This window comes from Arthrobacter sp. 9MFCol3.1, assembly GCF_000620385.1.
Lineage (GTDB): Bacteria > Actinomycetota > Actinomycetes > Actinomycetales > Micrococcaceae > Arthrobacter.
Genome location: NZ_JIBJ01000003.1, coordinates 344,113 through 401,783, shown reverse-complemented (window position 1 = coordinate 401,783; position 57,671 = coordinate 344,113). Strand labels below are relative to the sequence as shown.

The window sequence follows — 57,671 nt, the reverse complement described above, 5'->3', positions numbered from 1 at the left end:
GCGTCCAACCAGGCGATCGGGCAACACGGCCTGATCGCGCTCGACTGGCACTCAGGAAACCGCTCCGTGCTGGTAGATCACGAACTCTCCGGCCTGGTTGTGGGACAGACGCTGGCCACCCGTCCGGAGGACATTTACCGGGCGCTGCTGGAGGCCACGGCCTTCGGCACCCGCACCATCGTGGACGCCTTCCGGGACTCCGGGGTGCCGGTGAAGGAATTCATCGTCGCCGGCGGGCTGGTCAAGAACAGGCTCCTGATGCAGATCTACGCCGATGTCACGGGTCTGCAGCTCTCCACCATCGGATCGACGCAGGGGCCGGCCCTGGGTTCTGCCATCCACGCTGCCGTCGCGGCCGGAAAGTACCCGGACGTCAGGGCGGCTGCGGCCGCCATGGGCTCGGCGCCGGGCGCCGTCTTCACGCCGGTCCCGGAGAACGTCGCCGCCTACGACGAACTCTTCAAGGAGTACCGGACCCTGCACGACTACTTCGGCAGGGGAGCGAACGAGGTCATGCACCGGCTTAAGGCGATCCAGCGCAGTGCCGTCCGGCCCCTCGTCGGCAAGGCCCTCCTCGCCGACGGAGTGCCGGCATGAGCGCGCTGCTGGAGTCCATCGCCCGGATCCGCCGGGAAGTCTGCGGACTGCACTCCGAGCTGACCCGCTACGGGCTGGTGGTGTGGACGGCTGGGAACGTCTCCGCGCGCGTCCCCGGCTACGACCTCATGGTGATCAAGCCTTCGGGCGTCTCCTACGACGAGCTGACCCCGGAACTCATGGTGGTCACCGATCTCTACGGCACCCCGGTGAGCAACCTATGTAGTGGCACTGCCGGCGCTGGCGAGAGCGTCGAATGGGGCAACCCGGACCTCACGCCGTCCTCGGACACCGCGGCGCACGCCTACGTCTACCGGCACATGCCGGAGGTCGGGGGAGTGGTGCACACCCACTCGACCTACGCCACGGCCTGGGCTGCCCGGGGAGAGGCGATTCCCTGCGTGCTGACCATGATGGGGGACGAGTTCGGCGGGACGATCCCGGTGGGCCCGTTCGCCCTGATCGGGGACGACTCGATCGGCCGCGGCATTGTCGAGACCCTGCAGGTTTCCCATTCACCGGCCGTTCTCATGCAGAACCACGGGCCCTTCACCATCGGCAAGGATGCCCGCTCGGCAGTGAAAGCCGCTGTCATGTGCGAGGAAGTGGCCAAGACGGTCCACATCGCCCGCCAGTTGGGCGATCCGCTGCCGATCGATCCCGACCAGATCGACTCGCTCTACGCCCGCTACCAGAACGTCTACGGCCGCTAAGTCCGCCGCACCCCACAAGCCCGGGGCGCCCGGCCACCGCACTCCGAAGCTGGCCCGGCGCCCTGTCCAACGACCTTTTTCCTATCCCAGGAGACACCCATGTCCAACGCCAACACTACCTCCCTCGACCACTACGAGGTCTGGTTCCTCACCGGCAGCCAGCACCTCTACGGCGAGGACGTCCTGAAGCAAGTCGCCGCCCAGTCCCAGGAGATCGCAGACGCCCTGAACGCCTCCGCCGACGTCCCCGTCAGGATCGTCTGGAAGCCCGTGCTGACGGACTCGGACGCGATCCGCCGCACCGCCCTGGAAGCCAACTCCGACGACGCCGTGATCGGCGTGACCGCCTGGATGCACACCTTCAGCCCGGCCAAGATGTGGATCCAGGGCCTGGACCTGCTCCGCAAACCGCTGCTGCACCTCCACACCCAGGCCAACATCGAATTGCCGTGGGCCGACATCGACTTCGACTTCATGAACCTCAACCAGGCCGCGCACGGCGACCGCGAATTCGGCTACATCCAGTCCCGCCTCGGCATCCCGCGCAAAACCGTCGTCGGGCATGTATCCAACCCCGAGGTCTCCCGCCAGATCGGATCCTGGCAGCGCGCCTCCGCCGGCTGGGCCGCTGTGCGCACCCTCAAACTCACCCGGTTCGGCGACAACATGCGCAACGTCGCCGTCACCGAAGGGGACAAGACCGAGGCCGAGCTGCGCTTCGGCGTCTCGGTCAACACCTGGTCCGTCAACGAACTCGCCGACGCCGTGCACGGCGCCCCGGAGGCCGACGTCGACACCCTCGTCGCCGAATACGAGCGGCTCTACGACGTGGCCATCGAACTTCGGGCCGGCGGAGCCCGGCACGAGTCGCTGCGCTACAGCGCCCGGATCGAACTGGGCCTCCGGTCCTTCCTGGAAGCCAACGGCTCCGCCGCATTCACCACGTCCTTCGAGGATCTCGGCGCACTGCGCCAGCTGCCGGGCATGGCGGTGCAGCGGCTCATGGCCGACGGTTACGGCTTCGGCGCCGAGGGCGACTGGAAGACCGCCATCCTGGTCCGCGCCGCCAAGGTCATGGGCGCCGGACTGCCCGGCGGCGCCTCGCTGATGGAGGACTACACCTACCACCTCGTCCCGGGGCAGGAGAAAATCCTGGGCGCCCACATGCTCGAGGTCTGCCCCTCCCTGACCGCCACCAGGGCCCGGGTCGAGATCCACCCCCTCGGCATCGGCGGCAAGGAAGACCCCGTCCGGATGGTCTTCGACACCGACGCCGGCCCCGGCGTCGTGGTGGCCCTGTCCGACATGCGCGACCGTTTCCGCCTCGTGGCCAACGCCGTGGACGTCGTGGACCTCGACGAGCCGCTGCCCAACCTGCCGGTGGCCCGCGCCCTCTGGTCGCCCAAACCGGACTTCGCCACCTCCGCCGCCGCCTGGCTGACCGCCGGGGCCGCGCACCACACCGTGCTGTCCACCGCCGTCGGCATGGACGTCTTCGAGGACTTCGCCGAAATCGCCCAAACCGAACTGCTCACCATCGACGACGGCACCACCATCCGGGGGTTCAAGAAGGAACTGGCCTGGAACGCCGCCTACTACAAACTGGCCGGCGGCCTGTGACCGGGGCCGAATACGGGCTCCGGCACGGCGACTACACCGCGGTCATCACCGCCCGCGGAGCCGCGGTGCGGGAACTGCAGTTCCGGGAACGGGACCTGATCGTCCCGTTCCCGGCCGGCGGGCCCAACCCCGACTTCCGCGGCGTCGTCGTCGCGCCCTGGCCGAACCGGATTCCAGACGGCAGGTACACCTTTGACGGCACGGACTACCTGGTCCCGGTCAACGAGCCCGGCCGGCAGTGCGCCCTGCACGGCTTCACCCCGGAGCTGGACTGGAAGCTGGAATCCTCAACGGAATCCGCCGTGGAGCTCTCCTGCGCCATCGAGCCGGGGCCGGGCTATCCGTTCACGATCGGACTCACCGCCAGCTACCGGCTGGACGGGGACGGCCTGCACACGACCGTTGCGGCAACCAACATCGGAGGCAATACCGCTCCTTATGGGGTTTGCCCCCACCCCTACCTGCTCGCAGGACCGGCGCCGCTGGATGAATGGACCCTCGAGGTCCCGGCGCGGACGTTTCTTGAGGTCGTGCCCGACCGGTTGCTGCCCGTGGCCCTCCGCACGGTCGTCGACCACGAATTTGATTTCCGCACTCCGCGAATAATCGGCGCCACGAAGATTGACCACGCCTTCACTGAAATTGCCTTCGACGCCGACGGCGGATCCCGGATGGTCATCCGGGACCCGGGCGGGACCGGAGTGGGCATGGCGTGGGACCGCAGCTGCCCCTGGCTGCAGATTCATACGGCTGACAAAGAGCACCCTTCGCCTAACCGGTTGGGATTGGCCGTCGAACCAATGACCTGCCCGCCCGATGCATTCAACAGCGGCCAGCACCTGGTGCGGCTCCAACCCGGAGCGTCCCATGAAGCGTCATGGAGCATCTTCGCTTCCTGACCGGACACGGATCAGGGGCGATTGGGGCGCAGAAAGCGGCTACCGCGCCGGACTTGAGTTGGCGGCATCGGGCAATGTCACAGGGTTGTTCGCGGCAAATGACCAAATGGCCCTCTGAGCCTTGCGCGCCTTTAATGAAGCCGGCGTGCCCCGCTTCAACGGATATCAGCGTAATCGGTTACGACGACCAGCCCGAAGGCGCCTACTTCGCCCCGCCGCTGACCACGGTCAATCGGGGCTTCAAGCAACTGGGGCCCGCTCCATGCAGATGCTACTTTTCGATATGGCCAGCGGCCACTCGGGAGCATCCTTGGGCCGTAAACCCCAAGGTCGTTGCTCGACCCTCAACAGCCCGCCCGTCGACCGTGGACAACTCTGAGTCATCCGCCTCGGCTCCGTGGCGAGCTGTCAGGCGACCGACCAGTCTGCGACCAGAATCCCTAAGTGGCAGGGGCCAGAGGCCCCGGACTCGGAAGACCTCCCTGAGATCGAGTCCAGAGCATAGGGACGCACACTGACCCAGGCTCCCTTGATCAGACTCCTGCACGAAGTGATCGGTCCGGGATCAAAGAATGCACACTTTGGAACAGTGCCGCCCTTCTTTGCACGACCAACAACCGTAGGATTTTTGAAAGCGGTCACACAGCTTTCGGTGGGGCAACTACGGGCGGAAGGGTTGGGCTGTTCGTGCCGTCAAGGCCCGGCCCCCGCGACCCATAAAGACCTTTCCGTGCCGCATGCGTGGCTCCGGTCCGGGGGATGCCGGACGCGATGGCGAACTGCATATGAGTGCTACCAGAACAGGAACGACCCATGATCACCGTCGCCACCGGGCCTACTTATCACGTCACAGGAGACGAGCCCCAGTTGATCGCCGAACGTCTCGATGCCGCTGAGAAATTGGCTCGGGAAGGGGCTCTCAGGGAAGGCAATCACGGAATTCTCGTGACCCGCCATGGACCGACCTCGTTCACAGTAAATCTGAGCCCGGTAGTTCCCTACGGAATCACTCAGGAACGCGATCTCGCCTAAGACCGGGACAGTGCTGGCAAGAACGATGTCAGGACAGCCTGATTCTGGATATGCCCTGCCGCGTCACGGCATGCCTTGGACGGACATCTGCCGATGCTGACACCAGCTGACCATTACCCGAATCGAGCACGGAAGAAGAAGACCCGCATGTCACCAGACGCGATACTTCACCACACTGCCCTCACGACCGATGCAGCGGCATAACGCGTTCATGGGAACATCACTTCGTCGACGGCCGTTGTTCGCCTATCCAGCGTCGACTGACAGCGGCCAGCCCCGGACAACACCGGGTGGTCGATGGTTGCTGGCCGTTCTGTCCTTCGAACTGGTATTGGCGATGTCAGTGCTCCTGCCTCTCCTGCTTGGTCTTGAGTCGTGGGGCGGCCGTGAGGTCCCCGCGAGGATATCCACGATCGCCTCGGTCCTGCTCCTTCCGGTCGTCCTTCATGCCGCCTGGCGCCTTATTCGGCAACAGCGCCGCGATCGGATCGAGGCATCAACCACCGCCAGCTTCATGGAGACCGTCCTGAGCACATCCCGGGAGTGGCTTTGGGCCGTCGCAGCCGACGGCCGGTTTACCTTCTCCAGCCGCGCGAGTCGGGAACTCCTCGGCTATGAGCCCTCCGAACTGGTGGGACGCCCGTGCAGCCTCATCATCGACCTTGCTGACCTCAAGGCCGCGCGGAACCCAGATCCACGCGCGGGCCGGGAAGGGTTTGTGCTGTCCGCCCGCCACCGGGGTGGGCGGAGTCTGAGCGTTGAGGTCGTCGGCCGACGCCGATTCGACAGGGAAGGCCGGGGATCAGGGTTCGAGGGAATCGCGCGGCCGCTGGATGTCTCCAAGGCAGAGAGCCCGGCGGACCAGGAAGTCAGGGCGCGCCTCGATCGCCTGTTCGCCTCCCGGACATTGATAACGGCGTTTCAGCCGATCCGTGTCTTGGGAACCGGCGAGATTGTCGGTGCCGAAGCGCTCACCCGGTTCGTCAGCTCGCCCATCAGGTCTCCGGATCAATGGTTCGACGAGGCGGATGCAATCGGGCGGGGCCTTGAACTCGAATTCCTTGCCTTGGAAACTGCCTTGCTTGCCGCAGCGGAGCTGCCTGCCCATCTCTATGTTGCCGTGAATCTCTCGCCGACGGCTTGCCTTGATCCGAGGCTAAGTGACATCGTGAGGGATTCCGGTCTGAAACCCGGGCGAATCGTCGTGGAGCTGACTGAGCGCTCAGCCGTAGCGGACTATGCACCTCTCGCTGCAGCACTGGCCCCACTTAGAAGCGCTGGGCTACGTATAGCTATCGACGACGTCGGCGCCGGGTTCTCGTGCATGCGCCACATCCTTAGGCTCAGCCCAGAACTGATCAAACTTGACCGGACAATCCTGGCGGGAATCGACAACAGCCCCAACCAGAGAGCCCTGTACGCGGCGATGGTCAGCTTCTCGTCACAAATCGGGGCAAGTCTTGTCGCCGAGGGAATCGAAACCAATTCAGAACTGGCCACGGTAACTGAACTGGGAGTCAACGCCGGGCAAGGCTACCTCTTGGGACGACCATCTGTGCTTCCGGCGGACTGGTCCCATTGGAGACAGCGGAACCGGTCGTCAACGAGTGGAAATGACGATGTTCATGAAATCTAGGGCCGATCCCTTGGAGCCGGCCCGTCTCCCGTGTTCCCACGACTATACGGAAAGTATTCAGATGACATCAGCTCCCGAAACCGTCTTCTGGACGATGCTTACAGGTGCAGACGCCGCCCGGGACCACATCCGCGGTGCTGCGGTTGAATCAGGTTTCAGGGCCACGTCCTTCGATGAGGACAGTATCAATATCGAGATACCATTTTCCCTCCGCAAGCGACGCCGAGCCGCGAAGCTTACCGCTACCGTGCGGCCGTCCGCGCGTGGGGCAGACGTAGCCTGGACAGGAAATTCCGGCCCGCTGAACCACGATCATCTGGCCAGTATCGAGGAAAAGCTGCCCGAGGGTGTCATGTATTACCACGGGCTTGAGGACGCCGCGTTGAGGGCAGGTCTCTCCTTGGGGGGACCAACCACGTTACGTGTCATCGTTCGCGCGCTGGCTCGAGACGAAACCGTCCGAGCCATCGGGATGGGGCACCTGAATGAGACCGCAGGGCACGTCGTCCTCACGACCAGGCGTCTTCTCGTCATCGAAGCGTCCGGCCTCGGCTCGCGAACACTCCTTGATGCCCCGCACGGATCCATCGAATCACTGTCGCTGGGGAAGAGGATCACCGGAGAGATCCTCAGGGTCGCCCTGTCCGCAGGCCCGATCGTGTTTTCACGGCTCGGCCATGGGGAAGGCCACGGCATCGTCAAGAGCTACAGGGATGACCAGAAGGAACGCGCCCGCTTCGTGCCCTCCTCCATAGGGCACAGTCAGGCCCCTGGTCCCCGAAATCCATGACGGCAGAGTCCCCTTCGATTGGACGCTGGCCCGGCGAACGTGCCGCATGTGCCGCGGGGCGGCCCCATGTTTCCACCGGGGCAGATACGAACGACAGAAAGAGAACGACGTAAGTGGCAACCGACTACGACGAAGTACGCCAGACCTCAAGGACGCACAGAACGGTTCCCTCGAGGCACTCCAATCCGCAAGCGCGCCGGATGCACGAGGCCGACGTCATGGACGACGCCATCGTCCCTGGGTGGGAATTTGTCGCCGAGGAATTGATCGTAGAGATTGTCCCCCCGGCCGAGGACGAATTCACCTGCTACTCCTGCTGTCTGGTCCGGCACCGTTCCCAAATCTTCCGCGTAACGAGTGGCCACGCTTACTGTTTTGATTGCGAAGGCTAGGCATTCGGTGTGGAGCGTTAGACACGCAATAGGCCATTAAATTTCCAGGTTCTGGATGCCGTCGGCCGCGGGCAAGCCGAAGCAAACGAGTCGTGTGGGACGCATCAGATACCGAGACTGAAGGGAAGACCGGCGAAAGCGTGGCACGGACAACATGCCAGGCGAGATTCTGTCCGGCCGGTTCACAGCTCGGTCAGATTCCTTAATTCGGCGGCTCGAATGCGCAGGAGTTCCGGGTTCTCCTGAACTTCGCTAAGCGAGAGACCAGTAAATTCCCTAATGGCACGCCGCATGGCTTGCAGGCTTGCGAACCCGCTGGCGCTTGCTATGTCCGTCAGAGAGCGTTTCCAGGCGGTTGCTTCGGCGAGGAGCTCTAGGGCTTCCAAGGTCCGCAGGGCGCGAATGTGCCCGCTGACTTGGAGCCTTTCGTCTTCGAAGAGGTAGTAAAGGGCTCGGCGTGAAAGAAATGAGTAGGCCACGACCTCGTCAACAGTGAGGGCAGGGTTTCTGAAGTTCTTGCGCACGAACTTCTTGATCGCCACGATGCGGGCCAGTTTAAGGTCGCCGGGATCGGCCGGGGTCTCGAGCAACGAACTGACCAGGGCCGTCATCATCGATCGGGCGACCGTTTGGAGACGCTGCACCTCCTGCGCTATGCCCGATCGCTGCCAGCCGGACAAGGCCGGAAGAATCAGCCCACGCATAATCGGGTTTTCTCTGATGTCGGCCAACCCCTGCAGCCGTTTAACCGATCTTTCGCCCAAGCCCAGCAGCCCTCGGTCGAAGTGCAGCCGCACCGCGCTGAAGCCGGCCGGCGCATAGAAGCTGCCCGGCAAACGAAGATCAAAGAACCTGACTGTACCGGGAGAGACGGCCTCGGAGCGCCCCGAGAAGCTGAACTTGTCGCACGAAGTCCTGAAATACACGAGCCAGTCGCTGGGCTCTGGATATCCGTTCCAGTAGCAACTGGCGGGTTCATTCGTGACATCAACAAGGCTGAACCCGGGACCGTCGAGGCTCAGTGCGGTTGGATTGAAACCCGGTCGCACTAGCTTTTCGGTTTTTTCCAACCGAACAGGAGCGTCAATGGCGCTGGCGTACCAGCTCCGCCAATGTTCGAATTTTTCGTCGGGACTCAACCCGGCCGGAACACTGTAACGTCTGGTCTGGTCCTGCGGTGACCCGTCCGGACCGCCGGCAGCGACGGAGTTTCGAGATATATTTTCCATGGGCTTGGGACCTTCCGGCTGAACCGAGATTCAATGTGCCCAGTCTGCAACAGCAAGAGTGCTCGTGTTGTACGGGTTGTCGATCGCCAATAGATTCTACCCTCGCCCGGTCAGCCGGGGCGCCCGCTGGCGGTCGGTGGAATGGCATTGTGCCGTCCGACGGATCTGTTGTCCGCTGAGGCTACGCGGAGCCGACAGCAAGCGGTCCACTGGTTCCACCGTGAGTCCGGCGTCCATGGCTCGAAATGCAATCCCGGTAGCGGGAGACCCGGTCCTGGAACTGGCCAAGACCAGATTCTCCGTCACAGCGGGTGCGCCGCCGGCGTACACCGCTTCCTTTAAGCCGGCCAGCAGCCGGGTTCTGACAGTGATGACCTCGGGTCGACAGAGGTGGAGACTCCCCAAGAGGGTGTCGCCTATGTCCCGACCTGCCTTTCGCAGGGCACTGATTGCAGCCGGATCGGTCCGCCGGGCCGCGTCGCTGATCGCGTCCGGTTCGTTTTTAGAGTCCAATGACAGGCTCGCAATTATTGCCTCTTCTCCTGCGATGGCCTGCAGGCAATTCATGATGCCGCAGGTGCAGGCCAGCACCGACGTGCTCTTCGCCGACATGCCCTTCACGGGCGTGTGCCCGAAAGCCCCCTTGGACGTCCTGAGAACCCCTAGCGTCCTGCCGTGGATGAGCGCGGCACAGTCAATGGTCGGTTGCCCGGACAGGTCGAAGGCCTGGACCTATGCCTCGCGGGCCCCGAGCAGGACGCTCATGACCACTCCGCCGTTCGGCATGAGGCGATACTGAGCGGATGGCCGGCCACCCGTCGAGGGCGCCTTCTTGGTGAGTCCGATGAGTCCCAGTGACGCTAAGGTTCTCATCTTGTCTGTTGCGGCGGCGCGCGAAAGGCCTGTCAGGGCTGAAAGTCGGGCCCGGATCAACGGTGGAGAGCCACGAAAATGCTGGAAGACCTCTCCCGCCGAAACGTGAGGGAGAACCGTCATGCCTTTAGTCCTTGGTGCTGAACGCGGCGTCGAAGGAGGTGTTCGAGGCCGGGAAGTCGAACTTCTTGAGCGCGGCGAGGGCTTCGGGGGCGCCGTGGAGGCGGTCCATGCCGGCGTCTTCCCATTCGATGGAGATGGGGCCGTCGTAGCCGATCGCGGTCAGGGCGCGGAAGGACGATTCCCAGGGCACGTCGCCGCGGCCGGCGGAGACGAAGTCCCAGCCGCGGCGCGGGTCGCCCCAGGGCAGGTGCGAGCCCAGGACGGTGTTCCGGCCGGTGGGGCGGAGCTTGGTGTCCTTGCAGTCGACGTGGTAGATCCGGTCCTTGAAGTCCCAGATGAAGGAGACGGGGTCGATGCCCTGCCACATGAAGTGGGACGGGTCCCAGTTCAGGCCGAAGGCCTCGCGGTGCCCGATGGCCTCGAGGGTGCGGACGGTGGTCCAGTAGTCGTAGGCGATCTCGGAGGGGTGGACCTCGTGCGCGAAGCGGACACCGTTCTCGTCGAAGACGTCCAGGATGGGGTTCCAGCGGTCGGCGAAGTCCTGGTAGCCGGCCTCGATGACCTTTTCCGGGACGGGCGGGAACATCGCGACGTACTGCCAGATGGAGGATCCGGTGAACCCGACGACGGTGTCGACGCCGAGGGCCTTGGCGAGCCGGGCGGTGTGTTTCATTTCCTCGGCCGCGCGTTGGCGGACGCCTTCGGGTTCGCCGTCGCCCCACACGCGCGCACCGACGATCGCCTCGTGCCGGAAATCGATCGGGTCGTCGCACACGGCCTGGCCTTTGAGGTGGTTGGAGATGGCCCAGACCTTGAGGTTGTACTTTTCCAGCACGGCGAGCTTGGATTCGACGTAGCCGGGCTCGTCCCAGCGCCAGGCGTCCAGGTGGTCGCCGGAGACGGCGATTTCCAGACCGTCGTAGCCCCAGCCGGAGGCCAGCTGGGCGACTTCCTCGAAGGGCAGGTCGGCCCACTGGCCGGTGAACAGGGTGTACGGGCGGGGCATATCAGGCTCTTTCGATGACGGGGATGGCGAATATTGGGTAACGGGCGAGAGAGCTACGAAGTAGGGCCGGGACGGTACACTCTGAGGTCCCGGGCCATGACTTGTTCTGCGGATACGAGAAAGTCTTTGACGTGCTGCTGCTCATTGTGGACGTCCAAGGCCGTACTGCTCGTCCACTTTTCGTAGAGCAGGAACGTGCCCGGTGCCTCCGCGTCGTTGAAGACCGAGTATTCTAAGCAGCCGTCGTCAAGGCGGCTGGCAGTTTGAAGATCAGACAGGAGCCGCGCCAACTCGTCTTCGAAGCCGGGCTTGGCTTCGAAAACCGGAATGAGGCGGACAGCGGTGGAGGCAGTCACACCGGGTACAGCGTCAGTCATCAGGTTTCCCTCTCGTTGTGATCGCAATGGTCTGCGCGCGGCAGGAGCACCGTCTTTTTCGAAGCGGTGCACCTGCCGCGCAGTCAGCCCGTTAGGAGTCGATCTTGGCTACGTCAACCCAGGCGCCAGTTTCAGCGGAATCGATGATGGCGTCATCGATCAGCGCCGTCTGGTAGCCGTCCGCAAAGTTCGGGCTGACGCTGCCGCCCTCGGCGATTGCCTTGAAGAAGTCGTAGGCTTCGATGATCTTGGTTTCGCCGTAGCCAATCCCCAGGGCAGGGATGGGCCACAGTCCTTCGCCGTAGGGGGTTGCCGGGCCGGTGTAGACGGTCCGGAAACCCTTGCGGTCGGCCGGATCGCCGGCGAAGGCGACTTGGAGTTCGTCGCGGCGCTCGTAGTTGAAGACGATGCTGCCTTCGGTACCGTGGATCTCGAAGGTGAGGAAGTTGTTGCGCCCGTGGGCGTTGCGTGTGGCTTCGATGGATCCGATCGCGCCGTTTGCGAACTTGACCATGGTCAGGACCTCGTCATCGACGTCGACGGCGCCGCGCGGACCGTCCCCACCGGAGACGTTGCCGAGTTTGTCAGCGCCGCCAGACTGCAGCGGCCGCTGCGGAATCCAGGTGGACATGATGGAGTTGACCGAGTTGAATTCGCCAACGAGGTATCGAGCCATGTCGATCACGTGGGTTCCGATGTCGCCCAGGGCACCAGATCCTGCGATCGACTTCTGGAAGCGCCATGAGAGCGGAGAGTTGGGATCGGCGCTCCAGTCCTGGAGGTAGGTGCCACGGAAGCTGATGATCCGGCCGATGGCACCTTCTTCAATGTATTTCTTGGCAAGAGCGACTGCCGGCGTGCGACGGTAATTGAACGCAACCATGTGGACGAGGTCGGTGTTCTTCACCGCGTCGTACATTGCCTTGGACTCCTCACCGGTCCGCGCCAGGGGCTTTTCGCAGATAATGTGCTTGCCGGCCTCGGCAGCGGCGATCGCGATCTCGGCGTGAAGGTGGTTCGGGGTTGCGATGTCGACGACATGGATGTCCGGATCGTCGATGATGCTGCGCCAGTCAGAAGTGGAATTTTCGAAGCCGAAGCGGCGAGCGGCCTCGCCGGCGAGCTCATCGGTGGCTTCGGCGATAACCTTGCGCACCGGCATGGCCGGGGCGGGCCAGAAGAACATCGGCATGGCGGCATACGCGAGCGAGTGGGCCTTGCCCATGAATCCGCCTCCGATGAGGCCTACGTTGAGATTCTGCATTGGATCGTCCTTTGGGTTAGAGGCCGGAATCGGCGAGGATTTTGTCGAGGTACTTTTTGCTGATTTCCGCGGCGGCACGAGGGTCCCCGTCATAGGTGTCGAGTTCGACCATCAGCCAGCTGTCGTAGCCGCTTTCCTTTACCGCACGGATGATGTCCGGGAAATCCAGGTCACCTTCGCCAAGGGGCAGGAACTGGAACGGGTCAGCGCTGAAGTCTTTGAGATGGACGTGGCGGATCCGGTCCGGGTATTTGCGAATCACTGCGGCGGGGTCGCTACCGCCGGCGGCCAGGTGTGCCGTGTCCGGGCAAAAGCCAATGCGGGTGCTGTCCATCAGGCGTTCCAGCTCAGGTGTGCTTTCAACGATGGTGGACAAGTGCGGGTGATAGCTGGCGGTCAGACCGAAACTTTCAGCGATGTCCGTCACTTGGTCCAGAGCGTGGCCGATCAGGGCGTAGTCCCGGTCCGTCGTTCCGGCCGCCCGGCGTGCGCCGCCGCCCACCACCAGGCGTTCGGCGCCGAACGTTGCCGCGAGCTCGGCGGCGCGGTTGATGCGGTGCAATTCCTCCGGGAGGATATCGGCAAAGATGAAGTTGGCGCCGGAGTAGACGGAGACGAGCTTCACACCCGACTCGGCCAGCAGCTCGCGCAGCTCCTCAGGACGGTCCGCATACTCCACCAGATTCCCGTCGAACATTTCCGTGCCCTCGTAGCCCGCGGCTGCAATGTCCCGAACGGCCGCTTCCATGGAACCGTTGGTCTGGTAGAAGAGGTCCTTGATGCTCGTGACGCCGACCGGATGGCCGACCACGCCACCCCAGGTGATGGTGTGATATCCGAGTTGCATTATGAATTCCTTTCCAAAATTGCGGCGCCGCTGGCGCCGGAGGGTGAGGTTTCGTGGTCGGTGCCGGGCACGTCGACCCAGCGGCCGGTGGCCGCGGACTCCAAGACAGCCTCGGTGATGAGGGCCGCCCGGAGCCCGTCACGAAAGTCCGGTAATCCGTCCGGAGCATCGCCTCGCACGGCCGCGTAAACGTCGGCCACGAACGCGTTGAAGCTGTCCTGGTAACCCTGGGGGTGGCCGGAAGGCAGGAATGCGTACCGCTTGCCCTGTACGGTTGACAGGCTGTCGGAGCCGCTGGAGATGGTTCTGCTGAAGGTGTTGCCGCCAACCCAGAGGCTGTCCGGTTTTTCCTGGTTGAAGGAGAACGTGGCGTCAGGACCCTCAAACGAAAACCAAAGCCGATTTTTCCGACCCGGGCTGACCTGGCTCACCAGCAGCGAACCGACCGCTCCCTGGCTGGTTTCGAACATGACGGTGGCTCCGTCTTCGGTGCCGACGGCCGCCTTCGTCCGCGGGGCGTCCCGGCCCGTCTGCGCCCGTTCAGTGAAAGCGCGGGCCGTTTGCGCCACCAGTCGTTCTATCCGGTGCCCCGTGACGAATTCCATCAGGTCGCACCAATGCACCCCGATGTCACCGAACGCCCGGGAACCGCCGCCGAGAGCCGGATCGACACGCCAGTTGCTGGTACCGGCATCTGCCAGCCAGTCCTGGAGGTACGAACCATGCAGCAACCAGAGAGGGCCCGCTTCCCCTGCCTGCAGCCGTGCCCGAGCTTCCCGAACTGCAGGGTAGAAGCGGTAGACGAAAGGCACGGCGTTCACGACGCCGGCACGGTTGGCTTCCGCGTGCAGTCCGGCGGCGTCCTTTGCAGTTGTCGCCAGAGGCTTCTCGCAGATGACGGCTTTGCCGGCGGCGATCGCCAGTTTGGCCAGCTCGGCGTGTGTGGCGTTCGGAGTGCAGATGTGCACCACGTCTACGTCGTCCGACTCGATAAGGGCCTTCGGGGATTCTGCGGCTGCGGCCCCGCCGAGCCTGGCCAGCGCCCGCACGGCTCCGGCGTGGCTTCGGCTGGCCACCCGGGTAACTGTTCCTCCCGCCGCCCTGACGGCAGCAGCATGGACGGAACCCATGAACCCGGTGCCAATGATTCCTGAGCGCAGAGGTTGGGGGATGGACGTCATTTCTTGCGGGCCAGTGCGACGGCCAGAATGATGATGGCCCCGCGGACTACTTGCTGTTGGCTGCTGTCGAGGCCGGCGAGGATGAGGCCGTTGTTGATCAAGCCGATAAGAAGAGCGCCGAACAGGGTTCCGACGACCGAGCCTGCTCCGCCGAAGAGGCTGGTACCGCCGAGAATCACGGCCGCGATTGCGGATAGTTCGTCGCCGGTGCCCCACTGGAAGCGGCCGGACTGAAGCCTTCCTGCGTACAGCATGCCGGCGACGCTGGCGACCATCCCGGAGATCAGCAAAACCTGGAATTTGATGCGTTTGGTGTTGATGCCCGTGAAGTCGGAGGCGGTCCGGTTGCCGCCGGTGGCCAGCACCTGGCGGCCGAACTTCGTGCGGGAAAGCACTACGGCGCCGATTGCCACGAAGATGGCACTCCATACAATCAGTCCCGGAACGGGGCCGAAGTTTCCGGATCCGAACAGCATGTTGAACGTGTCGTTGAGGATTGGCTGCGGCGCTGAAGCAGTGATCCACTGCGCCACACCGACGGCGATCCCGAGCATGCCCAGGGTGACCAGGAAGGAAGGAATCCCCAGAAGGCTCACCAGGGCACCATTGACCGATCCGACAACCAGCCCGACCGCAAGGCCCGCCAGGATGCCGGGGACGAGGCCCCACTGGGAGAGGACCATTGCTGTGCAGACGCTTGATAGTCCTGCAGTCGAGCCAACGCTGAGGTCTATTTCAGCGCAGGCGATGACGTACGTCATACCCACGGCAATGACGGTGATGGTTGCGGTCTGCCGGAAGATGTTCAGGAGGTTGGCGGGGGAGAGGAACCCCTGGTCGCGAAGGAGGACGGCGAAGAAGATGAAGACTACGACGAAGCCGATGTAGATGACGTAGCGGCGCCAGTCGAGCTCACCCAACCAGCGTTTGACTGCGTCCGGATGCTCGATTTTAGGAGCTTCTGTGGAAATGGTCGTGTTGTTCATAATCAGACTCCCTGAACTGCGAGTTGTAGTGATTCTTCGTCGGCGATTTCGCTGCGTTTGAGTTCACGCGTTATGGATCCATCCCTCAGGACCAGGACCCTGTCGCTTACTGCGAGCAATTCGGGGTACTCCGAGGAAATGACAATGACGGCCTTGCCGACGTTGGCGAGTTCCCTGATCATGTCCAGAATCTCGCTCTTGGTACCGATATCGACGCCGGCCGTTGGCTCGTCGAGAATGAGGACGTCCGGTTCCGTGCCCAGCCATTTGGCCAGCACCACCTTCTGCTGGTTTCCGCCGGAGAGCAGCCGCACCGGCTTGTTCGGATGCGCAACCTTCACGGCGAACCTCTTGATGAGTGAGCCGGACAATGTCCGGCCCGCCCCCGCATCGAGCAGGGGCCCGCGCTTGATGTTGTCCAGCAACGGCAGCAGCAGGTTGTCCCGAACGGAATGGTCGAGTACAAGCCCCTGGTCCCGGCGATCTTCGGGGATGAGCGCCAACCCCGCGGCAATGGCGCGTCGCGGGCTGGTGACGACGGCCTTCTTGCCCCGGATCAGGATCTCGCCGCTTTCGAGCGAATCGATTCCAAAAAGAACCCTGGCAAGCTCGGTGCGACCGCTCCCCATGAGTCCGGCCAAGCCGAGGATTTCGCCCGCGTGAAGGGTGAAGGAGACGTCGCGGACCCTCTTGCCGCATGTGAGATTCCGGGCTTCCAGAACGGGTGAAGCCGAGGCTGGATCGTGTTCCCGTTGCTGGTAGGTCAGTTGCCCCTCGATCTTCTTCCCGACAATGCCTTCGACAATTTGTTCCGGGGTGACGTTACTCAAAGGCTCCGTGAGCAACCGGCGACCGTCGCGAAGGATGGTGATGCGGTCGGCGATCCGGTAAACCTCATCCATCCGGTGAGAGATGTAGATGATGGATATTCCCCGCTTCTTCAGCCTCGCTACAAGGTCGAAGAGGGCCTCGGTTTCATGCCGGGCCAGGCTCGCCGTCGGCTCGTCCATGATGAGGACCTTCGCGTTCTGGGCCAGAGCCTTGGCGATTTCGGTCAACTGCCAGTACGCGGTGCCCAGCTTGGCAACGTGCCTGCGCGGATCGACCTCGACCTCCATCTCCTTGAAGACTTCGCTGGCCCGGCGGACAGCTTCCCGGTCGTCGATCAGGCCGCCCCGGCTCTGCGGTTCTGCGCCGAGAAAGATGTTCTGGGCCACGGTCAGGCTCGGGACCAAGCTGAATTCCTGGAAAACCATGCCGATACCGGCGGCTTTGGCATCTTGGATCGAGTTGATCTCGACAGGTTTTCCACCCACGAGAATACTGCCGGAGTCAGTTTGATACACGCCCTGTAGAATTTTCATCAGAGTTGACTTGCCGGCGCCGTTACCCCCGGCAAGCGCGTGCACCTCTCCGGCGCGGACCTCGAAGTCCACGTCATTGAGGACGTTGACGCCGTTGAAACCCTTCGAGATCGACCGCATCTCGACGGCGGACTCTCCTGTTTTCATAGTGAATTCCTTTTTCGGTGCACTGGGGCGGGCCCTGCGGCCCGCCCCAGGCCGCTATTTCTTGAAGGAGTCCTGGATATCCTTGGGGGCATCTTCGTGGTAGACCTGCTTCCACGATTCGAGGACGTTGTTGTGGTCAACGGGCACGGCACTCAGCGCGACGTACGGCGGCGGAGTCTTTCCGAGCAGGGCCAGGGCGCCGAGCCGCGCTTCCGTGACACCCTGATCAAAAGGCACCTGGGCACCAAGACCGACTACCAGCTCATTCTTGGCCAGTGCAATTGCAACGTTCTTACCGAGGTCCTCGGTGGCGATCTTCAGATCGCTTCGGCCCGCGGCCCTGGCTGCGGCCATGACACCTTCTGCAGGAACGTCCCAGACGGCCCAGATCCCGGAGAGGTCGGCGTACTTGCTTAGCATGGCGTTCGCTGCGCCCTGTGCGTCACCGGCGAAATCAGGACCTGCGATGCCCTTCTCCTCGACGATCTTGATGTCCGGGTAATCTTTGATGATGGTTTCCTTGAACCCCTGGTAGCGCTGCTTGGTAACAAAGAAGTCGGCCTCATGGAAAATCATGCCGATCTTCCCTTTGCCGCCCAGCGCCTTCGCCATCTGATGGGCCGATACCACGCCGTTGCCATAGTTGTCGGCAGATACGACAGAGACATAGTCCTTACCGGCGGTAAGCCCCTGGGGGACGTTGTCCATGAAGACCAGCTTCGCTCCGTCCGCGGCTGCCTTCTTGAAGGCGGACGCAGTGGCGACCGGGTCGGTAGGGATTGAAACGACAATGTTGGGCTTCTGGGTCATGACCGTTTCCAGGTCTGAAACCTGCTTGTCCGGCTTGAAGTTGGCATCCGTGGTGGCAATGAGGGTGATCCCGAGACGCGAGAATTCGCTCTTTAGGCCCGCGATCTGTGCGTTTGCCCAGTCGTTGCCTCCGTAATGCATGACGATGGCTGCCTTGGCGCCCAGGGCCTTGACCTTGGTGACGTCGTCATCGCTGAGCTCAGCCACGGAGACGGGGGAAGGCTCTTCGCCGTTCGGACCCTTGCTCAAGACTTGGCCCTTGATTTTGGCTAAGGCTTCGTCGGCTTTGGCCGATACGCCCGCATCCTGTGCTGTGGTGGTGCTCTCCGCTGGGGTGCAGCCGGAGGTGGCGAGAGCAATAGCCGCTGCCACAGCGAATAGGGTCGTCCTGCGGATCATGGTGTTCTCCAGTCCTGATTTGTGGTGTGAGTGATGAGCCCAAAAGGGTGTTCTTGAGCGCCGCAGGGCCCGTGGGCCCCACGATGAGGTGGGTAGTGGTGAGGTCTCCCTAGGCGAGGGCCGTCGCCAATGGAGCGGGAACCGGTGACAGGACGAGCCCGCCTGCGGCCGAGGCTGTACGGATTGCGTCAGCCTTGTCGGAAGCGGTCAAGAACTCCTCCGCGTGTGGTTTGTCGAGGAAGAGACCCAGCGAACAGAGTCCGTGCTGGGCGTGGACCCATCTCACGACATCGCCGGCCACTGTGCCCATGTCCCCGTGCAACTTGACGGCGGCGCCGTCCACGGTTGTCACGGAGGTGATCGCGGCCGTGTGGTCAACGGCGACGACCAGGCTTGCCCAGAGGACACAGCCGTTGAAGACACCGACCACGGCCGACGAACTTGGGGGGACGAAGTCTTGGACAGCGCGTGCGACGTCATCGTTCGAGCATGCGGCCTTTGCTAGGAGCTGTCCGACGTGCTCCCATTGGGCCTCGTCAATGTCATGAACCGCCACGTCGGGGTGAAGCATAAACGAGTTGGCGCGGGGTTCGCTGTGCACCTGTTCCTCTTTCCTCGCCGTTGAGATTCATCTCCGTGACCGGTCACGGAACTCTTCAATCGTGACCGATCACGGAAATTGTGTCAAGTCTCACCCAGGAATACTTTGGGCGTTCGACGCGGGACGGGCGCTAGAGGTGGCGGTTTCGGGCCGGGGCCGCGCTCATGCGAACCACCAGTGTCGGCTCGCTGGGCGCGCGGTCTACTTCGCGACCCTCAATCGCGCCCAGCAGCACCTCTATGCTGGCGTGGGCCAACGCGGCAAAGTCCTGCCGCACCGTGGTCAGGGGAGGAAGGAAGAAGTCTGAGCCTTCGACATCATCGAATCCCACAATGCTGACATCGTCTGGGACGCGGATGCCGGACTCGGCCAAGGCGCGGATGAGACCTAAGGCAGTGTGGTCGCTGGCTGCAAAGATCGCCTGCGGGACCTTTTTCTCCTTGATCAGCCGGAGGCCCGTCTCGTAGGCCCACCCCGGGCTCCAATCGCCCTCCATGCACAGGCCTGGCTCGAGACCGCCGTCTCGGAGTGCGGCCTCCCAGCCGCGCTTCCGCACCCGCCCGTCAAACCAGTCCATGGACCCGGCGAAGTGCGCGATGTCGGTGTGGCCAAGATCCATGAGGTGCTGGGTGGCCATGCGCGCCCCCAATTCCTGGTTCTCCGAGTATGTGAAGACGTTTGGAGTCGATGACGCGCCAGCGGCGATCATCTCGACCGGAACTTGGATCGCAGCGTCCCTAACGGCCGCTGCCATGGCCAGGAGCGGTGCGATGACGATGATGCCGTCCACCTCAATCTCGTCCAAGGTGTCCAGTGCCTTTGGGATGGAATCCTCGTACGGCTCCTCGACTGTGACGACGGTAGTGAAGTAACCCTTCTGCCGGGCAACTTTCTCGAGGGCCATGAGCGTTCCGACCGGGCCGAAGCGCGGGGACCCGTCGGTCAGGATACCGATGGCTGTCGTGCGGCTCGTGGAGAGGGCGGTGGCCGCCCTGCTGCGGCGGTACCCCATGTCCTTGATGATTTGCTGGACCCGCACGCGTGTTGCAGCGCTGACGTCTGGAGCGTTGTTCAACACCCGGGAGACCGTTTGGTAGGAGACTCCCGCCATCTGGGCCACATCACTGATGTTCGGCTTACGGGGTCTGGACGGATAGGGAGAAGCTGCCTTCACGTTGTTACCCCTCGCTGCTCCTGCCACGGACCCCCCTGACTCGCCAATACCAGCCCCCGTCGGAGGCTTCCCAGTGCAGTTAACCTTACGCGGTCCCGCGGTGCCCCCTGGCGTCTTTCGCGTCAGATCGGGCTCAGACCTTGATGCCACGGAATCGGGTGGCGGGCTCTGTCCCTACGGTTTCGCGAGCCTTTTGGTTCCGTTCGATCTACGCGCGAGAGCGGAGGTATTGTCGAGCCCGGAATGATGTCGGGTTTCGTTTTCTGTATCGATATTGGCGGCGCGTTGCGTGAAGGGACATCGTTGCCGAGTTATTCGGCCGACCGGTCACAATTTCACGGACCTCCTGGCATCCCTCCGCATGCAACAACCGGCCAACTACCCGACGTCGAGCTTCAGCCGGACGGGCACCGCCGTGAAGGCGACGGTGGCAGAAACGAAACAAGGATAGGCTGGGCCGCCTCGGGCAATGCCGCATTACTCGTCTTCGTCGACCGACTGGCGACGATGGCGTTCCCGTTGGCCGTACGCCGCCCGAAGAATGTCGTCCTTTGACTCGAATCCGGAGCCCAACGCACCACCGATGAGCGCCGCCGATGTCGTCATCCAGGCGACTTCCACAAAGTCCCAAACATTCACCGGATGTTGCAGGGTCTGCTCCAATAAGGAACCGTCGATAGTGAACGCCGCGGCCAGCAGCACGGCCACGAACAGCAAGATGTAGCTGATCACGACGCCGATCATCAACGACCACACTGTAGACGTGTTATACAAGGAAGCCTTGTATCGTTCGAGGCGATCGTCGCGCCGGGGGCTTTCCCACAGATCGTGTTGGGTGATGATCCAGAACACCATCGAACTGATCGAAAGAACCGTCAGCAACGTCAGTCTCGGCGCCCCCAGCAGGTCTGCGAGTTGCCAGATTGTGTTCGTGACAAGCGCGAAGGCTCCTGTGGCGATCGCGGCGGCCATTGCGCTTCTCAATCCGAGGGCCAGCCGCCACGGACGGTTCGCCCGCAGCATGCCCGCCAGCAACCGTCCGCGGCCGAGGCGGGTTGCTGAGACGTAGCGGAACCCAATCGGCCCGTCGACAAGAACAGCAGTCTCGATGTGCCGCGATTGGTGCAGGGAGGGCGGACCGAATTCCCCGGCGTCATCCTCGGGATCGAAGTGGCGGTGCATCGCCCAGCCGAGGTCGGCGACGGCAGTGCGGACCCGGCGGTCGATGTTGACGGCACCGAGCGCGGGCAAGGAAACCAGGGCGATCGGCTCCCCGAGCGCTACTTCCGCGACCACAGTCCGGCCCTCGAACCGAATCGGAAGATCGGTCAGGCAGACCATGACATCCCATGCGCGGCGGATCCGGTGCTTCGCCATGGAGTCCAGCATCGGCGCCAACCCATTGCCAGCCGTAAAATCCTGGTACTCGATCACCACGGACCAGTCGTGGCGCTCATCGGCAAGGTTGAGCAGATGGACGACTTCGCGGCCGTTGCGCTCGGCAAACTCGGCCGTGACCTCCGGTTCGGCGAGCACGCCCAGGGTACGGGCACTGATGCGGCTTACGTCGCCCGAACTGTCCGGCACGCCCGGCCTCCTATGGTTCAGTGTCTCTGACCAGCGAACTGGATGTCACCGTAGACCTGGTCACAGGTTCCCGATGCCTGACTCCGTCGGGTGTGCTCCGGTCCGCCGCGGTTCGGGGTGCAGCCGGCTTCCCGTGCTCGCTCGGTCGGGGTCTACCGGCCGCGGCCTCAGCTGAGAGTTCCTCTGCCCGCCATGGATGCCGCAGTGCCCCGCCTTGTCCGGGAGATGCCCACATCCCAATCCGGCGGGTCAACCGGCGCCGCGCTGACCGCGGCTATTCGGCCGGTTGAGGCCTGGCTATGGGACGTGAAAAGGGGCGCCGTGCGGACGAAGGCGCCATGCGCGCGTTGCGACGTGCAGGTTTAGTCGGGTCTCGGGATCGGCAAGGTCGAAGCCGGTGATCTGCCGGATGGACTTCAAGCGGTAACGCAGAGTGCTGCGATGGATGGTCAGACTCTGGGCTGTACTGTCATAGTTGCCGCCGTGGTCCAGGTACTGGGCCAGGGTCTGCACCAGGTCAGACCCCCGGCTGTCGTCGGCGCGTTGAAGGGTACCGAGCCACTCGTCGATATAGCCGGCCAGATCCGGTTTGCCCCCAGCTGGGTCCAAGATGCGGTAGATCCCGAGTTGATCAAAGCGGGTGACACCGTAGCGATCGATTGAACCGGCCCTGATGTGCAGCGCGTGCAGGGCTTCCGAGAAGGAGCGCGGAATCTGGGCGACATCCAGGCTTGGACCGCCGATGCCCACGGCCCCTGTGGCACTTCGCAGGGTCTTGGCGACAACGGAAAAGACCTCGGCACCCAACGGATCTCCACGTACCACGGCAACAGCCATGTCCGCGCGCCGAGAAACGAGCGCAGATGAACGGAGTTCCCGGAACGTCCTGCGCAGTGCGACCACGACAGTATCGTCAGTTCGTGGCGGCTGCCACTGCGCCACGATGACGTGCTGCAGGCCACTGATGTCATATCCCAGTGCCTCCGTACGAACGCCTGCGGTTGCGCCATCCGTTCCGGACACGAGTTCGTCCACGAGGTCGCGGCCCAGCCTCAGCTCCAGCAGGGCCAGGCTGCGGCGGTGCGACAACTCGACCTCCAAGAGCCGCGTTGCGTACTTCAAAGCGAAGACGTTGCCGGCTGTGACCGGCCTGTCGGTTGTCAGCATGCAAATGGCCCCCAACACCTCGCCGTGCGACAGGGCAAGGGCAACGAGTCTTCGCGGTTCGCGGACTGGTGAGCCGGAGGCGAGCCAGAGCTGCGCAGTCCGCGACCTGGCCGCCGCGCTAAGCCTGGGGTAGGGGCGTTTGGACCCGATCCCCGCCGCCGCGCTGATATGCCCGAACGCGTCCTCAATACAGATGGGCCGCCCCGTCAGTTGTGAAAGGACCTCCGCCAGGAGTCCCTCCCGGGATTCGCTGTCCCCGAGGTCGGGAGCCGCGCCCTGGTCCAGGGCTTCCCGGATCCTGGCGTGTTCTTCAAGCTCAAGTACCGTCTCCGAGAGGGACAGGAGACGCTGGTCCATGTCGTCACGGCGGAGCAGCTGACCGGTTGCGTCATTCGGGAGTTCCCGGGGGGAGCCCCTGGCGTGAGTCGTTCCCGATGTCTCCGCGGCGCGTTCGGGCACGGGGTTCAACTGGCCATTCACCGCAAGGTAACGGTCCTTGACCTCACAGAACGACATATCCGACACCGCCTGCGCGGCCGTGTTGAGGATTTCCTCTGCCACACGTCGATCGAACATATTGATCATCGTCTCTGTCCACACCAAAGGGGATCTTAGAGGGGATACAAGCCTGGGCAGACCGTAATCCGTTGCCTTCTGTGATCGAGATTCGGCTCAAGCAGCTTGCCCCGATCACGGAGTTTAAAATCGACCATTTTCGGGCCCTACGGTATGCCGCCATGAAAATGAACCTCGACGCAGGCTATCCAACGCCGTAGTTGTCTGGAATCGGCATGCCAACACCACACAAAACTACGCCCGTATGTCGCCATTGTTAAGGCTCCGTATCTCTGGCCGGAGGCACGTGAGACACGCGAGGCAGTTAGTAGTCCCAGACATAGGCTTTCTTGGCCCCCTGCCCGATTTGCGTTCGATCGTGCATCAAAGAGGCACAACTTATTGGCCGCGGCGACTTGACTGAAAATCGCGAAATTGGTGCCGGCGTCGTCCGTCACAGCCTGGGGGATCCTCCGGCTGGACTTTCAGTGTCCCTCACTCCAACGCGCACCGGTCCGTCCCGGAGGAGGCGCAGGTGCTCGTGGATCATTGCCACGGCCGTTGAGCCTTCACCGGCGGCAGCCGTTACGCGCTTCACCGAGCCATGCCGAACATCGCCGGCCGCGAACATTCCGGGGACGCTGGTTTCCAGCGGCAGCCGTCTCCGCCCCAGATGGCTGAATCCGGGAGGAAGGTCCTCAAGATCGGCCCCGGTGAGAACAAAGCCGTGGTCATCCAGGGCGAGAGTACCCTGCAGCCATTCTGTGTGCGGCTTGGCACCGATGAAAATAAAGAGGTATCGGGAGTCGAAGATGCGCTGTTCGCCTGTGGCTCGCAGATCGACGACGATCCGTTCGAGGGCGCCGGAGCCGTCTACGCCCACGATGTTGGCCTCCAAAAGTACCTCTATGCCCGGGTGCTCTCTGATCCGTTCCGCGAGGTACCTCGACATGTCCGCGCCGAGGTCCGCCCCGCGCACCACCAGGCGCACTGGTGCTCCCGTGCCAGCCAGGAAAAGCGCGGCCTGCCCCGCGGAGTTTCCACCGCCGACGACGGTCACAGGCTGCAATCCGCAGAGCCTGGCTTCATGGACAGTGGCGGCGTAGAAGACACTGATTCCTTCGAATTCCTCCAGCCCAGGGACTGGCAGCCGGCGGTAGCGAACCCCGGTTGCCAGCAGCGCGGCCCGTGAGGAGGCAGGGCCGCTCCCGTTGAACTCGGCCCGGAACTCGCCGTCCCTCAACTCGATAGTGCGTGCCGGGCAGGCGACGTTGATCTGGACGCTGAACTTGCGGGCCTGAAGGATCGCTCTTTCAGTCAGTTCCCCGCCGGAGATTCCGGCAGGGAAGCCGAGAAAGTTCTCGATCCGCGGCGACGTGCCGGCTTGTCCGCCTAACCCGAAGCCTTCCTTGAGGACGACCGACAACCCGTCGGACGCTGCGTAGACGGCGGCCGCCAGGCCGGCGGGACCGGCCCCGATGACCATGAGATCGTACGTAGCTGAATGCTCTTTCACTGCCCGCAGGCCCATGGCGAGGGCCAGGTCTGCGTTGGAGGGGTTTCTGAGGACCTGCGACGCGTTGAGCACCACTGCGGGCAGGTCACTTTCGAGGATCCCGGTCCGGTCCAGGATGGCCTGCGCCTGCTCGTCATCCTCCAGATCTACCAGCCGGTGGGGGAGGCGGTTGGCGGCTGAAAAGTCCAGGAGGCGAAGGGTGTCGCGGCTGAAGCGGGATCCAACGATGCGGATGCCCACGCCCGCGCTGATCAGCAGGATCCGGCGCTGAAGATATGCCCGCAGGATGGTCTCGCCCACCGCCGCGTCCGTCAGAACCGCACGGCGCAGATCCTCCCCGCTGATCTGGAGCACTTCACACGCCTCGGCCGACACAGTGCTGACGAAGGCTGGCTGCCCCTCGACCAGCCCCAATTCCCCGAGGAACCGTCCCGGACCGTGAACTTCGAGGATCCGCGTGCCGGGGCCCAGCTCAGCAGGCTGTCTGCTACCGGCGTCATGCAGCCCCTCCACGACCAGTACCGTGCCGTGCAGTATGACAAAGAAGTCACTGTTGAAGTTGCCCTCTTGGATGATGACTTCTCCGGCGGAGATAGCCCGGCTGGTGCCGGCACGGCCCAACAATTCGATCTGGGCTTGGCCGAGCCGTGGATAGGCGCCGGAGACATCCGGGGTTTCGATCAGCGTCGAGTCTGCGAAAGGTTCCATCAGCTGCCTGCGCCCGCCGATACCTAGACGAATGCCTCGTGGGGATAGCACCAGCGCCAGTCCTCGCCGGGCTCCAAGGAACGAACGATGGGATGCAACTCGGTGGCGTGGGCTCGGGCGTGCCGCATGGGTGAGGAATCACAACACCCGACATGGCCGCAGGAGAGACACAAACGCAAATGAACCCACGGAGTGCCCAAAATCAGACACTCCTCGCAGCCCTGCGGCGTGCGTACCCGCACCGGACGAATCTGCGCGAGATGCGGATCAGGAATTCCGGCAATCATGTTGGCTCCTATGGCGGTCCGGCCATGGAGCCGGCCTCGTTGCGACAGGCGACAGTAAGTGTTGCGTCGGCATTGACCGGCGCCATGGGCACCATCATGGGGCGGGGTGATTGGGTGCAAGGGTTAAAGCACAGTACTAGACCCGCCTGATTGGCCTGTCAAGTGCTGCATCCGGAAATCCGCGTCGAGCAGGGAAGCGACGACGGCGGCGGGACCCTCCCGTCGTCGTCGTGCCTTGTGTACCGCAATTGCACCCGTGGACCCTTGTCCTGGCAGGTCAACTCCCTGGCGCATATTTGACCCTCGAGGGTCATGCCGTCGCCCCCTCAAGGGGGAAGACTCAACCCCATAAAGGCCCCATGACAACGCCCATGGGCCTCGTGGCCCCAGCAGCACGGGCGTGCGTCATGAGGTGCAATCTCGGGCGGACGTCGCCACAGGGTCGGTCGCGCCCTCTAGGACCGGAGTGAGTCATGGCCAAAGCAGTAGGAATTGATCTCGGAACAACCAACTCGGTGATCGCCGTCTGGGAAGGCGGGGAAGCCCGCGTCATACCCAACGCGGAAGGAGCCCGGACCACTCCGTCCGTTGTGGCGTACACGGACACCGGGGAACGGCTCGTGGGGCAACTGGCCCGCCGGCAGGCGATTCTCAACCCCAAGGGGACCATTACGTCGGCCAAGCGGTTTATCGGCCGGCACTACGACGAGATCACGGATGAGGCCAAGGCTGTGAGTTTCGACGTCGTAGCGGACGACAACGGCGTGGCGCGTTTTCACGTTCAGGGCAAAAAAGTCGCGCCCGAAGAGGTGAGTGCGCTCGTTCTCCGCAAGCTGGTGGACGACGCCGCGAAGCAACTGGGCGAAAAGGTGACGGAGGCCGTCATAACGGTGCCCGCGTACTTTAACGACGCACAGCGCACCGCGACCAAGGACGCGGGCAAGATTGCCGGGCTGGAAGTCCTGCGCATCATCAACGAACCAACTGCGGCAGCCCTGGCCTACGGCATAGACAAACGCCAGCATGAGACGGTGTTGGTTTTCGACCTTGGCGGCGGAACTTTTGATGTGAGCCTGTTGGACGTGGGGGACGGGGTTGTGGAGGTCCGCTCCACGGCGGGTGACACGCACCTTGGCGGAGACGATTTTGACCGCCGGCTTGTCGATTACTTGGCCGACGACTTCCAGAAGGAGGCCGGCATCGACCTCCGGTCCGACCCCCAGGCGTTGCAACGACTGTTCGAGGCGGCCGAGAAAGCGAAGGTCGAGCTGAGTTCTGTGACCCAGACACAGGTCAACCTTCCTTTTATCACTGCCGACGCCACGGGACCCAAGCATCTGACCACCACCGTTCGGCGCTCCGTTTTTGAAGACATCACCCACGACCTGGTGGAACGCACCATGGATCCGGTCAAGCAGGCGATGACGGACGCCAAGGTCACCGCCAACGACATCGATGAAGTGATTTTGGTCGGCGGTTCCACCCGCATTCCCGCGGTACAGAACGTCGTTCGGCGTCTGACCGGCGGCAAAGATCCCAACATGAGCGTCAATCCGGACGAAGTCGTGGCTATCGGTGCGGCGATCCAGGCCGGTGTACTCAAGGGAGAGGTCTCGGACGTCCTGCTGCTGGACGTTGTGCCGCTTTCCCTGGGGGTGGAAACCCGCGGCGGCGTGATGACAAAGATTATCGAGCGCAATACGACCATCCCCGCACGGCGCAGCGAAGTGTTCTCCACCGCCGACGACAACCAGCCCGCCGTTGACGTGGTGGTCTTGCAGGGGGAGCGGGAACTGGCGGCGGACAATCGGGTGCTGGGTCGGTTCCAGCTGAGCGATATCCGCCCGGCGCCCCGCGGGGAGCCGCAGGTCGAGGTCACGTTCGACGTGGACGCAAACGGCATCCTGAACGTCACCGCCCGCGACAAGGACACGGGTAAGGAACAGGGCATCACCATCAGCGAAGGCTCCAACCTCGACGCCAAGGAAGTCGAGCGCATGATTGCCGAGGCGGAGTCCCACAGAAGCGAGGACGTGCAGAACCGGGAGCGGATTGACGCCCTCAACGAACTCGATGCGGTGGCCTACCGCGTTGAGCGGGCCGTCAATGAGCTAGGCAGCTCAGTCCCGGTGCATGATAAGGCCCGGGCGGAACTGCTGGTTGGCCAGGCGCGCGACGCCGTCAGCAACCAGGCGGACGTCGGCGCCGCGAGGGAACTGATTTCCGAGCTTCAGCAGTTGCAGTCGGCGCTGAGTGCCTCGGCTGCCTCCGCGGCCACCGCAGGGGCGGCCCAGGGATCCGCTTCTGCGCCCGGAGCGTCCCAGGTCGCAGATGAGGATGACATCGTCGATGCAGAATTCGATCGGGGCTAGGAACGGCCATGAGCGACCCGGCACAGCCGGCTGGACAGGCCCATCCGGGAAGTGACGAGGAAGAGGCCGCCCCATCCGATGAAAGGCAAACTGAAGCGGCGGCCCAAGCGGAAGCGCTGGCCAAAATGGAGGATCTGTGGCGCCGTGCGCTGGCTGACGCGGATAACATCCGGAAGCGCGCCGCCCGGGACGGTGCCCAGCTAAGGGCACAGGAACGCGCAGCGGTCTCTTTGGCATGGCTACCCGTCCTGGACAACCTGGAACTGGCCTTGGCTCACGCCCCGTCTGCGGGGGATCCGCTCGCCGACGGCATAGCCGCTATCCGATCCCAGGCCATCGATACCCTGGCCCGCCTTGGCTACCCGCGGATCGACGCCGAAAACGTCCCCTTCGACCCGCGGATTCATGAGGTGGTCAGTGTGTCGGAAACGGACGAGGCTCCGCCCGGGACTGTGCTGACCGTTCTGCGCCCGGGCTACGGCGGAACGGACACCATCCTCAGGCCAGCCGCCGTCGTTGTGAGCAGGGCGGTGAACGCTGACCGTGGCTAAGGACCCATATTCCGTGCTCGGCGTCCCCCGGACGGCGGACGCCGACGAGATCCAGCGTGCCTACCGCAAGCTGGCGCGAAAACATCATCCGGACGTCAGCCGCGATCCGGATGCCGCTGACCGGTTCAAGGAAATCGGCGAGGCCTACAGCACTCTTTCGGATGCCGAAACGAAGGCGCGCTATGACCGCTTCGGCGCCGATTTCCGGCAGTACGCCAGCAGCGGTGCCGGTGCGGCTGGGGGCGCTCCCCGGTGGGGGTCCGGCGGCCCCCGGCCAGGTCCGCGGCCGGGGCGCGGAGTGTACGGCGACGTCGGCGTTAACAGGGGTGGCGACGTCGATTGGGAGGACCTGCTCGGTGGCTGGTTCCGACAGCAGGGAGCAGGCCCGGCCCAGGGGGCGGACCACGAAGCCGAGCTTCGGCTGACCCTCGAAGAGGCGATCCGTGGCGGCCGGCGTACCGTCCGCCTTGCCCAGCCGGGTGGCGAGACCCGGAACTATGACGTCGACGTGCCCGCCGGTGTGCTGGACGGCCAGCGCATCCGCCTCGCGGGGGAGGGCGCCGGGGGCCGCGACGGTGGTCCGTCGGGGGATCTGTTCCTGACCGTACGCATCCAGCCGGACCCCCGATACCGGCTCAAGGGCCGGGACATTCACTTCGACCTTCCCGTCACGCCGTCCGAAGCCGCTCTCGGGGCCAAGATCAAGGTCAACGCGCCGGCGGGCCCGGTCACCATCACCGTGCCCGAGGGGTCTTCCAGCGGACGCAGACTTCGGCTTCGCGGTCAGGGCCTGCCCGACCCGAAGGGCCAAGCGGGGAACCTCTACGCGGAAATTCGGGTCATGGTGCCCCCGCGGCTGAGCAGTCAGGTGCGCAAGCTATACGAGGAGCTTGCCGCTGTGTCCGACTTTCACCCGAGGGAGGGGCTTCTATGAGCCGAGAATATCCGCTCGCCTACCCGTGGCGCCTGAATCTCGAGGCGGTGGCCCGGAGCAGCGGCGTCCACCCCGACGTCGTCATGCGGTTCGTAGCTCTGGATCTGATCCGGCCGCTGGGCGATGCGCCGGGCGGGCCCTGGTTCAGTCCGCGGGCCCCGGAACTCATAGCGCGCGTCATGAGGCTCCATTCGGAGCTGTCGCTGAATTACGCGGCAATCCCGTTGGTACTCGATCTGCTGGTGCGGGTTGACTCGCTTGAACGACGACTGGTTGAAATCACGCAGGTGGAAGGGGCTGCTTCACGATGAACATGGAGAGCTTGACGCAAAAATCGCAGGAGGCGTTGGCAGAGGCTCAACGGATAGCCCAACGCAATGGGCACACTGAAACCGACGGCGAACACCTTCTCCTGGCCCTGCTGGAGCAGGAAGATGGCCTTGTCCCGCGCCTGCTCGTGGGCATGCAGGTGGATGTGGATGAGCTGAGGGGTGCCGTCGAAGCCGAGCTGAGGCGCAAACCAAAAGTCACGGGCCCGGGAGCGGCACCGGGCCAGGTGTATGTGAGCCGCAGGCTGGGCGCACTCTTGGACGCCGCCGAACGTGAAGCCAAGCGGCTCAAGGACGAGTATGTCTCGGTGGAGCACCTGCTGGTGGCCTTGGCAGAGGAAGGACGGTCCACCGCGGCCGGAAGGGTGCTGGCTGATCACCGGGTCACCCGTGAAGCATTCCTGTCGGTCCTGACCCAGGTGCGCGGAAATCAGCGCGTCACCTCGGCAACACCGGAGCAGACTTACGAGGCGCTGGAGAAGTACGGCCGCGACCTGGTGGCGGACGCCCGCACTGGAAAGCTGGATCCGGTCATCGGCCGCGACTCGGAAATCCGGCGGGTTGTCCAGATACTTTCACGCAAGACCAAAAACAATCCGGTGCTGATCGGCGAGCCTGGAGTCGGCAAAACCGCCATCGTCGAGGGACTGGCCCAGCGGATCGTCCGGCAGGATGTGCCCGAAGGGCTGAAGAACAAGACCATCTTCTCGCTCGACATGAGCTCGCTCGTGGCCGGTGCCAAATACCGCGGCGAGTTCGAGGAGCGGCTGAAAGCGGTGCTGGCCGAGGTGCTGGCGGCCGAAGGCAGGATCCTGCTCTTCGTAGACGAGCTGCACACCGTCGTCGGGGCAGGTGCGTCCGAGGGGTCGATGGACGCCGGGAACATGCTGAAGCCAATGCTGGCCCGCGGGGAGCTGCACATGATCGGCGCCACCACCCTCGACGAATACCGCAAACACATTGAGTCGGATGCAGCTTTGGAACGCCGCTTCCAGCCGGTCCTGGTTGAGGAACCCGACGTCGAGGACGCCATTTCCATTCTTCGCGGCCTGCGGGAGCGGCTTGAGGTCTTCCACGGCGTACGGATCCAGGATAGTGCTCTGGTGGCTGCGGCCACCCTTTCCCACCGGTACATCACTGACCGGTTCCTTCCCGACAAGGCCATTGACCTCGTGGATGAGGCGTGCGCCCGGCTGCGGACGGAAATTGATTCGATGCCGGCGGAACTGGATGAGCTCACGCGGAAAGTCACGCGGCTCGAAATCGAGGAGGCGGCACTCTCCAAGGAGACCGATCCGGCCAGCAAGACCCGGCTCGAGGAGCTGAGGCGGGAATTGGCAGACCTGCGCGCCGAGGCCGACGCGAAGAGGGCCCAATGGGAAGCCGAGCGCCAGGCGATCCACAAACTGCAGGAAATCCGCAGTGAACTGGAGCGGGTGCGGCAGGAGGCTGAGGAAGCCGAGCGGAACTACGACCTCAATCGGGCGGCGGAGCTACGCTACGGCAGGCTTGCCGACCTCGAACGGCGGCTGGCCGCCGAGGAAGAACGGCTGACCGCGAAACAGGGTGAAAAACGCCTGCTCCGCGAGGTGGTGACGGACGATGAGATCGCCGACATCGTCGCGGCCTGGACAGGTATACCGGTCGCACGGCTGAAGCAGGGCGAACGTGAGAAAGTCCTGCACCTGGACGAAATCCTGCGCGCCCGCGTCGTGGGGCAGGAAGAAGCGATTAGCGCTGTGTCGGACGCCATCATCCGCGCCCGCTCCGGTATCCGGGATCCGCGCCGGCCCATCGGCTCCTTCATCTTCCTCGGCCCGACCGGCGTAGGGAAGACCGAGCTTGCAAAGGCTCTGGCCGCGGCTCTCTTCGACAGCGAGAACGCAATGATCCGGCTGGACATGAGCGAGTACCAGGAGCGCCACACCGTGAGCCGCCTGCTGGGGGCGCCTCCTGGCTACATCGGTTACGACGAAGGAGGACAGCTCACTGAAGCGGTACGCCGGAAGACGTACTCGGTGGTGCTGTTCGATGAGGTGGAAAAGGCCCATCCGGACATTTTCAACACCTTGCTGCAGGTGCTCGACGACGGACGGATTACGGACTCGCAGGGCCGGACCGTGGATTTCCGCAATACCGTCATCATCATGACCTCCAATATCGGCTCCCAGTATCTGGAGGGTTCGACCGAAGCCGGGGCGATCACCGAGGAGGCGCGAGGCATGGTGATGGGCGAGCTCCGGGCGCATTTCCGCCCCGAGTTCCTCAACCGCGTGGACGATACGGTCCTGTTCGCACCTCTGGGGCTGCCGCAAATCGAGCGCATCGTTGATCTGCAGTTCCAGCAGCTGCGGCAGCGGCTGGCCGAGCAGCAAATAGAGCTGCACCTGACCGAGGAGGCGCGCCTTCTGATAGCCGAACGCGGCTTCGATCCGGTCTACGGAGCCCGCCCCCTGCGCCGCTATATTTCCCATGTGGTGGAAACGCAGGTGGGCCGGGCCCTGCTGCGTGGCAGCATCGCGGAAGGCGGAGTGGTCACGGTGACAGCATCCGGAGGGGAACTAGTGGTTGACTACAGCACGATGGAGCTGGAAGAGGCTGGAACGGCATGAACAAGGCCATCATCAAATGTCCCCATTGCGGCAAATCCAACCGCGTTCCGGCTGTCGCCGACGGCCGGCCGCGCTGCGGGAGTTGCCACCGGGAGCTTCCCTGGGTGGTTGAAGCGGGCGACGACGACTTCGGCGAGATCGCCGAAGGGTCCGGCGTTCCGGCACTCGTGGACTTCTGGGCGGTGTGGTGCGGACCCTGCCGGATGGTGAGCCCCGTGCTGGACCAGTTGGCACACGAACGCGCGGGGCAGATCAAACTTGTGAAGGTCGATGTGGACCACTCGCCGCAGCTCTCCGCCAGATTCGCCATTCAGGCAGTGCCAACGTTGATGGTCATCGTCGACGGCAAGATCGTCGCGAGGCAGGCCGGCGCAGCTCCCGCGCCGGTGCTGAGGTCCTGGTTGGAGGGGGCACTCACGAAGTAGCTCAAGGACAGCGGACGACGGCGGGCGGCCCTCAGCCGATACATTGGCGGTCAACCAGTACCCAGAGACGATATCGGCGGCATTTCCTGGCTGCACTGAGATCGTCAGTGGCGCTAATTGGACTGGAGCGAAGAGGATAGCGAGGCGCCCCGACGGGAGTCGACGAGGTTCGGAACGCCTCCGAAGGAGGCCAGGGTCCGGGCGGTCTCCACGAACTCGCGTGCCAGCTCGTCATTGACGTCAGTGCGCCATGCAATCGACAGCGGAGAGGGCGGGACGTCTCTGACCGGGATGAAAGACAGCCCCGGACGGTCATAGAAACGCTGTGTTGAAGCCTGGGTGAAAGCAATGCCCCGCTCGCCCATGATGGCTTCGAAGCATTCGTCGACGGTGGCTACCTGGGTGCCCAGGCGGACCGGCTGGCCGCCGCGGGCCTGGGTCGCGAGCCAGAAATCCCGCCATTTATCCGGAGCTTTGCGGGCGACGAAGGGCTCATCAACGACCTGTTCCACGGACACCTCGGACAGTCCGGCAAAGCGGGAACTGCTGGCAACGACGAGGACCCGCGGCTCAATGAACAGTGTCTCCATGGCGAGCCAGTCAGCCGCCGGCAGGGGCGGCCGCACAAATGCCACGTCAGCGCTTCCGTCGGCAAGACCCGCGGTGGGGTCGGCGAAATCGAAGGACCGCATCTGGACGTGGATTTCCGGGTGGTTGTTCTTGAACGCGGCGAGGATCCGCGGCGTCAGTTCAGCAGCCGCGTTGGCCTGAAAGCCGACTATCAGGGTGCCCCGCACGCCGCTGGCGACCTCACGGGTCAGCGACACAGCGCGCTCGGCGGCGGACAAAAGGCGCTTAGCTTCACCCAGCAGGACATCCCCTGCGCTGGTCAGGGAGACACTGCGGCTGCTCCGGATCAGCAGGGGAGTGCCCAGAGAGTGTTCAAGCTTCCGTATTTGGACACTGAGGGATGGCTGGGCGATGTGAAGCCGGGCAGCGGCTCGCCCGAAATGCAGCTCTTCCGCAACGGCGACGAAGTACTGCAGGACGCGCAGGTCAAGCTGTGGCTGCTGCATCGTTCAACTCTAAGCTCCGCCACAATCGGGGTCCAATAGTTTCAGGCTATCGGTGGATAGGGGACAGGTATTGGACCGTTCGGGGCAACGGGGGCTGCAATGGAAACAGCGAAGGGTTGCCAACGGAGACAGCCGCAAAGGCACTCCAGAAACCCCGCCTAAGAGGCTCGGGCAGAGAAGCCCGACCCTCCGCGAGACCAATGAGAGGAACAACGAAATGACGGTCGCAACACGTGCCCCTTCTGTAGAATCCTGGGTTCAGAGCTTCACCGAGGCCAACAACCAGGACCCCGAGATTCAGGCCCACGGCAAGTACTTCACCTGCTCCTACCTGCTGGACATGGAGGCGCACACCTTTGTTGTCCGCGTGGTGTCCGGGACCATCGCCCAGATTTCCGTGGACCCGGGACCCATCGAGGTGCCCTACCAGTTCGCCATCCGGGCCAGCGCCCACACCTGGGGTGAATTCGGCAAGCCCGTCCCGGCTCCCATGTACCACGGCATCTGGGCCGCCACTTTCCAGCGCGACATGAAGCTGGAGGGCGATGTCCTGGTCCTGATGCAGAACCTGCGCTGCCTCACCCGCCAGATCGAACTGCTGCGCTCCACCGGCGCACCCGTCTAGACCATAGGAGTTCCTGACATGAGCAAAATTTCCCCCGTCACCGGCCACTACGTCACCGTCGACGTGGACGGCCTCGAATACAAGGTCTTCTACCTTGAAAACGGCCAGGGCCAGCCCCTGGTCTGCCAGCACACCGCCGGAGCCCACAACCACCAGTGGCGCGGCCTGCTGGAGGACCCGGAGATCACCGCCAACTACCGCGTCATCGCCTACGACCTCCCCCGCCACGGCAAATCAGATCCGCCTGAAAACACCCAGTGGTGGACCGAGGAGTACCAGCTCAGCGCGGACCACTTCGCCAACTTCATCGTCGCCCTGGTCGATGCCCTGGAACTGGTTGACCCCATCTTCATGGGATCCTCCTTCGGCGGGAACATAGCGCTGCAGCTCGCCCACCGCTTCCCGGAGAGGTTCGACGCCGTCATCCCCGTAGAGGGGGCGGACTACTCACCGGGGTTCTACCTCGACTGGTGGCAGCACCCCCATGCCAATGCCGCTCAGGTGTGCGGCAGCGGCACCTGGGATCTCATGGCCCCGCAATCGCCGGAGGCCGACCGTTGGAAGACCTGGTTCTACTACACGCAGGGTTCCGAGGCGTTCAAGGGTGATCTGTACTTCTACTCGGTGGACCACGATCTGCGCGGCAAACTGGGCGAAATCCAGACGAACAAATGCGCGGTGGTACTGATGACCGGCGAGTACGACTACCTCACCACGCCCGAAGACGGAGCCCGCACGGCCAGCCAGATCCCGGGCGCCGAGTTCATCGAGATGAAGGCTATCGGGCACTTCCCGATGAGCGAGAACTACCCGGTTTTCAAGGGATACCTCGTCCAGGCTCTGGACTTGATCCGTACCAAGACCAGCGTCCGAGCCTAGCCGGCTCTCACCTAAGGCGTCGGTGCCGACCCCAGCGGGTCGGCACCGGCCCTGCCACCTCAATGGTGAAAGACACACAGAAGACTTAACCCCTCATGCCCTGCCTCTGACAGCCGGACCGCACCAAACTGCTGAACGTCGGGCTGCAAACCGCTACGACTTCCTTCAAACCCCCTGGAGATAGAACGATGTCAATAAAAGTCCAGCGTGAAACTGCGCTGCTGGGCTCCGTCCCGACGGGCCTGCTGATCAACGGCGAGTGGCGTCCGGCCGTGTCCGGGAAGACCTTCGAGGTTGAGGATCCGGCAACGGGCAAGGTGCTCCTGAGCATTGCCGACGCCGGTCCCGAGGACGGCAAGGCGGCGCTCGACGCGGCCGCTGCCGCGCAGGAGTCCTGGGCCAAGGTCCCGGCGCGGGAACGCGGCGAGATCCTGCGCCGCGCCTTCGAGCTCGTGACCGAACGGGCCGAGGACTTCGCGCTCCTGATGACCCTGGAGATGGGCAAGCCGCTGGCCGAGGCCCGCGGCGAGGTCACCTACGGCGCCGAGTTCCTGCGCTGGTTCTCCGAGGAGGCCGTCCGTGCGTTCGGCCGCTACTCGGTCTCCCCGGACGGCAAGTCCCGGCTGCTGGTGACCAAGAAGCCGGTGGGCCCGTGCCTGCTGATCACGCCGTGGAACTTCCCGCTGGCGATGGCGACCCGCAAGATCGCCCCCGCGGTCGCGGCCGGCTGCACGATGGTGCTCAAGTCCGCGAACCTGACCCCGCTGACGTCCCAGCTGTTCGCAGCCGTGATGGTCGAGGCCGGCCTGCCCGCCGGTGTCCTGAACGTCATCCCGACCTCCACGGCAGGCGCCACCACGGGTCCGCTGATCAAGGATCAGCGCCTGCGGAAGCTGTCCTTCACCGGTTCCACCGAGGTCGGCCGCCGGCTGCTCGCGGATGCGTCCGAGACGGTGCTGCGGACCTCGATGGAACTCGGCGGGAACGCCCCGTTCGTCGTGTTCGGGGACGCCGACGTCGATGCCGCCGTCGCCGGGGCGATGCTGGCGAAGCTGCGGAACATGGGCGAGGCCTGCACCGCGGCGAACCGGTTCATCGTGCACGCGTCCGTCGCGGACGAGTTCGCGGAGAAGTTCGCCGCGAAGATGGCCGGGATGACCACCGCCCGCGGCACCGAGCCCGAGTCCAAGGTCGGTCCGCTGATCGACGCCAAGAGCCGGGACAAGGTCCACGAACTCGTCACCGACGCCGTGAACTCCGGCGCTGTCGCGGTCACCGGCGGCTCGGCGGTCGAGGGCCCGGGCTACTTCTACCAGCCCACGATCCTCACCGGCGTGAGCGAGGGCAGCCGGATCCTGTCCGAGGAAATCTTCGGCCCCGTCGCCCCGATCATCACCTTTGACACCGAGGACGAGGCCGTCCGGCTCGCCAACAACACCGAGTACGGGCTGGTGGCCTACGTCTTCACCCGGGACCTGAACCGCGGCATCCGGATGGGCGAACGCCTCGAGACCGGCATGCTGGGCCTGAACGCAGGCGTCGTCTCCAACGCCGCCGCACCGTTCGGCGGGGTCAAGCAGTCCGGCCTGGGCCGTGAGGGCGGCCTGGAGGGCATCGAGGAATACCTCTACACCCAGTACATCGGCATCGCCGACCCCTACGCCGGCTAGCCATCGTGCCACCCCCGCCAGCCGGCGCGGGGCCAAGCCTCCGACAGAGGCGTTTGAGCAAGCTAGCAGGGCCGCTCCCGCACGGGACGGGCTGTACGCTCCTTTGTGCACAGAATGGCCGATTTATCACCCACGTCTGCACGAAATCGACCTCTACCCCGTCGTCCCTCAACGTGGGCAGCCGTAGAATTTTGAATTCAGGCTGGACCCAGCATCTGCTGATTCTCATCGGCCACTTCCGGGCATCCCCGTCCCGGATACGGAGAGCCTTCGAAACCACCCGGAACTGATGGAACCGCACATCGACGCCCTGATCCAACCGAGAGTGCGGCATGTCGACTGGATCCCGACGCACACAGAGAACAGGAACGGCGAATGATCATGATCACCGAGACCGGGCATATTTATCGCGTCACGGGCGACAGTCCACATATCGTCGGCGCCGACCTGAATGCGGCCGTCGGGTTGGCCCAACAACACCGCAGCCGAGTGTCACGACTTACCAACTGTGGACTGGAATGAACGGAATTAAGGCTGGGAGTGTTCCCCGCACCACGTCGGAGAATCTTTTTAGGGGTGGGTTTCCGGTCCCGAACAGCCGAAAAGCGGGAGCCGGCTCACTCGCCAACGAACTTTCGGTCCGTCTCTGGGAGGAACGTCGCCATCTCGAATCCTTACATTCTGTCGTCGAAGCGGAGCAGGGGGAATTACGGGGTAGGGAAATCTATATTGAACTCCAGATCGCTGGTCTCGCACGGTATGTGGTGGCGCAGAGTCTTGCAAAGAAATGGAACGTCGAGGGAGGCTCCACTCTCCAGCAACTGATACGCACCGCCCATGTCGAACCGTGGGCATGTATTTTCCGGCTACATCTTGAAGCTCTTCAGGAGGCCGTTGGGCGTATCGAGCAGCCCCGGGCGGAGACGTGTCTGCGGCGCGACTGGCCGACCCGTCCAGAGAACCTCACCAACAAGGACAACAGCATTGACCTAGTCATGTCCCGCACCGATCCTGCCCGCTTGCCGTTCGGGCGAAGAGTCCAGTGTGGAGGCCATCGCCGCCGTCGTACCATTTATCACCTCAACGAAAAGCGCCAGCCGTGAAGATGCTCCCCGGGATGTTCACCATGGCACCCAGCCAGAATGACCACCACGTGGCGCTCCGTTGCGCCGTCGGCGTCTTCGTTCCCCTGATCACTCTCCTGCTGATGGGCCGCCTGGACGTGGCCGTCTTCGCCTCCTTCGGTGCCTTCACCGGGATCTACGGCCGGAACGAGCCGCAAGCCGGGCGGTTCGTCATCCAGTTGCGGGCCGGCCTACTCATGATGCTCGTGCTGCTCTTGGCCGCCCTGATGGCCCGCGCCCACGAGGATTTCGCGCTTAGCGCCGCGGACACCACGTGGCTCCAGGTCCTGGCCACCACCGTGGTGGCAGGCGTCTGTTCGTTGATCGTCGCGTGGTGGCGCCTCCGCCCGGCAGGCTCGCTCATCCACATCTTTGCCTTCGCGGCCATCGCGTCCATCCCGAACCAGCCGCCGCTGTGGCAAGGCATGCTCGTGGCGGCGCTCACCGTCGCACTCTCGCTGCTGATCGGAATATCCTCCCGCGTAACCCGAAGCCACCGGACGCCGTGGGTCAGGCCGAAGCTCCCGCGGCTGGCGCCGGACGAAAAACGGGCTGCCCGGCTTGAGGCCGTCGGCTACATCGTTGTGGCCGGCGTGGCTGGGACCCTGGGGACCCCGGCCGGTAAATGGCTCGGCTTCGGCCACAATTACTGGGCCATGGTAGCGGCGGTTGTCCCGCTGGCAGGACATTCCACCCGGCACCGGGTCAGCCGGGGGGTGCAGCGCATCATGGGCATGTCCCTGGGACTGGTGCTGCTGGCCGGGATCTTGTGGCTCCGGCCTGCCCCGTGGCAGACCGTGCTGGTGATTGCGGCCTGCCAGTTCGGCGCCGAAATGTTCTTCGTGCGCCAGTACATGCTGGCGCAGGTCTTCGTCACGCCGCTGGCGCTAGCCTCCACGCTGCTGGTGGCGCCCTCCTCGCCCGCATTCCTGCTGCGGGACCGGATCGTGGAGACCGTCATCGGTGCCGCCGTCGGCGTCGCCGGCGTGCTGGCCCCGACAGCGGGGCGCCGCCTGCGTGCCCGGCAGCCTACGTTTTAGTCGAACCGGGCTTGGAACGGCCCCTCCGGTTTGCACCTGCCGGCCCCGTTGTAGCCCAGGGCCCTCTTGTGGTCGGTCGCGTTTGACGCGTTCGGCCGCCATGCGACGAGGGTGCGGATCAGCTGCATCGGTGTTGGGTGGCGGACTTGCCCAAAGCACTTTGTTCAGCGCACTCCTAGAGCATCCGGTCCAGCCTTAGCAGTGTCTGCGGCGTGTGCCAGAGGACATTTTTCATCCATTGGCTTCCGAGTCCCCAGCCTTCGAGTACCTGAATCTGGTGGCTGTAGGAGTAGGGAATCGAAGGAAAATCCGTGCCGAAGACGACTTTGTGTGACAGCCCGGCAAGGGTGTCCTGGTATCCGGACGGGATTGGGGCGACCTGTTCCATATAGGAGGTCCCGACCATGGTGGTGTCGAGGTAGACGTGAGGATTGTTTGCGGCAAGGTCGGCGTACTCCTGGTACTCCGGCAGGCCTGCGTGCGCGATGATGAGCACCAACGAGGGGTACCTTTTGATGAGTTCGCGTATGGGTTCGGGTCCGGTGTATTCCCCGGGGTGCGGACCATTGCCGCAGTGGATGACGACCGGTGTACCGGAGTTCTGGATGAGCTCCCAGGCGGGTGCAAGCTGACGGTCCAAGGGTGAAAATCCTCCCACCTGGATGTGCACCTTGAAGATTCGGGCGCCTTGATTCAAGCTGTCCGCGACGACGGTTTCCACGCCTGGCTCTGGGTAGAAAGTGGCAGAGTGGATGGCGTCAGCATGGCGCGAGGCGAACGCTGCTGAGTAGTCGTTGAGCCACTGCGCCATGCCGGGGCGGTGCGCATAGTTCAGCGTGGAGAATGCCTTCACTCCGATATCCCGCAGCGTTCGCACCCGTTCCTCTTCGGAGTGCCGGTAGGTGATGGGCCACGGGGGAGCGCCGCTGTCCGCGACGCGGTCAAAGAACGCCCACACCTTCTCGAGCACCTGGGAAGGCATGAAATGCACATGCAGATCAATGATTCCTGGCAAACCCAGCGAGTCGAGGTACGGGCGGACCTCCGCGTCTGAACGCGGTACAGGTGCTACAGCCAAGACGAACCTCCTGCGCAGGCGTGACAGAGCCATCGCCCTGCTAACTATATGTAGAGAGCCACCTCTATTTTTGGGCGACATGCTGAGATTCTGCTTATCGGAGTCAGCTGCTCCTGGCCGGCCGGCCCCTATGCGTAACGCTTCATAACCGTAGCCGTTCGGGGTCCTAGGGAAGTTAAAGCTAAGCAGTGGGCGCAGTCGCCTGCTCGTTTGATGGCACGGTAGACGGTGAACGCGCTACCGTGAAGAGTTCGGCAAGTTTCACCGTGGTGTGCGTCCTTGCCCGGTGGACGGAGACCAGATGTGTCGGCGGCGGCGGTTCACGGCGTCGGAAACTGCCACGCCGATGAGGGGAAGAACGGCCCCTATAGCGGCAACGAAGGCCGGAAGGAGAAGGCTCAAGTTTGCCAGGACCGCCAAAGCTCCGATGCCGGCGAGATCAGATGGTTGGCGGTGGCCCAGTACCCGTCGAATAAAAAAGCCCCGGCCGGCAAGGAAAAGAGCCGGCCCACCAAAAAGAAACAGGACCGTGGCCAGATCGGGGCGGGCGGTCGGATCAGTGATCACGAGCTGATCACCAACCGCCACCAGGATCAGGCCCGCCAGTAACACCACCAGGGTGTTGCCCGCCAAAATACCGGGCCGGAACTGATCGTCGACAGAAGCAAGCTTCTCCAGAACCTCCTCCTCGAGGCCGTGGAAGTAGCACCACCAGATCGCGACGCTTCCGGCCAAACTTACGGTCCCGGTCAGAAGTATCAAGGGGTCCTCCAGATTGCCCGCTATCGCCAGGCCGGTTGAAAAGATTGTCTCGCCGAGCGCGATCAGGTAGAACAACCCGAACCGCTCAAAGATCCTCTCTCCCGGGAGCGGGACCCGGCTTCCTTCGGTCTTCCGGCCCGGCAACCGGTGCGCCAGCATGTGGCCGCCCAGATCGATCGCGGCAGCGACACCCCAGAGCATCAACCGGGGCCCCGGACCGACGAAGGCGCCGGCAATCCAAAACGGCGCGCTCATACACCCCCAGATCAGCGTGCGCACGAAATGGTTGTGGGTGGTCCGGTCAAGTCCGACAGTGAGGATCCACGCACCTCGGCCCAGTTGGACCAGGAGATAGGTCGCAGCAAAGAGCCAGCCGAAGGCGCCAAACGCCGAGCCGATTGAGGCGTTCATGAACAGTGTGACAAGCATGACGATCAGCAGCATCCACTGCACCTCAAGCCGCGAAGTGTCCAGCAACGTCGCCGTCCAGGTGGTGTACACCCACACCTTATAGACCGCAAGAAGAAGCACAAATGTCTCTCCGGCTCCCACCCACGAGGGATTCTCCAGCAAATAATGGGACAGCTGCGATAGCGCGAAGACAAAGACCAGATCGAAGAATAGCTCAAGGCGCGTAACCCGGTCTCCAGAGGTCGCGGAACGCATCAGCGACCTGGCACGGAACATCACTATCCTCCACTGGACTAGGAGCGGACGGACGCCCCTTCCTGTTGTCGAAAAGACTGTCGACGGTCAGCAGAGAAGTCAAGGGGGAACTCGCCGGAGAGGTGGAGTCGGACCTCTGAACGCTCGGGAGTGTCCGTTTAACGGTGGATTCACCGTTGGCATTTAGTTGATTTTTTCCTTCGAAGGTGATGGCGAAGGCGTTCAGGGCCGGCTTCCACTGTGAGGCCCATTGTGCCCTGCCTTGGCCGGTCGGGTCCGGTGCACGGGTCGCCAGGTCGAGGCATTTGAGGGCTGCCTGCTCGGTGGGGAAATGGCCCCTGGCCCTGACCGCGCGCACGGGAGTTCCCGCTCCCGCGACCGGACACCTCGTGTTTGCCGTAGTCGAGGTGCTCGTCCATCTCCGCTTCCGGGGCGGTCTCCAGGACGTTTTTCGTGAGCCGGTTCAACAGCCCGCCCGGGCCGACGAGCTCGATTCCCTGCTCCCTGGCCTGTGCCAGGAGCTGCTGCGCCAACTCTTGCTGATCCATTTCAGTCGCCATGGGTTCCATGGTTTCGCTCATGATCAGTCCTCCCCGCCAGGCATCCCCCGGAGTGTCAGGCCAACCCCGAATCCACAGTTATTCAGACACTCCCTCCTCGCCCAGGTCGTCGTGCTGGATGCTACGAAAGGCGCGATGGAGGAAGAATGTGGACAAAAGTAGGTGTTGACGATGTCAACACTTTTGGCTGCGGATTGGGTGGTAGAGCCTGCGGATTGCCTCCGTTTCCGTATGTTTTCGCGGGTTCCCAGTGTTTGTAAGGGCTGGAATGCAGTTCGAGTCCCACCTCGGGCACGTGTTTTCCCTGTTCAGGGGCTTGTGAGCCTCTGAATGTTTACAAATCTCCTCTTATGGGCCCCTGCGGGGGCCCATTTTTGTTGGTGGGCGTTGCGGCCTGGCGGCTCCTTCTCCTGACTCGGACAGCGGTGTTGCTGCTTACTCCCTCATGGCCGGGAGCGCTTGGAACTGCATGACTTGGGATCAAATCCTTGTGGCCATCCCTGTCGGGTATCGCGGGCGGGGTATATGCGCATCCATGAAACCGGGATCTGTATCGGATTTCTCGCAGCGCCATTGCCGGCGGATGGTATCGCGGTGGGGACCGGCTTGCGCGTGGCAGATTTAGCTGGAGGGGCCAGGCTGATCGGGGCGGGCAAAGTCGGCCTGGAGCGCGCGGAAGAATCGGCCATTGGCCGACCAGGACGAGACGAAATCGGTCGGCCATGCCTCTCAAGGCATCTGCGGTTCCCGTCCCGAGGTCCTCTGACGGTGCGGGAAGGGTCTACTCTCGGACGTATGGGCAGCGATCCCGTGCCGGGGAGGAGGTTCCTGGACGCTCCGTCTTACGATGTGCACCGCCGCGTCGTGCAGACGTACGCTCACGACCTCCTGAGTGGCAACAGCCTGCTGGACGCCCTCGCCAAGCGGACGAGCCGCGGGGGGCGCAAGGCCGAGTTCGAGTTCACGGCCACTCCCTACAACTTCTGCGAGGTCCTCTGCGTGGCGTCCCCGGAGACTGCCGTGGCCCTACTCGACGCGGGGATCACCACGGCGGACGAGGCCGTCGCGTTCCTCGAAGAGCAAGGGTTCGATGATCTCGTCGAGGACAACCACGACGCCGCGGAGGCCGCGCTCCGCTGGGCGGCGATGCCTTCGGAGGTGCTCGACCGCTTCCAGCACTCGCCCCTGTCCTTCTATGAGGACCCGGAGGGCTTCGGGGAGAAGCTGGGGGAGGACCTGCTCGGCAAGCTCCGGAGGAACAGGACGGTTTGGGCCGCCGTGCAGGAGCGCAGGATCGATCTGCGAGACATCCTCCAGATCGGCATCTCACGGTTCCTCGACGCCGAGGACGACGAGGGTACCCTGAGTGCGCTGCTGGCCAGCCTCAAGTCGGGCGCAGGCCAGCAAGTCCGGGCCGAGGACGTCAGCGGCTGGATCGAGCATTTCGGGATCGGCCCGGCGACCCCGAACGAGGTCAAGACAGGTGTCTACCGGCTCGCTGTACGGCACGGCGGCGACTTCGCCGCGCAGATCCCACGGGATGCCCGCACAATGAGGCTTGCCAACGGCCTCTCGCGTGCCGCCGCCGGCGAGAGGCGCGGTCTCGACGTCGAGCGTCGTCTGATCCTATTCGGGGCGCAGGTCTTGGCCGGGACCTCGCGGGCGGCAGGGCTGTCAGCCTTGCCGGACGAGCACGACCTGATGAGGCTAGTCGACGCGGGGATCACCGCCGCGCAGGCAGCCGAGGGGTACCTGAGGGGGATGAACGCAGCCCAGATCGTCGCGGTGCACCGGGACGGCACAGTCCCGGGCGTCTCAGACGACTGGATCTGAAGCCATCCCCGCATGTGAGGGGGCCCGGGGGCCGTGCCCAGTGGGAGACACGGGCCGCGGTGGGCACGTGAATGAGGGCTTCGAGCATTACCTGCGCACGCAGAATACAGAACAGCCGCACGCTGGCATTGAGTGTGGGGCCGCAAGGCCTGGACTGGCCAATTTGGCGTGTATACATTGTGCACATTTTGGGCTGCGGATCGGGTCGTACCGGGGCCGGACTGGCCTAGATGCGTCTATGAGACGTGGGTCCGCAGCGAGATCGTTCCGCTTGAGGTAAGTGTCAGGACCGTGGACCTCAGCACCGGATCGGGTCTTCTAACGCTCATTTTGGGAGCTAGCCCAGGTTTCCCTTTTTCGCTGGGCCGAGGGGTCAGCGGGCGTGGATGGTCGGCGCGGTCCAGCTGGCGAGTATCCGCATGGCGTCGGCGGTCGCGGATCCGGGCTCGACGGTGTAGACGAGCATGACCAGGTCCGGGTCGGTGGAAAGTTCGAATGATTCGTAGCCGAATTCCAGATCGCCGACCGCGGAGTGCGTGAGCATCTTGGCCCCGGACCGGTAGCGGAAGACGTCGTGGGAGGCCCAGAGCGAGCGGAACTCCTCGCTCTGCGTCGAGAGTGTGCCGATGATTTCGATCAATTCTTTGTCGTAAGGGTCCCTGGCCGTTGCTGCGTGGAGGAGCGCGACCACGTTGTGTTTGGCGGTATCGAAGTCGCGGTGGAATCGCGGTGCCCTGGAGTCCAGAAAGAGATATAGGGCGTAGTTGAAGCGGTCCCGGGATCCGTCCTCGGGCAGCGAGTACAGTGCCCGGCCGATCCGGTTGGAGGCGAGGCGGTCCAGGCGTGCGTTCTGCACAAAAGCGGGAGCATCAATGGAATCGAGGACGCTCTGGATGCCTGGCCTGACGGTAGTGCGGTTGGAGGGTTTTCGTCGAGGGGTACGGCGTTGGGTGAGCCGGGCGAGGTCCAGGAGGTGGTCGCGTTCGTCTTCATCGAGCTGCAGGGCGCGGGCGATTGCTTCGATGACTTCACGGGATGCGCCGGAGATCTTGCCACGTTCGAGCCGGGCGTAGTAGTCCACGCTGACGCCGGCGAGATGCGCGACTTCTTCCCGTCGTAAGCCGGGGACGCGGCGGGCTCCGCTGTAGAGCGGAACACCGGCCTGCTCCGGGGTGAGCTTGGCGCGGCGGGAGGTGAGAAAGCTGCTGATCTCGGATCGGGAATCCATACGTTCAAGGGTAGGCCCGGATCCTTGATGCCTGGCAGGACCTGTCAGGTCCTCCCAACACTGGCGGTCATTCAACGCCGCGGCAGGCGGGTCGCGAGGATTGCCATAACTAGCGCGAGGCCGGCCGCAATGAGCAAGCTGGTGGCGAAGCCCTGGAGGAATGTCGTCGAGCGGGCAAGCAAGGATCCGAACACCGCAACGGCCAACGCCCCGCCGACCTGCCGGCTGGTGTTGAACACGCCGCTTACGGTCCCGGCGCGCTGTGCATCGAAGCTGTTCAGCAGCACGGCGGTGATGGTCGGGATGACGAGCGGGCCCGCCAGGCCGACCAGGACCATCACGGCGGCGAGGACCCACATCGGCGTGGAGGCCGGAAGGAGGGCGATAACGGTGAGTCCAATGGCCATCAGTGTCATTCCGCAGGAGATGAGGGGCCGCGCACCCAGGCGTTCCGAGAGCCCGGCGATGAACGGTGTCAGGATCGCGCCGCCGAGCATCATCGGAACGAAGACCACCCCGGTTTCGACTGGCGACAGGCCGCGTTCCTGTTGGGCGTAGAGGCTCATCACGAAGGGCAGGCCGAAGTATCCGACCATGTAGGAGAATCCGATGCCGATCGAGACGGCCAGCGTGCGATCGCGCAGCAGCGGGAGCGGAACCATGGGGTGTTTTCCGCGGCCCTCTGCCACGACGAAGCCGGCACCGGCAAGTATGAACAGGGCAAAGGCGATGAGCGTCAGCGGGGCCGTGATTCCTGCCGCGCCGGCCTCGATGGCACCGTAGGTCAGGGCGCCCATGGCGGTGACCGCGGTGATTTGTCCGGCCCAGTCGACGGGAACGGATCGGTGGGCCGAGCGCGGAACGCGCCTGAGCAGGATCAGTGCCGCAGAGCCGACGGGGAGGTTGATCAGGAAGATCAGCCGCCAGTCGACGAGGGAGAGCAACCCGCCGAGCACGGGACCGGAGACCGACGCGAGGGCCCCTCCCATGGCCCACATGCCGACGGCGTGTGCCCGCTTCGCGGGGTCGGGGAAGGCTTCGCCGATCAGCGCCATCGACGCGGGCAACATCATCGCGGCCGCCGTTCCCTGCAGGATCCGGGCGATGATCAGCACGGCAACGGTGGGCGCGAGTCCGCAGCCCATCGACGTGATGACGAACGCCGCCATCCCGATGGCGTAGGCCCGCCGCGCCCCCATCCGGTCAGAGAACGCTCCGGCCGACAACAGGCACGATGCGAAAAGCAACGTGTACCCGTCAACGATCCACTGCAATCCGGTGATCGTTGCGCCGAGGTCAAGGCTGATCTGCCGGAGCGCGACGTTAACCACAACGGCGTCGAGCGTGATGACGAAGAAGCCTGTGACGGCTGCGACCAGGGCAGCCCTGGAATGGCGCAGTCCCGGCGCGGAGACGACAGTGGTTGTGACGTTCACAGATCATTCCTTCTGACAGGGGCGGCGGGCGGAACTGCCGGCCGGCATGGCAGCTTGCGGGCTGCTGGTGCGGGCTTTGGCCATGGGGGTTCCGTCAGTACCACGCCGGTCCGTGATTGACGTATGAGGCCTCCAACTCCTGGGCTTCCTCAGCGCTGAGTTCCAGGGACAGGGCTTCGACTGCTTGTTGGAGGTGGTGGGGCTTAGTGGCGCCGACGATGGGTGCAGACACAATCGGGTTTCGCAGCACCCATGCGAGGGCGATTTGGGCCATGCTTACGCCCCGGGCATCTGCCAGGCGCTGTACCGCGTTGATGACGGGCTCGTCGTAATCGTTGTCGAAGGCCTGGACTACCTTGTCGGTGGTGGAACGGGTGCTCTGTTCGCCCACCGGCCGGGTGAGTCGGCCTTTGCCGTTGGGCGAGTACGGGACCAGGCCGACGCCCGTGTCTGCGCACATCGCCATGAGTTCGCGTTCGTCCTGACGGCGCAGCAGGTTGTACTGGTTCTGCATGGAGACGAACCTGGTCCAGCCGCCAAGGTCTGCTGCGTGCTGGAGCTTCGCGAACTGCCACGCATACATGGAGGAGGCACCGATGTAGCGGACTTTGCCGGCTTTGATGACGTCGTGAAGGACCTCCATGGTCTCGTCAACAGGGGTGTCGTCGTCGAAACGATGGATCTGGTACAGGTCTATGTATTCGGTGCCGAGGCGCGCCAGCGAGGCGTCGAGCTGTTCAAGGATCGCCTTGCGGGATAGGCCTTCACCTCCTGGCCCGTCGTGCATCTTGCCGCGCACCTTGGTGGCGAGGATGATGTCTTCGCGGCGGGAGTAGCGTGTGATTGCCCGGCCGACGATCTCTTCGGAGGTACCGGCCTGGTAGACGTTGGCTGTGTCCCAGAAAGTGATGCCCAGTTCGGTGGCCTGGCGGAAGTACGGCTCTGCGGTGTCTTCGGTCAGCGCCCAGGAGTGTGCGTTCGGTGTAGTGGGGTCCCCGTAGCTCATGCAGCCCAGGGCAAGCCGGCTTATCTTCAGTCCGGTGTTGCCGAGTCGGGTGTATTCCATGGCAGGGCTCCTTCTCTGATGGTGTTCTAGGTTGTCAGTGGCGGGGGCGATGAGCGCGGTCGCGGAGTGCGGCCCGTCCCGCAGCATCGGCGGCAGGTAAGGGCTGGTGCCGCACTTGACGCGCTACGCGTCTCTTCGACGTTACGAGAGGCGGGAGTGGCGAAACAGGACCTGTCAGACCATGTCTCGCTAGGTCCTTCCGCGACCAATGCAGGTACGGCATCGTCGAGCAGGCGGGGCGATCCTGGCTCCCAACACGACCCTACGAAGGAAACACATCAACAAATGACAACCATCAGCACTGTGGCAGCGCCAACACGCCAACGACTGCCCTTCGTCGTTCCGCTGCTCGCCATCGGCACGTTCCTCATGATTACGACCGAATACATCGTCGCGGGGCTCCTCCAGGAGTTTGCCGGCGACTTGCACGTGAGTCTCGCCCACACCGGTCTCCTGATCACGGCGTTCGCGATCGGCATGATCGTCGGATCGCCTGTCATGGCCCTGGCGACCCTGCGCCTGCAGCGGCGTGCCACGCTCGTCCTGGCGCTGCTCGTTTTCGCGGCAGGGCACATCGTCGCGGCGCTGAGCAGCGACTTCGTGGCTGTTCTCATCGCGCGCGCGGTCACCGCCCTGGCAGCGGGTGCGTTTTGGTCCGCGGCGTCGGTCGTTGCCACTCACGCGGCCGGCCCGGCCAACAGTGCCCGTGCCCTGGGCGTCATGATGAGCGGAGTAGGTCTGGCTACTGTCGCCGGCGTCCCGCTCGGCTCATTCGCAGGCCAGCTCGTTGGCTGGCGCGGAACCTTCTGGGCCCTAGCGGCCCTAGCCGTGCTTGCAGCACCGGTAATCGCACGCTTCACGCCCGCAGATGCCGGCCGCAGCACTCCATCCATCCGCGCCGAACTTCGCGCGATCACGAACCGCCGCATGGCTCTCCTTGTCGTCGCCACCATTCTGGCCACCGGCGGCTACATGACAGCCTTCAGCTATCTTTCCCCGCTGGCCACCGAACGTGCAGGGGTGCCGTCTTGGGCCGTACCGCTGGTGTTCGTGGCGTTCGGCCTCGGCGCAATCGTTGGCACCAACCTCGCGGGACGGTGCGCCGATCGTCGACCGATCACGACGTTCATCGCCGCCACAGCGGGAACTGTCCTGCTGATGGCACTGCTTGTCCCCCTGTCCACCAATACGACTGCCATCTTCGTTCTCGTGTTCTTGCTTGGCATCGCAGGGATGGGCATTCCACCCGTCGGCACCAGCCTCGCCGTCCGCTTCGCCCACGCGGCGCCCACGCTCGCAGCAGCAATTTCGGTGTCCGCGTTCAACGGAGGAACCGCGATCGGCGCCTGGCTCGGCGCATCGGCCCTTGAATCGACGCTGGGCGTTGTCGGTCCTCTGACCGTCGCCGTCATCCTGGCAGTCCTCGGCCTCCTGGCGCTCCTGGCCATGGCTGTGATGCGAATGACCAGCAACGTTGAGGACTAGCCAGCCGAACTTCACGCCTGAGCAGCCGAGCGGGCATACCGTCGCGAAGCCATTGCGCAAACCTGAAGATCTGTGCCAGCCTTCACGGCGCCAGAATCAAGGGACGACGGCAGGAGTTCCCCGCCGTCGTCCCTCAGTATTGGAAGTTACGCAGCCGGCTGCACGATCAGTTGACGGGGTTGCCGAGTTCGCGCAGCGGGGTCTTGCTGGTTTCGCGGGCCCATGCGGCGCCGGCGACGGCAAGGAGTGAGGAGGCGGCGACGATCCAGGCGGCCGGGCCCCAGTTGGCCTTGTCCCCACCGACCAGCGCGGTGCCGAGCAGCGGGGTGAAGCCGGCGCAGAGGATGCCGATCTGCAGTCCGATCGCCATTCCGGAGTAGCGGACCTTGACGTTGAACAGCTCGGAGAACCAGGCCGGGTAGACAGAGTTGGATGCTGCGTAGGTGCCCGCGGTTATCAGGGTGCTGGCCAGGAAGATCATAGGGATGTTTCCGGTCGAGATGACGGAGAAGTACACGAAGATCATGAGGCCCGAGCCCGTGACACCGGTGATGAAGACATTGCGGCGGCCGAACTTGTCCGAGAGTCGGGCGAATAATGGCTGGCTGACGATAGCTATGACGTTGCCGAGGATGCTAACCCAGAGCATTGTTGCCGCGTCGACTCCGACGGACACGGCGTAGGCCAGGCCGAAGGACTGCATGAAGGTGTTCGTGACCACCTGGAACGACATGAGGGCGACCTGGAAGAACTGCGCCGGGTGCGTCTTGAACATCTTGGCGAAGGGCAGCTTCACGAGCTCACCGTGGTCGTGTTTTTCCTCGAAGACCTCCGGTTCCTCCAGCGTGCGGCGGACGAGATACGCGACGAGCAGGACGAGGATGGAGGACCAGAACGGGATGCGCCAGCCCCAGGCGAGGCGGTCGGCTTCGCTCATGGCGGCAACCGGAAGGAACGCCAGCGAGGCCAGCACGATGCCGAAGGAGATGCCACTCATAGCGAAGCTCGCGAAGAAGCCGCGGCGGCCGGCGGGGGCCTCTTCCATGGTCAGTGCGGATGCCCCAGCGGTTTCGGCGCCGGCGGACAAGCCCTGCATGAGGCGCAGCAGCACCAGCAGGGCCGGTGCCCAGTAGCCGGCGGTGCTGAAGTCGGGCAGCATGCCGATGAGGAACGTAGCCCCTCCCATCATGACCAGGGTCAGGACCAGGGTGGACTTGCGGCCGATCTTGTCGCCGAGGTGGCCGAAGAGCACCGCGCCGAAGGGCCGCGCCACGTACGCGACGCCGAAGGTCGCAAAGGAGGCCAGCATGGCGGCCGTGGGGTCGCCGGACGGGAAGAAGATCTTCGAGAAGATCAGCGATGCCGCGGTGGCGTAGATGAAGAAGTCGTAATACTCGAGGGCGCCGCCCAGAAACGCGGCCAGGGCCGCCTTCTTGGCTCGCTTGAGTTTGCGCTCTTCCTCGACGACCGTGGGGCTAGTTGCGAGTTTGGTCATGGTGCTGGTCCTTCCGCACTGAAAGACGGTTGTTTGGGATGGGAGAGTTTTTTTGGACTTGTGCGCATACCGAGCAGCTGTGCGGTATGCGATTATGGAATAGCATACTGCAGAGGTGAGGTGCCTCACAACGATTAATTGCTTGCCCTGCGGTCCCGACATTCTGAAAGGCGGCACCATGGACAACCAGACACCGGGCTCCCGGCTGTTCCTCATCGGCTCGGAAGCCTCGCAAGCCATGTCGCCGGGGCTGTGGAATCCCGTCCTCGAACAGCTCGGCAGGCGCTGGGGCTATGAGGCCTGGGACGTGCCGCGCGGCGTGCCCATGGCCGGGGTCCGCGCCCGGTTGCTGGAATCCGACGTCGTGGCCGCCAATGTCACGATGCCCCACAAGCAGTGGGCCGCGCAGGCCGCCGACGTTGCGACCGAAGCGGTCCGGCTGAGCGGCGCCTCAAACTTGCTCATCCGTGACGGTCGGAGGCTGGTCGCGCACAACACGGACGTTGCCGCCGTCGCTGAACTGCTCGGCGGCCGGCAGCAGCGGCATGCGGTCATGCTGGGGGCCGGCGGCGCGGCCCGGGCAGCGCTTGTGGCGCTCAAGGGACTGACGGGACGGGTCACCATTGCCGACCGGGACCTGAACGCGGCGGGGGAGTTGCTCGCACTCGCCGGAAGCCTGGGCATGGACGCGGAGACGACCTCGTGGGCGGAGGCGCAAGAACAGGCGTCCCGGGCCTCGCTGATCGTCAACGCGACGCCGGTCGGCAAAGGGGGCGACGACGCGCCGGTCTGGGGCGGGGCCCGGCTGGCCGGGGACGCCTTCATCTACGACTTCGTCTACGCCGGACACGTGACCGGCACGATAGCCGCCGCGAGGGAACAGGGACTGTGCTGCGCCGACGGCTGGGACCACCTCCGAGCCCAGGCAGCCGCCATGATTCCTCTCCTTAACCTGGCACCGCAGACGGATGCGCTGCTGCAGCACACGCTCGCCGCCATCCGGACGAAGAGCTGACCGACGCCGGGAGGCAAGCGCCGCCGTCGTTGTCCCGGGACCTATATGATCGAAAAACACGCCTGCAGCCATTCGGTTTCTGCCGGCGGTAGTGCAGGTTCAAGGAGACAGGGAGTCCATGGAGGAGCAACCGGCGTACTTTGTGAAGTCGGTGGAAAAGGCCTTCGACGTCCTGCTCGCCTTTACCCCGGACGCTCCGCGGCTGACCGTCTCCCAGGTCGCCACCAGGGCGGACATGACCCGGGCCTCCGCGCGGCGGTTCCTGCTGACCCTGACGGATCTGGGCTACCTCCGCGCCGACGGCCCACACTTCGAGCTGACGCCCCGCTCGCTGGACATCGGCCAGTCGTTCCTGGCGAACCTGACGCTCCCCAAAGCAGCGGAGCCGCACCTGAAGTCACTCGCCGCGCGGCTCAACGAAACAACCTCGCTGTGCATCCTGGACGGCACCGACGTGGTCTATGTCGCCTGCGTGCCCTCGCCGCGGCTCCTCAGCGTCTCCATTAGCGTGGGCACACGGTTCCCCGCGTGGGCAACGTCGATGGGGCGCGTCCTCCTGGCGGCGCTCTCAGAACCGGAACTGCAGGCGTACTTCGACTCGGTCAATCTGCAGCGCTTCACCGAGCGTTCCGTCGGAAGCGTCGACCAGCTCCGGGCAGAAATCGACTCGGCACGGGCCAAGGGCTGGTCGATGGTGTCGCAGGAACTGGAGGAGGGCCTGCGCGGGGTGGCCGTGCCGGTGTGGCGCGGCAACGACGTCGTCGCGGCCATCAACGTGTCCCTGCAGACGCACCGGGCTCCGGCGGAAGCCATCGAAAAAACGGTCGTTCCGCTCCTGCAGGACGCTGCACGCCAGATCGGCAACGACTACGGCGGCCGCCAGGCCGGAGTGTCCACGATCGTCGGGCGACGTTAGTACGTTGCGCCCAAACCGGCCGTTCAAGGGCTGGAATGCTTGAGGCGGGTGTCACGAACTACCCCAATCGATGATCAATGGTCCCGGATCGAGCCGTTTGTTCAACCAAGGTGGACCTGTCGTTTCGCAACAGGTCCTCTGACACAGCGCACGCGGAGTCCGGGCAACCACGCGACCGTGAAATGCTGCGCCTGGACGTACAGCTTGCCCGGGGCCGTCCGGGACTTTACAGGCTCATACGGAGGGCCGAAGGCCTCAGGCGTTTGACCCAGCTCGCCGAGGACCCCGGCGCGAAGTGGAAGGCAGGACTGCCCTTCGCCCGCTCGTTCTCCACGGTCGCCTGCACGCCTCGCATCGGTGTAAACGTCTGCAGGACCCGTATCAGTCAATCCGTCACGGCAGGGCCTCAGGGCGCGCGAAAACTGTGCGACGACTTGATCGATGCCGAGAAGTCGGAGCGGAAGAAGGCCAACACCTCCGCAGCACGAGCCGCGTTGTCGGAGGATGCCGCGACAGCACCCGCGAAGACCGTGCAAATCGCGCAGTCGGCCGGGAGAACGCCGAGGATGCGCACGCCGCGTTGCCCGACCAGTTCGCTGAGCTGCTGCAGGCCGAGATCGACCTCTCCCTCGGCAAGCAGGCGCGCCACGGGTACGCCTGGGCGGGCCTGCACAAGCCGGTCGCTGACCTCATCGGTCATGCCCCATTGGTCGATCATGCGCAATAGCTCGGTGCCGCTCGGTCCGGTGGAATATCCGATGCGGAATGCCGCGCGCAGGGCGGCGCGAAGCTCGTCGGCATTCGCAAAGGCCGTTCCTTCGGAACATGTGGCTGCATCGGCGCTGCGTGCGGGCACGCCTACGGCGACCTCCGACAGTACGATCGGGGTGATGGATGCCGGATCGACGTGCCCCTCGGCAGCGAGGCGTTGGAGAGCGTCCTCGGCGAGGAATACAAGGTCGAACGGCTCGCCGGCGGCTACCCGCTGGGCGGCGTTCACTCCGCCTACGGATTCGAGCTGCAGAAGCGGTAGCCCGGCCCCGGCGGCAGCTTCAGCGAGGTCGGCGAGAACGTGTCGGGTGGCCATCGACGAGATCGCCCTCATGCGGCATCCTCGAAAGTCTCGGCGTCTACTTCGGCAGCAGATGCTGGCGCATATCGCGCGCCAGAGATGGTAGCCGTGCCAATCAGCTCGCCGGCCCGCGTCAGCAGCGCGCCGTCGACAGAGATGTCGGCCGCCGCCATGTTCTCACGCAGGTGCGCGACGCTCGTTGTTCCCGGGATCGGCAGAACGTGATCGCCGCGGGAGAGCAGCCAGACCAGCGCGAGCTGTGCTGGGGTGCAACCGGCCTCCGCAGCCAGCTCACGCCAAGAGGCCAGCAGCGTCGCATTCGCACCCCAGTGCTCGGGCTGGAAGCGCGGCATGCTGCGGCGGATGTCGTTTGGGGCCAGCTCACCTGGGTCCTTGATCGCATCGGCGAGGAAACCCCTTGCGACCGGCGAAAACGCAACCAGGGTCACGCCGTCCTCGCGAGTGGCGTCGAGCATGCCAAGCTCGGCATTGCGACTCCACAGCGAGTACTCGTTTTGCACGGCTGCGATAGGGGTGATTGACTGCGCCTCGCGCAGTCGCGCGACCGACACCTCGGACAGGCCGATTGCGCCGATCTTGCCCGCGGCGACCATCTCGGCCAGCGCGCCGACGCTATCGCCGATCGGCACCTTCTTGTCCCACCGGTGAAGGTAGTACAGGTCGATGTAATCGACGCCAAGGCGGCTCAGCGAAGCATCGACCTGTGCGCGCAGCGTATCGGGGCGTCCATCGATGACTTTCACGCCGTCGACGGACGCCATCCCGCACTTACTCGCCAGGAAGACCTCGTCGCGGCGCCCCGCGATCGCAGCACCTACAAGCTCTTCGTTGCGGCCGCCGCCGTACAGTGTTGCCGTGTCGAGCATCCCGATGCCTTCATCGAGAGCTGCGCGCAGCATCGCCAGCCCCTCGTCACGCGACGGGGGGACGCCGTACGCGTGGCTCAGCGACATACAGCCCAGACCGGTAGGGGGTAGCCTCACGCCAGCTGCTCCTCAAGCGCGCCGAGCACGCGGTAGCAGTCGATGACCTGGCGGATCGACGAGTTCGGCTCGCGCCCCTCGCGGATCGCGCTGACGAACTCGCGGTCCTGCAGCTCGATGCCGTTCATGCTCACCGCCACCTTCGAGACGTCGATCTGCTCGTCGCGGCCGTTGAAGAGGTCGTCGTAGCGCGCGATGTACGTCTCGGTGTCGCCGATGTAGCGGAAGAACGTGCCGAACGGGCCGTTGTTGTTGAACGAGAGGGACAGGGTGCAGATCGCCCCGGTCTCGCTCTTGAGCTGGATCGACATGTCCATCGCGATGCCCAGATCCGGGTTGATGGGGCCCTGGATCGCGTTCGCCTGCACGATCTTGCCCGCCTGGTAGGCGAACAGGTCGACAGTGTGCGCGGCGTGGTGCCACAGCAGGTGGTCGGTCCAGGAGCGCGGCTCGCCCTTGGCATTCGTGTTCGTGCGGCGGAAGAAGTACGTCTGCACGTCCATCTGCTGCACGTTGAACGAGCCCTCGGCGATCCGGTTGTGCACGAGCTGGTGCGAGGGGTTGAACCGCCGCGTGTGGCCCACCATGGCGATGCGGTCGGACGCCTCGGCCGCGGCGAGCGTCGCCTCGGCGTCGGCGACCGAGTCGGCGAGCGGGATCTCGACTTGCACGTGCTTGCCGGCCTTGAGGACCTCTTGGGTCTGCGAGGCGTGCAGACCCGTGGGCGTGGCGAGGATGACGGCATCGACGTCGTCGCGCTCGAGCACGGCGTCGAGCCCGACGACGGCGTTGGCGACGCCGTACTTCGCGGCGACTGCCTGGGTCGGTTCGAGCCGCGTGCCGCTGACGACGGTCACCTCGGCATCGGGGATGTTCATCAGGCCGTCGAGATGTTTCATGCCGAAGGCGCCTGCGGCGCCGACGACGGCCACACGGATCTTGTCAGTCATGGGGGCTCCTTAGTTGCGGATGCGGTCAGTCGGTCGGGTTCGTGAGAACAAGGTGGCCGACGGCGGTGTTCGACGCCGGCACGTGGTAGAACCGGTGGTCAACAGAAGGCGCCTCGCCGCCGAACTGGTCGTCCATCGCGCCGCGCGCGATCAGCCAGTCGACGAGCTCGATGCCCTCGGAGCCCGCCTCATCGACGTACTCCATGTGATCCCACTCGGTCAGGCCCAGCGGGTCGGCGATGAGGTGGTCGAGGAACGCGTTGTCCCACTCCTCGTTGATGAGGCCGGCGCGCGGACCCTGGAGCTGGTGGCTCATGCCGCCGGTGCCCCAGATCTGCACGTTAAGCTCCGGGCCGTCCCACTTGTCAAGGGCGCGGCGAAGGGCCTTGCCGAGCTCGTAGCAGCGGCGGCCGGAAGGCACCGGATACTGCACCACGTTGACGGCCAGCGGGATGACCTTGCATGGCCACTCCTCGACGTCGCCGAAGACGAGCGAGAGCGGCACGGTGAGCCCGTGGTCCACGACCATCTCGTTGACGAGCGTGAGGTCGAAGTCGTCCTGGATGACCGACTGGGCGATGTGCGCGGCGAACTCCGGGTAGCCCTTCACGTCGGGCACAGGGCGGGGACCGTAGCCCTCGTCCGCGACCGGGTACTCTGCCCCGGTGCCGAGCACAAAGGTGGGGATGATCGACGAGTCGAAGGCCGTCGCGTGGTCGTTGTAGACGAGGATGACGACGTCGGGCGTATTCTCCTTGGCCCACCTGCGGGTCCACTCGTACCCGGAGAACACCTTCTTCCAGTACGGCTCCTCCGTTTTGCCGAGGTCCATCGCGGCACCGATCGCCGGGACATGCGAGGTGAACAGCGCCGACATGTACTTCGCCGGGGCGTTCTCGCGCATGGTCTCGGACTTCTCGCGCGGCGCCGGCGGGACCCAGCCGTCGAGGTCCTTGAGGCGGTTGCCCTCGGGGCGGCGTCCGCCGCCGATCATCATGTCGCGGTAGGCGGCCTCGGACATGCCAGTCATGGAGCCGGCCATCTGCTGGAAGCTCAGGCCGTGCGTGGCGCCGATCTTGCTCAGGAAGTAGATGTTGCCGCCCTCGGCCATCATGGCGTTGAGGTCCATGTCCAGCACAGCCTGGCGCTGCTTGGGCGAAAGGGGCCACTCATCGAGGTACGCCTCGCGGTCGGCCAGGTAGCGCTTGCGGTTCTCGGGCTTCATCAGCGACATCGAGAACTGGTTGAGGTGGTATCCCTTGCGGGCCATCTCCGCGTCGAAGATGATCGTGCCGGGAACGTCCTTGTACGGCTTGTCGAGTGCCATGTCATGCTCCTTCGGGCCAGTAGAGGCGGCGCGGGTTGTCCACGAGCAGCTTCTGCTGGAGCTCGGGCGTCGTCGCGATCTGTGGGATGTAGTCGACCAGCAGCCCGTCGTCGGGCATGTGGTCCTTGAGGTTGGGGTGGGGCCAATCGGTTCCCCACAGCACGCGGTCGGGGAACTCCTCGACCACGCGTCGGGCGAACGGCACCACGTCGGTGTAGGCGTGCTGTTCGCCGTCGAGAGCGTGCGGGCCGGTGACGGACA

At 64.2% G+C, this 57,671-nt stretch carries 52 protein-coding genes and 3 pseudogenes (2 of these 55 only partly in view); 25 read left to right on the top strand and 30 right to left on the bottom strand.

The genetic code is table 11. The annotated features are described in order from the left end of the window. The 9 genes and pseudogenes from araB to C560_RS21020 form a co-directional block, all read left to right on the top strand. A protein-coding gene (araB, locus tag C560_RS0101870) for a ribulokinase (RefSeq protein WP_026536920.1) crosses the window boundary here: on the top strand, positions 1-597 show its 3' portion. 1,131 nt of this gene lie to the left of the window's left edge; only the last 597 of its 1,728 coding nucleotides appear in the window; its start codon lies off the left edge, out of view; it ends in the stop codon at positions 595-597. Next, on the top strand, positions 594-1,310 hold the full coding sequence (locus C560_RS0101865; RefSeq protein ID WP_026536919.1) for an L-ribulose-5-phosphate 4-epimerase: 717 nt from the start codon (positions 594-596) through the stop codon (positions 1,308-1,310). The genes araB and C560_RS0101865 overlap by 4 nt, the downstream gene beginning before the upstream one ends. A gap of 99 nt (positions 1,311-1,409) precedes the next feature. Further along, the gene (gene araA / locus C560_RS0101860) at positions 1,410-2,930 is read left to right on the top strand and encodes an L-arabinose isomerase (RefSeq protein ID WP_026536918.1); all 1,521 of its coding nucleotides are present in this window, start codon (positions 1,410-1,412) and stop codon (positions 2,928-2,930) included. After that, positions 2,927-3,829 carry an aldose 1-epimerase family protein gene (locus C560_RS0101855; RefSeq protein ID WP_026536917.1) on the top strand — a complete coding sequence of 301 codons (903 nt, stop codon included), beginning with the start codon at positions 2,927-2,929 and terminating at the stop codon, positions 3,827-3,829. Before araA ends, C560_RS0101855 begins: the two co-directional genes overlap by 4 nt. Next, positions 3,808-4,347 carry a substrate-binding domain-containing protein gene (locus C560_RS23740; RefSeq protein WP_331280253.1) on the top strand — a complete coding sequence of 180 codons (540 nt, stop codon included), beginning with the start codon at positions 3,808-3,810 and terminating at the stop codon, positions 4,345-4,347. The genes C560_RS0101855 and C560_RS23740 overlap by 22 nt, the downstream gene beginning before the upstream one ends. 295 nt (positions 4,348-4,642) lie before the next feature. Continuing rightward, the gene (locus C560_RS21030; protein WP_043422260.1) at positions 4,643-4,861 is read left to right on the top strand and encodes a hypothetical protein; all 219 of its coding nucleotides are present in this window, start codon (positions 4,643-4,645) and stop codon (positions 4,859-4,861) included. Between the two features lie 211 nt (positions 4,862-5,072). Continuing rightward, positions 5,073-6,497 (top strand): sensor domain-containing phosphodiesterase, encoded by a 1,425-nt coding sequence (locus C560_RS22860; protein WP_197026088.1) that lies wholly within the window; start codon positions 5,073-5,075, stop codon positions 6,495-6,497. After that, entirely contained in the window at positions 6,475-7,287 is an 813-nt protein-coding gene (locus tag C560_RS0101840) for a hypothetical protein (RefSeq protein ID WP_155855707.1), read from the top strand. Before C560_RS22860 ends, C560_RS0101840 begins: the two co-directional genes overlap by 23 nt. 113 nt (positions 7,288-7,400) lie before the next feature. Next, positions 7,401-7,661: pseudogene (locus C560_RS21020) on the top strand (DUF4193 family protein); the annotation flags it as partial. A gap of 200 nt (positions 7,662-7,861) precedes the next feature. Here the strand turns inward: C560_RS21020 and C560_RS0101830 are convergent. The 16 genes from C560_RS0101830 to C560_RS22850 form a co-directional block, all read right to left on the bottom strand. After that, positions 7,862-8,908, bottom strand: coding sequence for a helix-turn-helix domain-containing protein (locus C560_RS0101830; RefSeq protein ID WP_026536915.1), 1,047 nt, complete (start codon positions 8,906-8,908; stop codon positions 7,862-7,864). Between the two features lie 96 nt (positions 8,909-9,004). Then, complete coding sequence (locus C560_RS24045) at positions 9,005-9,589, bottom strand: ROK family protein (RefSeq protein WP_442853140.1); 585 nt, start codon at positions 9,587-9,589, stop codon at positions 9,005-9,007. 319 nt (positions 9,590-9,908) lie between these two features. Then, positions 9,909-10,910: a sugar phosphate isomerase/epimerase family protein gene (locus C560_RS0101820; protein ID WP_026536913.1), complete on the bottom strand. Its 1,002-nt coding sequence runs from the start codon at positions 10,908-10,910 to the stop codon at positions 9,909-9,911. Between the two features lie 53 nt (positions 10,911-10,963). After that, on the bottom strand, positions 10,964-11,287 hold the full coding sequence (locus C560_RS0101815; protein WP_026536912.1) for a putative quinol monooxygenase: 324 nt from the start codon (positions 11,285-11,287) through the stop codon (positions 10,964-10,966). A 91-nt stretch (positions 11,288-11,378) separates the two neighbouring features. Next, positions 11,379-12,551: a Gfo/Idh/MocA family protein gene (locus C560_RS0101810; protein ID WP_026536911.1), complete on the bottom strand. Its 1,173-nt coding sequence runs from the start codon at positions 12,549-12,551 to the stop codon at positions 11,379-11,381. Between the two features lie 16 nt (positions 12,552-12,567). After that, positions 12,568-13,398, bottom strand: coding sequence for a sugar phosphate isomerase/epimerase family protein (locus tag C560_RS0101805; protein WP_026536910.1), 831 nt, complete (start codon positions 13,396-13,398; stop codon positions 12,568-12,570). Then, positions 13,398-14,579, bottom strand: coding sequence for a Gfo/Idh/MocA family protein (locus C560_RS21015; RefSeq protein ID WP_043422259.1), 1,182 nt, complete (start codon positions 14,577-14,579; stop codon positions 13,398-13,400). Before C560_RS21015 ends, C560_RS0101805 begins: the two co-directional genes overlap by 1 nt. After that, positions 14,576-15,565 (bottom strand): ABC transporter permease, encoded by a 990-nt coding sequence (locus C560_RS0101795; RefSeq protein WP_043422258.1) that lies wholly within the window; start codon positions 15,563-15,565, stop codon positions 14,576-14,578. The genes C560_RS21015 and C560_RS0101795 overlap by 4 nt, the downstream gene beginning before the upstream one ends. A 2-nt stretch (positions 15,566-15,567) precedes the next feature. Then, positions 15,568-17,076: a sugar ABC transporter ATP-binding protein gene (locus tag C560_RS0101790; RefSeq protein ID WP_026536908.1), complete on the bottom strand. Its 1,509-nt coding sequence runs from the start codon at positions 17,074-17,076 to the stop codon at positions 15,568-15,570. Between the two features lie 54 nt (positions 17,077-17,130). Beyond that, positions 17,131-18,258, bottom strand: coding sequence for a substrate-binding domain-containing protein (locus C560_RS0101785; RefSeq protein ID WP_231494230.1), 1,128 nt, complete (start codon positions 18,256-18,258; stop codon positions 17,131-17,133). A 136-nt stretch (positions 18,259-18,394) separates the two neighbouring features. Further along, a complete protein-coding gene (locus C560_RS0101780; protein WP_231494228.1) occupies positions 18,395-18,886 on the bottom strand; it encodes a hypothetical protein in 492 nt (163 codons plus the stop codon). Between the two features lie 130 nt (positions 18,887-19,016). After that, positions 19,017-20,060, bottom strand: coding sequence for a LacI family DNA-binding transcriptional regulator (locus C560_RS0101775; RefSeq protein ID WP_026536905.1), 1,044 nt, complete (start codon positions 20,058-20,060; stop codon positions 19,017-19,019). 477 nt (positions 20,061-20,537) lie between these two features. Then, positions 20,538-21,647 carry a hypothetical protein gene (locus C560_RS0101770; protein ID WP_026536904.1) on the bottom strand — a complete coding sequence of 370 codons (1,110 nt, stop codon included), beginning with the start codon at positions 21,645-21,647 and terminating at the stop codon, positions 20,538-20,540. A 297-nt stretch (positions 21,648-21,944) separates the two neighbouring features. Continuing rightward, entirely contained in the window at positions 21,945-23,390 is a 1,446-nt protein-coding gene (locus C560_RS0101765; protein WP_026536903.1) for a PucR family transcriptional regulator, read from the bottom strand. A gap of 433 nt (positions 23,391-23,823) precedes the next feature. Next, positions 23,824-25,593, bottom strand: a complete 1,770-nt coding sequence (locus C560_RS21010; RefSeq protein WP_051532947.1) for an FAD-dependent oxidoreductase — start codon at positions 25,591-25,593, stop codon at positions 23,824-23,826. 23 nt (positions 25,594-25,616) lie between these two features. Further along, complete coding sequence (locus tag C560_RS22850; protein WP_081801585.1) at positions 25,617-25,880, bottom strand: UBP-type zinc finger domain-containing protein; 264 nt, start codon at positions 25,878-25,880, stop codon at positions 25,617-25,619. 473 nt (positions 25,881-26,353) lie between these two features. On the opposite strand from C560_RS22850, the gene dnaK reads away from it, so the two are divergent. The 6 genes from dnaK to trxA are packed head-to-tail and all read left to right on the top strand — an operon-like array spanning position 26,354 to position 33,103. Then, a complete protein-coding gene (dnaK, locus tag C560_RS0101755; protein ID WP_026536902.1) occupies positions 26,354-28,252 on the top strand; it encodes a molecular chaperone DnaK in 1,899 nt (632 codons plus the stop codon). Positions 28,253-28,260: 8 nt separating this feature from the next. After that, complete coding sequence (locus tag C560_RS0101750) at positions 28,261-28,803, top strand: nucleotide exchange factor GrpE (protein WP_026536901.1); 543 nt, start codon at positions 28,261-28,263, stop codon at positions 28,801-28,803. Next, positions 28,796-29,737 (top strand): DnaJ C-terminal domain-containing protein, encoded by a 942-nt coding sequence (locus tag C560_RS0101745; protein ID WP_026536900.1) that lies wholly within the window; start codon positions 28,796-28,798, stop codon positions 29,735-29,737. The genes C560_RS0101750 and C560_RS0101745 overlap by 8 nt, the downstream gene beginning before the upstream one ends. Beyond that, a complete protein-coding gene (locus C560_RS0101740) occupies positions 29,734-30,048 on the top strand; it encodes a chaperone modulator CbpM (RefSeq protein WP_026536899.1) in 315 nt (104 codons plus the stop codon). The genes C560_RS0101745 and C560_RS0101740 overlap by 4 nt, the downstream gene beginning before the upstream one ends. Continuing rightward, the gene (clpB, locus tag C560_RS0101735; protein ID WP_026536898.1) at positions 30,045-32,678 is read left to right on the top strand and encodes an ATP-dependent chaperone ClpB; all 2,634 of its coding nucleotides are present in this window, start codon (positions 30,045-30,047) and stop codon (positions 32,676-32,678) included. The genes C560_RS0101740 and clpB overlap by 4 nt, the downstream gene beginning before the upstream one ends. Next, on the top strand, positions 32,675-33,103 hold the full coding sequence (gene trxA / locus C560_RS0101730) for a thioredoxin (RefSeq protein WP_026536897.1): 429 nt from the start codon (positions 32,675-32,677) through the stop codon (positions 33,101-33,103). Before clpB ends, trxA begins: the two co-directional genes overlap by 4 nt. A 113-nt stretch (positions 33,104-33,216) precedes the next feature. Here the strand turns inward: trxA and C560_RS0101725 are convergent, their stop codons facing one another. Further along, positions 33,217-34,179, bottom strand: coding sequence for a LysR family transcriptional regulator (locus C560_RS0101725; RefSeq protein WP_026536896.1), 963 nt, complete (start codon positions 34,177-34,179; stop codon positions 33,217-33,219). A 217-nt stretch (positions 34,180-34,396) separates the two neighbouring features. Here C560_RS0101725 and C560_RS0101720 point away from each other — a divergent pair, with 217 nt between their 5' ends. From C560_RS0101720 to C560_RS0101705, 6 genes are all read left to right on the top strand, one after another. Next, positions 34,397-34,804 (top strand): hypothetical protein, encoded by a 408-nt coding sequence (locus tag C560_RS0101720; RefSeq protein WP_026536895.1) that lies wholly within the window; start codon positions 34,397-34,399, stop codon positions 34,802-34,804. Between the two features lie 18 nt (positions 34,805-34,822). Further along, entirely contained in the window at positions 34,823-35,683 is an 861-nt protein-coding gene (locus C560_RS0101715) for an alpha/beta fold hydrolase (RefSeq protein ID WP_026536894.1), read from the top strand. A 188-nt stretch (positions 35,684-35,871) separates the two neighbouring features. Beyond that, on the top strand, positions 35,872-37,353 hold the full coding sequence (locus tag C560_RS0101710; protein WP_026536893.1) for an NAD-dependent succinate-semialdehyde dehydrogenase: 1,482 nt from the start codon (positions 35,872-35,874) through the stop codon (positions 37,351-37,353). Between the two features lie 375 nt (positions 37,354-37,728). Further along, complete coding sequence (locus C560_RS23230) at positions 37,729-37,875, top strand: hypothetical protein (RefSeq protein ID WP_155855706.1); 147 nt, start codon at positions 37,729-37,731, stop codon at positions 37,873-37,875. Next, complete coding sequence (locus tag C560_RS23225) at positions 37,872-38,456, top strand: hypothetical protein (RefSeq protein ID WP_155855705.1); 585 nt, start codon at positions 37,872-37,874, stop codon at positions 38,454-38,456. Before C560_RS23230 ends, C560_RS23225 begins: the two co-directional genes overlap by 4 nt. 2 nt (positions 38,457-38,458) lie before the next feature. Continuing rightward, positions 38,459-39,517 carry an FUSC family protein gene (locus C560_RS0101705; RefSeq protein WP_442853139.1) on the top strand — a complete coding sequence of 353 codons (1,059 nt, stop codon included), beginning with the start codon at positions 38,459-38,461 and terminating at the stop codon, positions 39,515-39,517. Between the two features lie 175 nt (positions 39,518-39,692). Here C560_RS0101705 and C560_RS0101695 read toward each other — a convergent pair whose 3' ends face one another. The 4 genes and pseudogenes from C560_RS0101695 to C560_RS24040 form a co-directional block, all read right to left on the bottom strand. Then, positions 39,693-40,595 (bottom strand): amidohydrolase family protein, encoded by a 903-nt coding sequence (locus C560_RS0101695; RefSeq protein ID WP_026536891.1) that lies wholly within the window; start codon positions 40,593-40,595, stop codon positions 39,693-39,695. Between the two features lie 261 nt (positions 40,596-40,856). Then, complete coding sequence (locus C560_RS21005; RefSeq protein ID WP_051532945.1) at positions 40,857-42,044, bottom strand: low temperature requirement protein A; 1,188 nt, start codon at positions 42,042-42,044, stop codon at positions 40,857-40,859. Between the two features lie 172 nt (positions 42,045-42,216). After that, positions 42,217-42,378 (bottom strand): annotated as a pseudogene (locus C560_RS23540) (IS256 family transposase); the annotation flags it as partial. 58 nt (positions 42,379-42,436) lie between these two features. Next, positions 42,437-42,571 (bottom strand): annotated as a pseudogene (locus C560_RS24040) (IS256 family transposase); the annotation flags it as partial. Positions 42,572-43,447: 876 nt separating this feature from the next. Between C560_RS24040 and C560_RS0101680 the strand changes: the two are divergent. Further along, positions 43,448-44,416, top strand: coding sequence for a hypothetical protein (locus C560_RS0101680; RefSeq protein ID WP_155855704.1), 969 nt, complete (start codon positions 43,448-43,450; stop codon positions 44,414-44,416). A gap of 373 nt (positions 44,417-44,789) precedes the next feature. Here the strand turns inward: C560_RS0101680 and C560_RS0101675 are convergent, their stop codons facing one another. From C560_RS0101675 to C560_RS0101665, 3 genes are all read right to left on the bottom strand, one after another. Further along, positions 44,790-45,644, bottom strand: a complete 855-nt coding sequence (locus C560_RS0101675) for a helix-turn-helix transcriptional regulator (RefSeq protein WP_026536888.1) — start codon at positions 45,642-45,644, stop codon at positions 44,790-44,792. Between the two features lie 71 nt (positions 45,645-45,715). Then, complete coding sequence (locus C560_RS21000; protein ID WP_051532944.1) at positions 45,716-47,080, bottom strand: MFS transporter; 1,365 nt, start codon at positions 47,078-47,080, stop codon at positions 45,716-45,718. Positions 47,081-47,174: 94 nt separating this feature from the next. Continuing rightward, on the bottom strand, positions 47,175-48,146 hold the full coding sequence (locus C560_RS0101665; RefSeq protein ID WP_026536887.1) for an aldo/keto reductase: 972 nt from the start codon (positions 48,144-48,146) through the stop codon (positions 47,175-47,177). A 285-nt stretch (positions 48,147-48,431) separates the two neighbouring features. On the opposite strand from C560_RS0101665, the gene C560_RS20995 reads away from it, so the two are divergent. Continuing rightward, positions 48,432-49,631: an MFS transporter gene (locus C560_RS20995; RefSeq protein ID WP_051532943.1), complete on the top strand. Its 1,200-nt coding sequence runs from the start codon at positions 48,432-48,434 to the stop codon at positions 49,629-49,631. 166 nt (positions 49,632-49,797) lie between these two features. Here C560_RS20995 and C560_RS0101655 read toward each other — a convergent pair whose 3' ends face one another. Continuing rightward, complete coding sequence (locus tag C560_RS0101655; protein WP_026536886.1) at positions 49,798-51,126, bottom strand: MFS transporter; 1,329 nt, start codon at positions 51,124-51,126, stop codon at positions 49,798-49,800. Positions 51,127-51,304: 178 nt separating this feature from the next. Between C560_RS0101655 and C560_RS0101650 the strand changes: the two genes are divergently transcribed. Both C560_RS0101650 and C560_RS0101645 read left to right on the top strand, forming a co-directional pair. Continuing rightward, a complete protein-coding gene (locus tag C560_RS0101650; protein ID WP_043422254.1) occupies positions 51,305-52,141 on the top strand; it encodes a shikimate dehydrogenase family protein in 837 nt (278 codons plus the stop codon). A 118-nt stretch (positions 52,142-52,259) separates the two neighbouring features. Then, entirely contained in the window at positions 52,260-53,057 is a 798-nt protein-coding gene (locus C560_RS0101645; protein ID WP_026536884.1) for an IclR family transcriptional regulator domain-containing protein, read from the top strand. A 406-nt stretch (positions 53,058-53,463) separates the two neighbouring features. Here the strand turns inward: C560_RS0101645 and C560_RS0101635 are convergent, their stop codons facing one another. The 5 genes in view from C560_RS0101635 to C560_RS0101615 are tightly spaced (at most 26 nt apart) and all read right to left on the bottom strand, a layout consistent with a single transcriptional unit that may run on beyond the window. Then, positions 53,464-54,162, bottom strand: a complete 699-nt coding sequence (locus C560_RS0101635; protein ID WP_026536883.1) for a substrate-binding domain-containing protein — start codon at positions 54,160-54,162, stop codon at positions 53,464-53,466. Continuing rightward, positions 54,159-55,103, bottom strand: coding sequence for an aldo/keto reductase (locus tag C560_RS0101630; RefSeq protein ID WP_051532970.1), 945 nt, complete (start codon positions 55,101-55,103; stop codon positions 54,159-54,161). Before C560_RS0101630 ends, C560_RS0101635 begins: the two co-directional genes overlap by 4 nt. A gap of 26 nt (positions 55,104-55,129) precedes the next feature. Beyond that, complete coding sequence (locus tag C560_RS0101625; protein ID WP_197026087.1) at positions 55,130-56,083, bottom strand: Gfo/Idh/MocA family oxidoreductase; 954 nt, start codon at positions 56,081-56,083, stop codon at positions 55,130-55,132. Positions 56,084-56,108: 25 nt separating this feature from the next. Beyond that, entirely contained in the window at positions 56,109-57,410 is a 1,302-nt protein-coding gene (locus C560_RS0101620; RefSeq protein WP_026536880.1) for a protocatechuate 4,5-dioxygenase subunit alpha/beta, read from the bottom strand. Position 57,411: 1 nt separating this feature from the next. Next, positions 57,412-57,671 carry the 3' portion of an amidohydrolase family protein gene (locus tag C560_RS0101615; protein ID WP_043422252.1) on the bottom strand. It continues 676 nt past the right edge of the window, so the window shows 260 of its 936 coding nt (coding positions 677-936); its start codon lies off the right edge, out of view; it ends in the stop codon at positions 57,412-57,414.

Excerpts from the sequence above, each read along its gene's own strand:
- C560_RS0101795 (WP_043422258.1), bottom strand. The coding sequence starts at position 15,565 with ATGAACAACACGACCATTTCCACAGAAGCTCCTAAAATCGAGCATCCG.
- C560_RS0101705 (WP_442853139.1), top strand. The coding sequence starts at position 38,459 with ATGCTCCCCGGGATGTTCACCATGGCACCCAGCCAGAATGACCACCAC.
- C560_RS0101625 (WP_197026087.1), bottom strand. The coding sequence starts at position 56,083 with ATGACTGACAAGATCCGTGTGGCCGTCGTCGGCGCCGCAGGCGCCTTC.
- C560_RS0101820 (WP_026536913.1), bottom strand. The coding sequence starts at position 10,910 with ATGCCCCGCCCGTACACCCTGTTCACCGGCCAGTGGGCCGACCTGCCC.
- C560_RS0101750 (WP_026536901.1), top strand. The coding sequence starts at position 28,261 with ATGAGCGACCCGGCACAGCCGGCTGGACAGGCCCATCCGGGAAGTGAC.
- C560_RS0101815 (WP_026536912.1), bottom strand. The coding sequence starts at position 11,287 with ATGACTGACGCTGTACCCGGTGTGACTGCCTCCACCGCTGTCCGCCTC.
- C560_RS20995 (WP_051532943.1), top strand. The coding sequence starts at position 48,432 with ATGACAACCATCAGCACTGTGGCAGCGCCAACACGCCAACGACTGCCC.
- clpB (WP_026536898.1), top strand. The coding sequence starts at position 30,045 with ATGAACATGGAGAGCTTGACGCAAAAATCGCAGGAGGCGTTGGCAGAG.
- C560_RS0101765 (WP_026536903.1), bottom strand. The coding sequence starts at position 23,390 with ATGTTCGATCGACGTGTGGCAGAGGAAATCCTCAACACGGCCGCGCAG.
- C560_RS21030 (WP_043422260.1), top strand. The coding sequence starts at position 4,643 with ATGATCACCGTCGCCACCGGGCCTACTTATCACGTCACAGGAGACGAG.
- C560_RS0101675 (WP_026536888.1), bottom strand. The coding sequence starts at position 45,644 with ATGGATTCCCGATCCGAGATCAGCAGCTTTCTCACCTCCCGCCGCGCC.
- C560_RS23230 (WP_155855706.1), top strand. The coding sequence starts at position 37,729 with ATGATCATGATCACCGAGACCGGGCATATTTATCGCGTCACGGGCGAC.
- C560_RS0101810 (WP_026536911.1), bottom strand. The coding sequence starts at position 12,551 with ATGCAGAATCTCAACGTAGGCCTCATCGGAGGCGGATTCATGGGCAAG.
- C560_RS23740 (WP_331280253.1), top strand. The coding sequence starts at position 3,808 with ATGGAGCATCTTCGCTTCCTGACCGGACACGGATCAGGGGCGATTGGG.
- C560_RS0101840 (WP_155855707.1), top strand. The coding sequence starts at position 6,475 with ATGACGATGTTCATGAAATCTAGGGCCGATCCCTTGGAGCCGGCCCGT.
- C560_RS0101635 (WP_026536883.1), bottom strand. The coding sequence starts at position 54,162 with ATGAGGGCGATCTCGTCGATGGCCACCCGACACGTTCTCGCCGACCTC.
- C560_RS0101650 (WP_043422254.1), top strand. The coding sequence starts at position 51,305 with ATGGACAACCAGACACCGGGCTCCCGGCTGTTCCTCATCGGCTCGGAA.
- C560_RS21005 (WP_051532945.1), bottom strand. The coding sequence starts at position 42,044 with ATGTTCCGTGCCAGGTCGCTGATGCGTTCCGCGACCTCTGGAGACCGG.
- C560_RS0101790 (WP_026536908.1), bottom strand. The coding sequence starts at position 17,076 with ATGAAAACAGGAGAGTCCGCCGTCGAGATGCGGTCGATCTCGAAGGGT.
- C560_RS0101740 (WP_026536899.1), top strand. The coding sequence starts at position 29,734 with ATGAGCCGAGAATATCCGCTCGCCTACCCGTGGCGCCTGAATCTCGAG.
- C560_RS0101715 (WP_026536894.1), top strand. The coding sequence starts at position 34,823 with ATGAGCAAAATTTCCCCCGTCACCGGCCACTACGTCACCGTCGACGTG.
- C560_RS0101655 (WP_026536886.1), bottom strand. The coding sequence starts at position 51,126 with ATGACCAAACTCGCAACTAGCCCCACGGTCGTCGAGGAAGAGCGCAAA.
- C560_RS0101630 (WP_051532970.1), bottom strand. The coding sequence starts at position 55,103 with ATGTCGCTGAGCCACGCGTACGGCGTCCCCCCGTCGCGTGACGAGGGG.
- C560_RS21010 (WP_051532947.1), bottom strand. The coding sequence starts at position 25,593 with ATGGAACCTTTCGCAGACTCGACGCTGATCGAAACCCCGGATGTCTCC.
- C560_RS0101645 (WP_026536884.1), top strand. The coding sequence starts at position 52,260 with ATGGAGGAGCAACCGGCGTACTTTGTGAAGTCGGTGGAAAAGGCCTTC.
- C560_RS22850 (WP_081801585.1), bottom strand. The coding sequence starts at position 25,880 with ATGATTGCCGGAATTCCTGATCCGCATCTCGCGCAGATTCGTCCGGTG.
- C560_RS0101620 (WP_026536880.1), bottom strand. The coding sequence starts at position 57,410 with ATGGCACTCGACAAGCCGTACAAGGACGTTCCCGGCACGATCATCTTC.
- C560_RS0101720 (WP_026536895.1), top strand. The coding sequence starts at position 34,397 with ATGACGGTCGCAACACGTGCCCCTTCTGTAGAATCCTGGGTTCAGAGC.
- C560_RS0101710 (WP_026536893.1), top strand. The coding sequence starts at position 35,872 with ATGTCAATAAAAGTCCAGCGTGAAACTGCGCTGCTGGGCTCCGTCCCG.
- dnaK (WP_026536902.1), top strand. The coding sequence starts at position 26,354 with ATGGCCAAAGCAGTAGGAATTGATCTCGGAACAACCAACTCGGTGATC.
- C560_RS0101665 (WP_026536887.1), bottom strand. The coding sequence starts at position 48,146 with ATGGAATACACCCGACTCGGCAACACCGGACTGAAGATAAGCCGGCTT.
- C560_RS22860 (WP_197026088.1), top strand. The coding sequence starts at position 5,073 with ATGGGAACATCACTTCGTCGACGGCCGTTGTTCGCCTATCCAGCGTCG.
- C560_RS0101725 (WP_026536896.1), bottom strand. The coding sequence starts at position 34,179 with ATGCAGCAGCCACAGCTTGACCTGCGCGTCCTGCAGTACTTCGTCGCC.
- C560_RS0101830 (WP_026536915.1), bottom strand. The coding sequence starts at position 8,908 with ATGGAAAATATATCTCGAAACTCCGTCGCTGCCGGCGGTCCGGACGGG.
- araA (WP_026536918.1), top strand. The coding sequence starts at position 1,410 with ATGTCCAACGCCAACACTACCTCCCTCGACCACTACGAGGTCTGGTTC.
- C560_RS21015 (WP_043422259.1), bottom strand. The coding sequence starts at position 14,579 with ATGACGTCCATCCCCCAACCTCTGCGCTCAGGAATCATTGGCACCGGG.
- trxA (WP_026536897.1), top strand. The coding sequence starts at position 32,675 with ATGAACAAGGCCATCATCAAATGTCCCCATTGCGGCAAATCCAACCGC.
- C560_RS23225 (WP_155855705.1), top strand. The coding sequence starts at position 37,872 with ATGAACGGAATTAAGGCTGGGAGTGTTCCCCGCACCACGTCGGAGAAT.
- C560_RS0101865 (WP_026536919.1), top strand. The coding sequence starts at position 594 with ATGAGCGCGCTGCTGGAGTCCATCGCCCGGATCCGCCGGGAAGTCTGC.
- C560_RS0101805 (WP_026536910.1), bottom strand. The coding sequence starts at position 13,398 with ATGCAACTCGGATATCACACCATCACCTGGGGTGGCGTGGTCGGCCAT.